This is a genomic window from Devosia soli, assembly GCF_000970455.1.
GTDB lineage: Bacteria > Pseudomonadota > Alphaproteobacteria > Rhizobiales > Devosiaceae > Devosia > Devosia soli.
The window spans coordinates 1-47,694 of record NZ_LAJG01000035.1 but is presented as its reverse complement, the minus strand read 5'-3'; the positions used below and the strand labels follow the sequence as shown (position 1 = coordinate 47,694).

Sequence of the window (47,694 nt, the reverse complement as noted above, 5' to 3'; positions counted from 1 at the left end):
CCTCCCGCCGCCCCCACCGCCAGAGACACAGAGCACGGAATCGCCATGAGACGGATCAGACGCGCAAAGATCCTCGCCACCCTCGGGCCTGCAAGCAACGAGGAGAAGATGATCGAGGAGCTGGCAAAGGCCGGTGCGGACGTCTTCCGCATCAACATGAGCCATGCCAGCCACGAGCTTCTGCACCAGACCGTGGCGCGCATCCGAAATGTCGAAGCCCGGCTCAAGCATCCGCTTGGCATCCTCGTCGACCTCCAGGGCCCAAAGCTCCGCGTCTGGAAGTTCGCCGAAGGCTCGATCAATCTCGTCGCCGGCCAGAAATTCATCCTCGACAGCGACAAGAACGACAACGGCAACTCCGAGCGCGTCTATCTTCCGCATCCGGAAATCATCGAAAGCGTGTCAGTGGGCGATCGCCTGCTGCTCGACGATGGCAAGCTCCAGCTCAAGGCCACCAAGGTCGGCGGCGGCACCATCGAAACCGAAGTCATCTATGGCGGCAAGCTGTCGGACAAGAAGGGTGTCTCCCTCCCCGACACGCTCCTGCCCACCGGCGCCCTGACCGAAAAGGATCACGCCGATCTTCTCGAAGGCCTCAAGGCCGAAGCCGATTGGATCGCGCTTTCCTTCGTGCAGCGCCCTGAAGACATCATCGACGTGCGCAAGATCGTCCAGGGTCGTGCCGGCGTCATGGCCAAGATCGAAAAGCCCCAGGCCATCGATCGTCTCGAAGAGATCGTCAAGCTCTCGGACGCCGTCATGGTCGCCCGTGGCGACCTCGGCGTCGAACTGCCGCTCGAAACGGTCCCGGGCCTCCAAAAGCGCATGATCCGCATGTGCCGCCGCTATGGCAAGCCGGTGATCGTTGCAACGCAGATGCTCGAATCGATGATCACGTCGCCGGTTCCGACCCGCGCCGAAGTTTCAGACGTTTCGATCGCCGTCTTCGAAGGCGCCGACGCGGTCATGCTGTCAGCCGAATCCGCTTCGGGTCAATATCCGGTCGAAGCCGTCACCACGATGAATAAGGTGGCCGTCGCCGTCGAAAGCGATGCCAATTACCGCAACATCATCCGCGCCGCCCAGACCGAGCCGGAAGCGACCGCCGCCGACGCTATTTCCGCCGCGACCCGCCAGGTGGCCGAAACGCTCGATCTGGCTGCCATCGTCACCTATACGGCGTCCGGCTCGACCGGCATCCGTGCCGCCCGCGAACGGCCCTCGAAGCCCATCATCGTGCTCTCGCCCAATCAGCGCACCATCCGCCGCATGTCGGTCGTCTGGGGCGTCCATTGCGTGCAGACCGAAGATGCCGTCAGCCTTGAAGACATGGTCGATCGCGCCTGCGTCATCGCTTATCAGGAAGGCTTTGCCCGCCCCGGCGACCGCATCGCCATCACCGCCGGCATTCCCCTCGGCACGCCCGGCGCGACCAATATGCTGCGCATCGCCTTCGTCCGCCAGGACGGTGCCGGCTCGAGTTGAGGCCCGCAAAGAAACCTCGCTTAGGACAAGGCCCGCATCTGCGGGCCTTTTCTTTTCCGCCCATAGCCCTAGCGGCGCCGCGCCTCGAGGATGGACTTGAGCATCAGAAAGTCGGTGGTGATCCACTCAATGGCTGAATCGAACATGTCCTCGCTCATGCCCGGGCGGGCGAGGAACGTGAAAAGCAGCTCGGTCCCTTCTTCATTGGGCACAACCCGCATCGGGGTCCACAGCAAGGCTTCGCCAGGAACGAAAATGGCGTGGTCGAGCACGCCGTAGTCATTAGGCGGGGTGAACCGGATATGCCGCAATCCTCCAAAGCGCGTTTCTCCCGTCCAGTCGCCATTATCGAGCGGATGAAACGAACCAGGCTCGATCGCGGCCCACTGCGCATAACTGGCTGGATCGGCGAGATAGCGGTAAGCCGCCTCGTAGGGATAGTCGATCTGGGTCGCAATCGTATGGGATCGGCGCACGGCATTGTCTCCGCCCAAAAAGCACAAAGCCCGCTCGAAAGCGGGCTTTGCTCAAGAACGCGTGTCTCGCACAGCTCAGCCCTGGCGGGCCTTGAAGCGCTTGTCCACCTTGTTGATGATGTAGACGCGCCCGCGACGGCGGACGAGCTTGTTCGCGCGGTGGCGCGTCATCAACGCCTTCAGCGAGTTGGTTACCTTCATCGTCTTATTCCCTGGTCAAACAAAAGGGGCGCCAAGGCGCCCGAAAACTGCGCTCTTCATAGGGAAATAGACCGCCCCTGTCAACGCGCCCGGCAAAGAGTTTTCCCATGCGCGAAGACCTTGCGGAAGATGCCCATTAACCGGCAAGTCAGCCTTCGGCGCTAGGATTTTGCCGGTTCAAGGGGGCTTTTAGTGAACACGATCCTCAAGCGCGGCGTCGTCATTGCCGATCCGATGGAGAACATGGCCGCGCTGATCGCTGCCATGATGCGTGGCATCGGCCATCGCATGGTCACCGAAGTGACGACGGCCAAGGACCTGGTTGCCGTGCTCAATGCGCGCTCGCACAGCCTCATTGTCATCGACGACGCCATCGGCCCGCCGGGCGCCATCGAATTGGTCCGGCAGTTGCGAACCGATTTCGACTGCCCCAATCGCACAACCTCGGTGATCATGATGTCGGCTGCCCCCGATATCAGCCGCATCGCCACGGCGCGTGATGCCGGCGTCAGCGAATTTCTGAAAAAGCCCTTTTCGGCCGCTGACCTGCAAAAGCGCATCGCCAGCCTCGACATCAATCCGCGCGAGTTTATCGAAGCGCCCGAATATGCGGGGCCCGATCGCCGCCGAAGGACACTGACCCACGGCATCGAGGATCAGCGCGAAGAAAGCTGACGTCTAAAGGCGCGGCTTAGGCGCGTTGCGCGGCGGAATGTCGTTCGAATAGATATTGTGCAGCCCGACATTGAGAATGTCCCGTTCGCCGCAAAGCGCCATGGTCGTGTCAAGCTCCTTGCGAATGATCTCGAGCACCCGCGTCACGCCCTCTTCGCCGCCCGCACCGAGCCCATAGAGCATCGGCCTTCCGATAAAGGTCGACTTGGCGCCATAAGCGAGCGCCTTCAGCACATCCTGGCCCGAGCGAATGCCGCTATCGAGATAGACCTCGGTCCTGTTGCCGACCCGGTCGACGATCTCGGGCAAGACGCGGATCGATGATGGCGCGCCGTCGAGCTGACGCCCGCCATGGTTGGAGACGACAATCGCGTCAGCGCCATTGTCGACCGCGGCCTGCGCATCATCGGGGTCAAGCACGCCCTTGACGATCACCGGCCCGCCGAACCGCTCCTTGATCCAGCGCACGTCGCCCCAATTGAGCGTCGGGTCGAACTGGCTCGCGGTCCAGGCCGAAAGCGAGGCAAGATCGTGATCCCCGCTCACATGGCCCACGATATTGCGGAACGTATGACGTTTGGTGCCAAGCATGCGCGCACACCAAAGAGGGTGCTGCATCATTTGCCAGATCGAATAGGGCGTGAATTTGGGCGGCGTCGAAAGGCCATTCTTGATGTCCTTGTGCCGCTGCCCGAGGATCTGCAGGTCCATCGTCAGCACAAGCGCTGAACACTTCGCGGCCTTGGCGCGATCGATCAGGCGATTGATGAAATCGCGGTCGCGCATGACGTAGAGCTGAAACCAGAAGGGCGCCGTCGTGTTCTCCGCCACATCCTCGATCGAACAGACGCTCATGGTCGAGAGCGCAAAGGGAATACCGAATTTTTGCGCCGCCCTTGCCGCCTTGATCTCACCATCTGCCGTCTGCATGCCGCCGGTGGCCGCCGGGGCGATCGCGACGGGCATGGTGATTTCCTTGCCCAGCATCGTTGTCTTGAGGTTGCGCCCTTCGAGGTTCACCGCAACCTTCTGCTTGAGCTTGATCTTTTGAAAGTCGCTCTCGTTATCGTGGTAGGTGCTCTCGGTGTAAGAGCCGCTATCGGCATATTCGAAGAACATTTTCGGCACCCGCCGACGCGCCACCCGCATCATTTCGTCAACGGTCAGGATCTTGTCGATAGCGGGCATTGCCGAACTCCGAGAGACATGTTCGACCTGCTCTAGCAACTAACATGTTAGTCTTCAAGGAGTCTGTCGGGGCAATCCGAGTGAGTGGCAAAACTTGAGCCGGCAAGGACCCGATCTGGCTGGTGGGTGGGCCCTGCCGCTCACGCAGTCCGCTCTCTCCTTCCGACAATCATGGTCGCGAAAATCACGAGAAACGCGAACACCACCATCCCCCCCGCCAAGACATGCGCCCGCTCCCATTGCAGGCGCTCGACGAAGTCGTAGATGGCGATCGAGAGCACCTTGGTCTCGCCTGGAATATTGCCGCCGATCATCAGCACCACCCCGAATTCGCCCATCGTATGCGCAAAGGTCATGATCGCCCCAACGAGATAGCCGGGCATGGCCAGAGGCAGTGCCACGCGAAAGAACCGCTGCCATGACGTCGCGCCAAGCGTTTCGGCCACCTCCAACACTTCCGCTTCGATGCTCGCAAAGGCATTGCGCAGCGGCTGCACCATGAAGGGAAGCGAGGCGACGCCAGCCCCGATGACCAGCCCGCCAAAGGAAAAGGCCATTGTCCGAGCGCCCCACAATCCTGCAATCCAGCCGCCAGGCCCATTCGGCCCAAGCGTCAGAAGCAGATAGAAGCCGAGAACGGTAGGCGGCAAGACGAGCGGCAGCGTCACCACAGCCCCCACCACTTCCTTGCCCACCGAGCGTCCATGCGCTAGCCACCAGGCGATGGGCGTGGCAATGACCAGCAAGGCAAGCGTGACGCTCAGCGCAAGGCCAAGCGTCAAAGCGATCGGGGAAAGTAGCGTCGTCCAATCCATTACGGGACGCTATAGCCCGCCGCCTCGATGACCGACACGGCCTCGTCCGATTTGAGGAAGTCGAGAAAAGCGATGGCCGCCGGATTGTTCTCGCCTTCCTTGAGCAGCACCGCACCCTGTGCAATCGGTTCGTGCAACTTGGCCGGCACGATCCATTGATCGGCGTTGCCAAGAATCTGGCTTGCGGCCACAAAACCAAGTTCGGCATTGCCGCTTTCGATGAACTGCAGCGTTTGCGAGATATTCTCGCCTTGGACGAGCTTGGGCGTCAGCATATCGAGAAGGCCAAGCGCCGTCAGCGTTTCGATTGCGGCCTTGCCATAGGGCGCTGCCTCAGGATCTGCGATGGCGAGCTTGTTGAAGTTCTCCTTGAGCGCCGCTTCGCCGTCGCTGAGATCGCGGCCCGGTCCATAAAGCGCCAACTGCCCCTCGGCATAGATGAAAGCCGTACCAGCAACCCCAAAGCCTTCTTCGATTGCTTTTTGCGGGCGCGTATCGTCGGCGGCGAGGAAAACGCCGAATGGCGCCGCCTGCGTGATCTGCGTGTAAAGCTGCCCCGTCGCGCCAAAGCTCAGGTCCACCCGATGCTCGCCCTTGGCCTCGAACAGCGTTTTCAGCTCTTCGGCGACAGCGGTGAAATTGGCTGCCACCGCGACATTGACGGTTTCAGCAAAGGCCGGCGTTGCAGTGGCGGCGATAACGGCAAGAGAAAGCAGCAGACGGGACAAGGAAGCCTCCGATATGTTCGATCGGCCATATCGATGGCGGAAACATATCCAAGGCGCAAGCGATATGTTTATACGGAAATATCGGATATTGCTGCGCGGAGGGCCGCGACATCGCTGGCAATCGCCGCTTCAGTGGCGACCTGCATCGCCCGATAGCGTCGGAGCACCTCTTGTCCGAGCGGCGTCAGCACCGCCCCACCCTGCCCCGCACCGCCCCGGACAGTATCGACCAAAGGCCGACCAAATCCCTCATTAAGCGCCTGCACCAAGCTCCAGGCCCGCTTATAGCTCATCCCCATGGCCTTACCGGCCGCCGAGATCGAGCCGGTCGCCGCAATGCCCTCGAGCAGATCCGCCCGCCCGGGTCCGATATAGGCTTTGTCGGAAAGCACAATGCGGAGGTGACCGAGACCGGAATTGGTAACGCTCATCAGTCCCTCTCCGAAAACGGCGGAATGGATCGAGATAGTGCCCCAGACTCGATCTGACACCCTCCCCCTTGCGAGGAGGGCTGGGGAGGGGGGCTCGCGCGAAGATTGCTTTGACGGCCCTCAAGTGCGGCAGCGAGCAACTGGTAAACGCCTTCAGGATTGGCCAGCACATCTTCATTGCTGGAACGCAGGACAAAAAATCCACGCTCCTGCAGATATTGGTCGCGAGTTGCATCATTACGAAAGGCGAGCTCAGCTCCGTGGCGATCGCCATCGATTTCCACGACGAGCCCTGCCTGCAAACAGGCAAGATCGACGTAATGGTTGCCCAGCTGGACCTGCTTGCGAAAGTGCCAGCCTTGCGTGCGAAGAGGATGAATGAGGCGCCAGAACCGAACTTCTGGCACGGTTGGCCGGGCTCTGAGTTTTTTCCGCAGCTCCTTGCCCACCATCCTCCTCCCCAACCCTCCCCGTAAGGGGGAGGGTGCCGATCGTGGCTTACCTAGTCTGCACTCAGGCCCTGAGCGCGCTCGCTTCCTTGGCGAGCGCTTCGATGCGGGCGAAGTCGCCGCTCGCCAGCGCATCGGCCGGCATGATCCAGCTACCGCCGACACAGATCACGTTGGGCAGGCTGAGATAGGTCTTGGCCTTGACCACGTCGATCCCGCCCGTCGGGCAGAAGGTGATGTCGGGCAGCGGGGAGGCGAATGCCTTGAGCACGGGCGCCCCGCCAAGTGCCTCGGCCGGAAAGAATTTGAGGAACGAATATCCCCGCTCCGCCGCCGCCATGGCTTCGGTCGGCGTGCCAATGCCCGGCAGCAGCGGGATGGCGATATCGTCGGCCGCATCGAGCAGTCGCGGCGACGCCCCTGGCGACACCATAAACCGACAGCCGGCATCCACCGACGACTTCATATGCGCGGCATTGCGCACGGTGCCGGAGCCGACAATGGCGCCGGAAACCTTGGCCATCTCTTCCATGACCTTGAGCGCGTTCGGCGTCCGCAGCGTCACTTCCAGAACAGGGAGCCCACCGGCCACCAGCGCCTCCGCCAAGGGCAGCGCCTGCGAAACATCATCGAGGATGATGACCGGCACGACCGGGGCCAGGGACAGGATGGAGCGGATAGCGGTTGCGTCCTGCGGCATGAGCATCTCTACAGAAGAATGGATCGGTTGGGCTGAAGGGTTAGGCCCAGATCGAACAACTCGCAAGACCGAAGGCAGCCACCTGCCCCAAAAAACCGCGCCATGGCCAGGACGGTCTATGATTGCCTAACCGAGCCTATACTCATAGATAGAAACCAGAACATCTTCGGAGTGGAAAGAATGGGATTTGAAGGTTTTGGTCTTGATGGGCTCAGCATTACGCTGATCTTTCTCGCGGTCCTGCTCATTCTGGTGCTCTTCGCCGGCGCCAAGACCGTGCCGCAGGGCTACAATTACACTATCGAGCGCTTCGGCAAATATACGCGCACCCTGAAGCCGGGCCTCAACCTCATCGTTCCGTTCATCGACACGATCGGCAAGAAGATCAACGTCATGGAGCAGGTGCTCGACGTTCCCCACCAGGAAGTCATCACCCGCGACAACGCCTCGATCACGGCCAATGGCGTCACCTTCTACCAGATCCTCGACGCAGCGGCGGCCGCCTACGAGGTCGCCAATCTCGAAAACGCCATTCTCAATCTCACCATGACCAATATCCGTACGGTCATGGGCTCGATGGATCTCGACGAACTCTTGAGCCACCGCGATGAGATCAACGAGCGCCTGCTGCGCGTCGTCGACACCGCGGTCTCCCCCTGGGGCGTCAAGATCACGCGCATCGAGATCAAGGATATCGACCCGCCAAAGGATCTCGTCGATTCCATGGGCCGCCAGATGAAGGCCGAGCGTGAAAAGCGCGCGACCATTCTCGAAGCCGAAGGCAGCCGCCAGGCCGCCATCCTCAAGGCCGAAGGTGAAAAGCAGGCTCAGGTCCTCGAGGCCGAGGGCCGCCGCGAAGCTGCCTTCCGCGATGCCGAGGCACGAGAACGCGCTGCCGAAGCCGAAGCCAAGGCAACGCAGATGGTTTCCGAAGCCATCGCCGCCGGCAACGTCCAGGCCATCAATTATTTCGTTGCCAACAATTATATCGCCGCCCTCGGCAAGCTTGCCACCTCGCCCAACCAGAAGGTGCTGATGTTGCCGGTCGAAGCCTCGAGCGTCATCGGCGCCATCGGCGGCATTGCCGAAATCGCTCGCGAGACTTTCGGCGGTGGCGAGACGCGCCAGGCCCAGCCGACACGGCCGGCCTCGCGTCCGCCCGTCGCCGGCCAGTCCCCGCGCGAGCCCAATCCGAGCTGAGACGCAGCCATGGCACTCGTCGATTTTCTCGCCGCCAACATGCCATGGGCCTGGGTCATCGCGGGTCTGGTCCTGCTTGCCCTCGAACTCGTCGTGCCGGGCGGATTTCTGCTCTGGCTTGGCGTCGCCGGCATCGTCACCGGCCTCATCGTGCTCGTCGAGCCGATCTCCTGGCCTTTGCAATGGTTGATCTTCGGCGTCATCGCCCTTGTCGCCATCTTCGCCTGGACGCGATGGATGAAGTCGCGCCCCGCCTCCGGTACAGATAATCCCTATCTCAATCGCCGTGCCGATCGCTTCATCGGGCAAGAAGCGGTGCTCGAGCAGCCCATCGCCGGTGGCTTTGGTCGCCTGGCGCTTGGCGATACCGTCTGGCGCATTGCCGGACCCGATCTGCCGGCTGGCCATCGGGTTCGCATCACCGGCAGCGATGGCGCGGTTCTCCGCGTCGAAGCAATCTGACACACACCTCAAGAGTTCGTTAACCATAAGCTGAAAGGATCGCGCGCGGGGCATCCATTCTTCGGAGTCCCCTCAACGGAGCGCGGCTTGCCCTTTCTAGAGCGACATCGGACCCTGGCGATAGGCCTGGCTGCCGGCCTCATGGCCAGCGCCGCCCTGCCTGGCCATGCGGCGCCGCGTCTGCTCAACACCGATCCAGCCACCAGCGATAGCACGGCGGCAACCGACGAAACGACGACCGGCAGCACCCAGCCCCTCCGCCCCACTTATCCCGGCACTCATGGCGTGGACCCTGATCTTGTGCTCAAGAACGATCGGCTCCGCTCAGGCGTCTATCCCGCCCAGCCCGTGCCGCCCGAATTCGCCGTCTCGCCGGAAAGTGCGAGCGACACCGTGCCGCTCGATTGGTCCGTTGGCCTTCGCGGCACCTATCAGAATTCCAATGGCGAGGGCAGCTTCGTCGCGCGCCTGACCCCGTCGTTTACCTATACGCACCAGGGCAGCATCACCGACCTCGTCGTCACCGGTGGCGCTGAAATCGCCAAGAGCGCCAATGGCGGCGGCGACATGCCGACGGTCACGTCGGCCAATATCGGCTTTTCCGCCTCGACCCCGATCAACCCTGAAACCAGCTTAAAGGCCGAAGGCAATCTCAGCCTCAGCCAGGACCTTCCGGGCACGCCAGGCCTCTCGCCCTTCGTCACGACCCCGCCCCAGGTCTATTCCGGCAATCTCGATGTCGGCTTAGACCGGCAATTCGGCCGGTTCAACCTGGGCGTTGGGGCTGGCATCAAGCGCGTGGTTTATGGTCCGACGGCCCGCACCGATACGGGACTAACCGACAATAGCGAACAGAACTACTGGGCCGGCTCCGCCAATCTGCGTCTCGGCTACCCGATCACGCCGATCCTCGAGGTTTTCGGCGAAGGCGCGGTTGAGCGCGACATCTTCGATACTGCTACCGCGAGCCTTGGCGTCTATCCGAACGCCACCAATCGTACCCTCAGGACCGGCATCGCTGCCGATTGGAACGACGTCTGGTCCGCCAGCGCCTCGGTCGGCGTCGGTCAGCGCGTCTTCGACGCCACCCAGCTCGGCGAAATCACTGCCCAGCTCTATTCGGCCGAGGTGACCTATCGGCCCGATCCGACGATTCAGCTGACAGCTGGGCTCGAAACCGAACTGACGCCGCCCGGCGCCGATTCGGCAGGCACGGCGCGCCTGCAGCACACCGCCTTTGCCAATGCGCAATACACCGTCAACACCTGGCTGCAGCTTCGCGCCTCTGCCGAATGGTCCAATGCTGAGCTCGTCGGCACTGCCACAACCGAAAAGCGCCTCGGCCTAGGGGCTGGCGCCGACTACACGCTCGGCGCCAACACCAGTCTCAATGCCGATTATGGCTATGGCAATTCGGATACGTCTTCGGGCAATACCCAGACCCATCAGGTGAGCCTGGGCATCACCCTCAAGCGCTAGACGCTAAGGCCGAGCTTGCTCAATTCCTTTCGGAAATCGGGGCCGATATCGTCGCGCTCGAGCGCATAGACGACATTGGCCTTGAGGAACCCGATCTTAGAGCCGCAGTCAAAACTCTGGCCGACATATTTGACGCCGGTAAAATGCTGCCGATGCATCAGCGTCTGCATGGCGTCGGTGAGCTGGATTTCCCCGCCGGCGCCCTTGGTCTGCTCAGCGAGCAGCGAAAAGATTTCCGGCTGAAGGATGTAGCGGCCCGAAATGATGAGATTGGACGGCGCCTCTTCCTTCTTCGGCTTTTCAACCATTTCGGTCAGCTCAAAGCCCGTATCGGGACCTTCGCCGCGGCCGATGACGCCATAGGACGAAACTTCGTCATGCGGCACTTCTTCCACCGCAATGACATTGCCGCCGGTCTCTTCATAGGCGTCCATCATCTGCCGCAAGACGCCGGGCTCACCCTTGAACAGCATGTCGGGGAGCAGCAAGGCAAAGGGATTGTCGCCCACGATATCGCGCGCGCACCAAACGGCATGGCCGAGGCCCAGAGGCTCCTGCTGGCGGGTAAAGCTCGTGCGCCCAGCCGACGGCAGATCCTTCTGCAATTCGGTGAGGGCTGCAGTCTTGCCGCGCATCTCCAGGGTCGTCTCAAGCTCGAACTGACGGTCGAAATGATCTTCGATCACGCCCTTGTTGCGGCCGGTCACGAACACAAAATGCTCGATCCCGGCTTCGCGCGCTTCATCCACCGCATACTGGATCAAGGGGCGATCGACGACGGTCAGCATTTCCTTGGGCATGGCCTTGGTGGCCGGCAGGAAACGCGTTCCCAGCCCCGCTACGGGGAATACGGCGGTACGCACACGCTTTGACACGGAGGATCCCTTTAATCTCGTTTGGCAGGTGTTGTGGCTTCCAGCGCAACATCTGATACATAGCGTTGCAGAACAACAGGTTTTAGCGACTGGATAGGGACAAATGGCAGTTTTGGTTACCGGCGGTGCAGGTTACATCGGCAGCCACATGGTTCTGAACCTGACTGATGCTGGCGAAGACGTCATCGTCCTCGACAATCTCATCACCGGATTCGACTGGGCCATCGACGGCCGGGCCCGCTTTGTCGAAGGCAATGCCGGCGATATCGACTTCGTCGTCGGCCTCATCGAAAAATACGCCATCAGTGAAATAATTCACTTCGCCGGCTCGATCGTCGTTCCCGAATCGGTAACCAATCCACTCAAATACTACGCAAACAACACCGCAACCTCGCGCAACCTGATCGAGGCCGCGGTCAAGGGCGGCGTCAAGCACTTCATCTTTTCCTCGACTGCCGCCGTCTATGGCATGACCGGCCTCGCGCCAGTCGTCGAGGATACTCCGCTCAACCCGATGTCGCCCTATGGCCGTTCAAAACTCATGACCGAGTGGATGCTTGCCGACGTCGCGGCCGCTCATCCCCTGACTTTCGGCGTTCTCCGTTATTTCAACGTCGCCGGCGCCGATCCGCAGAAGCGCTCGGGCCAGTCGACCCCGCTTGCCACCCACCTCATCAAGGTTGCCTGTCAGACCGCCCTCGGCCAGCGCGAAAAGATGGATCTCTTCGGCACCGATTACGAAACGCCCGACGGAACCTGCGTACGCGACTATATTCACGTGACAGACCTGATCGCCGCCCATGCCCTGCTACTCAAGCATTTGCGGGCCGGCGGCGAGAGCACGACGCTCAACTGCGCCTATGGCCAGGGCTATTCCGTGCGCGAAGTGGTCGAGACAGTCCGCAAGGTCTCGGGCGTCAATTTCCGCGCCGATGAAAGCCCGCGCCGCCCCGGCGATCCGGCCTCGATCACCGCCACTGGCGAGAAAGTCCGCTCGCTCCTCGGCTGGGTGCCGCAACACGACGATCTCGAAGAAATCGTCGAGACTGCCTATGCCTGGGAACGTCACCTCATGACCCGCAACCGCTGAGGCCTTTCGATCATGCGCCAGCTCGCCGTCCTCATCGTCCTCCTGATGACCAATCCGGCGCTGGCGCAGTCGAATTTTTCGGCCTTCCTTTCCGAGCTGAAGGCTGAGGCTGTCGCGCGCGGCGTCAATCCTGCCACATATGACGCCCTGACCGCGGGACTGACGCCCGATCCGCGCGTGCCCAATCTCGTAGAAACCCAGCCGGAGTTTACGACGCCGGTCTGGGACTATATCGACACGCGCGTCAACTCCTCCCGCATCAATCGCGGCATGGCGGCGCTCGAACGCAACGCCCAGCTGTTTTCCGCCATAGGCCAGCGCTACGGCGTCGACCCCTATCTCCTCGGCGCCATCTGGGGTATCGAAACTGACTATGGCGCGGTCCTTTCGAACACCGACCTCATCCGTCCCATCGTCCGTTCGCTGGCAACGGTCACCTTCCAGCAGCGGACTCGATATGCGGAGGACAAGGCCGATTTCTTCGCCGCCCTCATTCTCGCCGAGCGTAATGGCGGCACCTCGCCCATTGGCTCGTGGGCCGGTGCCATCGGACATCTCCAGGTCAATCCGACCAATGTCATAGCCCATGGCAGTGACGGAGATGCCGATGGACGCATCGACCTTCACGATTCGCTGGCCGACGCGCTGGCGACCTCGGCCAAGTTTCTCCGCGATCTCGGCTATCAGCCAGGCATCGATTGGGGCTTTGAGGTCAGTGTGCCCCAAAATTTCGATTATCTTCTCGCCACTCGCGATGAACTCCGTCCGATCAGCTTTTTTACCGATCGCGGCATCGCCCGGGTTTCCGGCAAGCCGTTCAGCGATCCGCGCATTCCGGTGTTTCTCTATGTTCCCGCGGGGCATACCGGCCCCAAATTCCTGATGACCGGCAATTATCTCGTCCTCAAGGGCTACAACTTCTCCGACAGCTACGCCATGGCGGTTGCCCACCTGACCGACCGCCTGAAGGGCGCCGGCACTTTTGCGACGCCCTGGCCGCGCGACACCATTTTCCCCAATCTGGCTCAGCGGCAGGCCGTGCAGCGGGCCCTCAAAAATCTCGACCTATACGATGGCGCCGTCGACGGCCGGCTCGGGCCCATCACCCAGGCTGCTTATGCCCGTTTCCAGGCGGCACGCGGCGAGATTGCTGATGGTTTCATTACCCGCGCCGCCTATGATGCCCTTGCCGCCCAGTAACGGCGTGGCGAGCGCCATGGTCTTGCCGCCATCAGTCTGCTAGACCCAAGAGGCCACTCGGACCGACCCATGAAGCGCGTTTTCGTCTTTCTGCTGCTCGCTCTCTTCGCCACCATCGAGGTTGCGCCGGCTTTTGCGCAAAGTGGGGAACGCTTCGATGTCGCGCAGACGCAAAAGCGCCGGACCCTCTTCGACGTGCTTTTCGGCGAAGAGCCGCAAGCCGCGCCGCCCCCGCCGGTGGTGCAGCAGACCCAGCCACGACGGGCAGCACCCAAGCCCACCGCAGCCTTGCCGCCGCCTAAGCCGACGATCGAAAAAGCCCCAGGCGCTACGCGCCTCGCCGTCTTCGGCGATTCCCTCGCGGTAGACGTTGCCAAAGCGCTCGACCGTTTCTACGCCGAGGACCCCAACCTCGTCGTCATCGACCAGGGCGTCGGCTCATCGGGCTTCGTCCGGGAAGATTACTTTGATTGGAACAAGGCCATCGGCGAGCAGATCGCCGAGGACACGTTCGATCTCGCCGTCGTCGTCATCGGCGTCAACGATCGCCAGGAGATCAAGGTCGACGGCCAGAGCTATAATTCCCTGACTCCGGGCTGGACCGCTGCCTATCAGGCGCGCCTCAATCAGTTCCTCGGCCAGTTGCGCGCCGCCCGCAAACCCGTCATCTGGGTCGGCCTGCCGCCCATGTCGAAGAGCGAATACTCCGCCGCCATCAGCCAGATCAGCGCGCTTCACAAGATGGCGGCCTTCTCCGGTGGCGCCGAATTCCTCGATATCTATGACAGGTTTCTCGGTGAGGATGGTAAGTACTCCTCTTATGGCCCCGACGTGAACGGCCAGAATGCCCGCATGCGCAAGGACGACGGCATCCATTTTTCAGCCGCTGGCGCCGATAAACTTGCCTTCTATATCAGCCAGTCTATCCGCACCTTCTATCGCGGTGGCGGCGTTACCCTGGCGGTTTCAGATCCGCTCCTCGGCACCGATGCCGCAGCCATGCTGCGCCCGCCTTATCAAGGCCAGGGCCAGACACGTCTGCTCGAAGTTGCTGGCGCCGTTGTTCCGATCAGCCGCGCGCCCCAGCGCGCCGCCGATCTGCTGATCAGCGCGCCGCAACAGCCAGTGGCCGCCAATGACAACAGCTTTCCGCTCGAGCAACTGATAGCCGCCCCGATCGGTCGCGTCGATGCCTTCGGTGTCGGTATCGACCCCAATGCCGACACCATCGAAAACGAAACGGGGCGATAGCGCCCGCGCTACCACCCCGACGATCGTTTGCCCTAAGGCGGGTGACTACATCACCGCGCCGACCTGCCAAGGCACGAACTCGTTGTCGCCATAGCCGAGCTTTTCCGACTTCGTCTGTTCGCCCGAGGCAACGCGCAGCATGAGATCGAAAATCTCCTGCCCCTTGTCTTCGATGGAAATGCCCTCGACGATATCCCCGCAATTGACGTCCATATCGTCGGTCATGCGGCCATAAAGTTCGGAATTGGTGGCGAGCTTGATCGACGGCACCGGCTTGCAGCCATAGGCCGAACCGCGGCCGGTGGTGAACGCCAGGATATTGGCCCCACCAGCCACCTGCCCCGTCGCCGAAACCGGATCGAAGCCCGGCGTGTCCATGAACACAAAACCCTTCTCGGTCACTGGCTCGGCATATTCATAGACCGCCGTCAGCGGTGAGGTTCCGCCCTTGGCCGCCGCGCCGAGCGACTTTTCGAGAATCGTCGTCAGCCCACCCGCCTTGTTGCCTGGCGAAGGATTATTGTTCATCTCGCCACCATTGCGCTGGGTGTAATCCTCCCACCACTTGATGCGCGAAAGCAGCTTTTCACCCACTTCCCGACTGACCGCGCGGCGGGTGAGCAGGTGCTCGGCACCATAGATCTCGGGCGTTTCCGAAAGGATTGCCGTCCCGCCATTGCGCACGAGAAGGTCTGCCGCGACGCCAAGCGCCGGATTGGCGGTGATCCCCGAATAGCCATCCGATCCACCGCACTGCAGCGCCAGCGTCAGCTCAGAAGCCGGCACCGTCTCGCGCTTGGCCCGCGCCGCGATCGGCAGCATTTCCTTGATGCGCTCGACGCCCCAGTCGATCATCTTCTTGGTCCCGCCGATCTCCTGGATCGTCATGGTCTGGAACGTGTCGGTCTCGGTCATCCCATAGGACTGCTTCATCCGCTCGATCTGAAACACTTCGCAGCCAAGCCCGACCAAGAGGGCCGCGCCAAGATTGGGATTGGCGGTATAGCCCCACTGCGTGCGTCGCAGGATCTGATAACCTTCGCCCTGATTGTCCATGGCGCAACCGGTGCCATGGACGAAGGGAATTATGCCGTCAATCTCGGGATAATCGTCCAAAATGCCGGAATTCTTGATGGCCTGCGCCATGAACTTGGCAACGGTCGCCGAGCAGTTCACCGATGTCAGAATGCCGATATAGTTGCGCGTCCCGACCTTGCCATTGGCCCGGCGATAGCCTTGGAACGTCGCTTGTTCTGGCCCCGTCAAAAATTCGACCGGCACCGCGCCTTCGGCAAAGGCATAATCATGTTCGAGCGTGCCGTCCGGCCCGCCCATGCCGCAATTGTGCTCATGCACCCAATCACCGGCCGGAATGCCGTCCTTGGCAAAGCCGATGATCTGCCCGAATTTGACAATGGCCTCGCCGGCCGCGATCGGCCGCGTCGCAAACTTATGCCCGCGCGGCACGCGCTTGACGATCGAAACGCCCTGCGCCGTCTCTGTGCCGGGATCGAGATTGGCCAGCGCCACGGCGATATTGTCAGCGCCATTCAGCGTCAGGGTCTTGCCTTGCGGGCGGGTCATGGTTTCGGACATGGGGCGTTCCGGCAGAAAGAGGTCTCAACGGGTGCTTTACGCTTTGGCCCATCGCAGTCAGATTGGGCCATTGCGGGACGGCTGCGCACTAACTAACATGTTAGCATGAACAACCATACAAGTTCTTATTCTTTTTTGACACGGCCAGCGACGCTGGCGCGCGGCAATGTGACTGCAGAGGTGACGCAGGCCTTGCGACAGGCGATCGTCACCTTGGCGCTGCCGCCCGGCACGGTGCTGGATAAGGCAGGTATATGCGCCCATTTCGAGGTGTCGCGCTTCCCCGTCAGCGAAGCATTTGCGCGCCTCGCCGAAGAAGGCCTCGTCGACATTGCGCCCCAGCGCGGCTCGACCGTTTCGCTTGTTCGCATCGCCGATGTCCGCGAATATATGCTGATCCGCAAGGGCCTCGAGAGCGAAGCCCTCCGCGTTCTCATCGGCCGACACGATGCCGAATTGATCGCCGCGCTGCAGGCCAATATGGCCGATCAACGCGCCGCTGCCGCGCGCGACGATAGCGAAACCTTCCACCAGATCGATATTGATTTTCACGACATCATCTTCCGCTCCATGCGGATGACCAAGGTAAAGGCCATCATCGACAAGGCCCGCGCCAATCTCGACCGCGCCCGCCGCCTCATCATCACCCCGCGCCGTCTCGCGCTTACGATCGCCGAGCATCAGGCCATTCTCGATGGCATCGTCGCTGGCGACACCCCCCAGGCCATTGCTGCGATACGCGCCCATATCGATGCCGTCATGGTCGAGCTCTTTGCCTTCGCCCGCGAGCACCCGCACATGTTCGCCGACGGCGCCGAAGTGGCGCTCGACGACGGCGATTTTCCTTTCGGCTGAACCTTCGGAGACACCATGCTCAAGCTCATCCCGCCCATTTTGGGGCCCGAACTTCTCGCCACGCTCCGCGCCATGGGCCATGGCGATGAAATCGTCATTGCCGACGCCAATTTTCCGGCCGAATTCCTGGGGCCGAACGTCCATCGCGCCGACGGCATCTCAGCCACCGATATGCTCGATGCCATTCTGACGCTCATGCCGCTGGACGAATTCGTCGAGGAAACCGCCATCGGCATGGCCGTGGTCGATCATCCCGAGCAGCGCGAACCCATTTACGACACTTTCGAAGGGATCATCCGCCGCCACGAACCGGCCAAGAGCTTTTCGACCGTGGAACGCTTTGCCTTCTACGATCGCGCGAAGAAAGCCGTCGCCGTCGTCCAGACCGGCGAACACCGGCTCTACGCCAATATTATCCTGAAAAAGGGCATCATCCGCCCCAAGGCCTGATTACCGCGGCGAACGAAAGTCGCGCTCGACATCAAGAACACCCGCCTCCACCAACAGGCGACACCCAAGAGGATTTTTGTCAATGAAACTGCTCCGCGTCGGCCCCAAGGGCTCTGAAAAGCCCGCCATTCTTGCTCAGGATGGCTCGATCCGCGATCTCACCGGCGTGGTCGGCGATATCGGCGGCTCAACGCTGCTCCCCGAAGGCCTCGCCAAGATCGCCGGCACGGATATCGACCTCCTGCCCAAGCTCGACGCGTCCGAGCGCATCGGCCCTTGCGTCGCCAATGTTGGGAAATTCATCTGCATCGGGCTTAACTATGCCGACCACGCCGCCGAGACCGGTGCAAAAATTCCGGAAGAGCCGATCATCTTCATGAAGGCCACCAGCGCCATCATCGGCCCCAATGACGATGTCATCATCCCGAAAAACGCCATCAAGCCCGATTGGGAAGTCGAGCTCGCCGTCGTCATCGGCAAGGAAGCCCGCTATGTCGAAGAAGCCGATGCGCTCGACCACGTCGCCGGCTATTGCGTCTGCAACGACGTCTCCGAGCGTCACTTCCAGACCGAGCGCGGCGGCACTTGGGACAAGGGCAAGGGCGCCGACACGTTTGGGCCCATCGGCCCCTGGCTCGTCACCAAGGACGAAGTGCCTGATCCCCAGAACCTTTCCATGTGGCTCGAAGTCGATGGCCACCGCTACCAGAACGGCTCGACCAAGACGATGATCTTTGGCGTCGCCAAAGTCGTCTCCTATGTCAGCCAGTTCATGAGCCTTCAGCCCGGCGACATCATCACCACCGGCACCCCACCCGGCGTCGGCATGGGCATCAAGCCCGACCCAGTGTGGCTCAAACCCGGCAACGTCATGCATCTCGGCATCGAAGGCCTCGGTGAGCAGAAGCAGAATGTCAGGGCATACCAGGCTTAAGCAGCCGGACACTCGGTCTCGTACATTCATGTACGTGCTATGCCTAACCATATATGATGCTCCACGGTAACCGATGCCGCGGAGCACCGCCCCTTGTCCAAATTGGTTGTCTACACGCAGGTTGGCGAGATGCCTGAACCCGGCAGTCCTCACGCATTTACTTGCACGCTCGACGACGAGGTAAATTTCTCCCATAGACTCGGCGAGCTAGCGATCCTCGCGGAACTGGGCCCGACTTTTGCGGAGGGTTACGTTGCCCTGGGCGAAGTCGATTTCTTCAGCAATGAGGGTGGGCAAAGCTATGTTCACCTCAAGAACATAAGCCCATTCGTGGAGCCCATACCATTTAGGGGTCATGCGCCGGCGGAGCCCAAAATCGATCAGATCGCCGATGATCTCTATGAAGAAATCATTTCAAAGGTCACAGGCATCAAAGACGCACAAGACGCGTTCCGCGCAAGTTTCGTATCCGAGACCTTGGACCGCGTGCTGGCGCAGGTCGAGCGGGATCAAAGAGGCGTTTGCAGCTTTTCCGGCATCGTGACGGATAATGGCGTTGCCACCTTTATTCGTCCCGTGAAGGACGGCGGAACACTGCACGTCAACAATCTGCTTTTCCTTGATGGCGAAGCATCTGAGCTGTTCAGATCTTTCTATTGGACGATCGGTCCAGACATGCAGATTGTGGTCGATTTGTTCGCCGCCACACCCGACTTCGCGGCTACGGTCAATCCAAAAGGCAAGCTGGTTCTGAAAAGTCTCTTGGCCCTCGACCAAGCTGCACTCTCTTGGCACCGCCAACAATTTGTCACCAAACGCTTCGGTGCTGCTTGATCTGCCTGTCAACAGCGGAACTGCCAGCTCGTTGCTCCCCCTTCGCCTCGCTCAGCGACAACAGAAAAAGCCGGTCTAGCCCCACAGGTATTGCTCGATGCGGGACTACAGTCGACATCGGGCGATTCAGTAATAAGCTATTTGTTGCCGGTCGATGCTTGGGCTGAGCCCCAGCGATCAACCGCTCGCCAGAACCGCATCTACTTCGGCGCGGGTCGGCGGCTTGCAGCCTTTTTGTGCGCAGTTGAGGCCAGCGACGACGGCGCCAAAGCGCAGCGTTTTTTCAAGCGCCGCCCGGTCGAGCTGCCCGAGCTTTCCGAGCTTGAGCGCGCCTGTTTCATGAAGCCAGGTGAGAATACCCGCCATCAGGCTGTCGCCCGCGCCGACCGTGTCACCGAAAACCGGTGGCGAATAAATGCCAGCCTTGCCTTCGGCCACATTGGAAAAAGCGCGCGAGCCGTGTTCGCCCAGCGTTACGACAACGAGTTCGCAATTGGGCCGGTCGAGCAGGAGCTTGGCATGCTCTTCGATCGTCATGCCGGGCTCGAGCCAGTCATGGTCCTCTTCGGAAAGTTTGATGATATGCGCGAGGTCCAAAAAGTCCGCGAGGCGGCGGCGATATCCGTCCTCGTCATCGACCTTGCGCACATTGATGTCGAAGGAAATGGTCGCCCCCCGGCCGATGGCCGCCTTGACCACCGGGAGCCACTTTTCTGCATCCTCCGCGAGCATCGGCGCAAAGCCGCCGATCTGGTAGAGTTCGATGCTTTGTGGCAGCGCCGCCATCAGTCCCTCACGGGTAAAAGCCCGGTCGGCGCCCCGCTCAAAGACATAGCTTGCCTGCATCCTGGCGTTGAAGGTGATGACTGCCTTGGTCGTCGGCTCCTTGACGCGCTCTTTCATCAACACCGCGACGCCTGCCTCGGCGAGCGGCTCGAGCAGCATGTCGCCATACTGATCCTGGCTGATAGGGCAGAGAAAGCCGGTCTCGTTGCCAAGCTTGGCGAGGGCGATCGCGCAGTTAAAGGGCGAGCCACCTGGGAGCGCCAGGATTTTGGCTCCGGGCTCTGCCGAAACCGGCACCAGATCGACAAGACTTTCCCCACCCACAACGAACATTGCGCTCTCCTCGGCCGTTCGGGCAGGCCTTAGCATTTTCCACCCCGCTCCCGCCAGACGTTCCGCGCCGCAAAGCGCTGCGATCAATCCTGAATCGAGAGCAAGAGGAATGCTTTACTCGCTCTGAGCGCTGTGTATTCTCGTTTGGGGAACAGGCGGGAGGATGCCTCTTCCATAGCGAGGGAGAACTACATTGGATCGTCGGAAATTCTTTACCAAGGCCGGTGCCGTCGGCGCAGGCGCCGTGGCCGCCTCGACAGGCCTCGCCATGCCCGCCATTGCCCAGAGCCTGCCAAAAGTATCCTGGCGCCTGGCGTCGTCGTTCCCGCCGGGCCTCGATACCATCTATGGCGGCGGCGAAACGCTGGCCAAATATGTGAGCGAAGCCTCGGACGGCAATTTCACCATCGACGTTTTCGCCGCCGGCGAACTGGTCCCACCCTTTGAAGTCGTCGATCCCGTTTCCGAGGGCACGATCGAAATGGCCCATACCGTGGGCTATTATTTCTCGGGCAAGGACGTTGCCTGGGCTGCCATGGCCGCCATTCCGTTCTCGCTCAATGCCCGCGGCATGAGCGCTTGGTATTATTACGGCGGCGGCCTCGATATCACCAATGAGTTCTTGTCGAGCTACAATATCGTCGGCTTCCCCTGCGGCAATACCGCGGCGCAGATGGGTGGCTGGTTCCGCAAGGAAATCAACACCGTCGCCGATCTCCAGGGCCTCAAAATGCGCGTCGGCTTCGCCGGCACGATCCTGACCAAGCTCGGCGTCATCCCGCAGACCCTGCCGGGCGGGGAAATCTACAACGCGCTGGAAAAGGGCACGATCGACGCCGCCGAATGGGTCGGGCCATATGACGACGAAAAGCTCGGCTTCCAGAAGGTTGCGCCCTACTACTACTATCCCGGCTGGTGGGAAGGCGGCCCGACCGTCCATGCGCTGATCAACAAGGGCAAGTTCGAAGAACTGCCGCCTGCCTATCAGTCGCTCCTCAAGACCGCCTGCCAGGCAACGAGCGCCGACATGCTCGCCAAATATGACTACGTGAACCCCACCGCGATCAAGAAGCTCGTGGCCGCCGGCGCCCAGTTGCGCCCCTTCAGCCCCGAAATCATGGAAGCCAGCTTCAAGGCCGCCAACGAAACCTATGCCGAGCTTGAAGCCTCGAGCCCGAACTTCAAGAAAATCTGGGACTCCATCAAGGCCTTCCGCAAGGACCACTACCTCTGGAACCAGATCGCGGAACTCAACTACGACGCCTTCATGCAGAGCCAGCAGCGCGCCGGTACGCTCTAACGTTTATGGCACTACTACCCCTCCCTCATTTACGGGGGGGGGGCCTGGCGCCCTGACTGCACGTCCGCCCTCGGGCTCGCCCCGAGGGCCCTCCACTCACCTAGAAAACCGGCGCCGGCGGTGTCTCGAATGCCGGGGCAGGTGGCGCGCCAAAGCTCGGTGGCGGTGGCGCGGTAAATGTCGGGCTTGTTCCCTCCCCTCCACCCATAGGCGGCAGGACGATCTCGACGCTGTTAAGGTCGACCTCGGGCCCCTTGTCGAGAAAGAACGTCACCAGCTGCGGGAACGCGATCAAAATCCCCACGAGGATCAATTGTAGCACCAGCCAGGGGATGGCCCCGAGGTAAATGTCGGAGGTCTTGACCTTGTCCCGCGGCACGATGCCCCGGAGATAAAAAAGCGCAAAGCCGAACGGCGGGTGCATGAAGCTCGTCTGCATGTTGGCGCAGATCATTACGCCGAACCAGACAAGGTCGATCCCGAGCGATTCCGCCACAGGCGCCAGAAGCGGGATGACGATGAAGGCGATCTCGAAAAAATCGAGAAAGAAGGCGAGGATAAAGACGAAAATGTTGACGAAGATCAGGAAGCCGACGACCCCGCCAGGCAGGTTGGACAAAAGCTCCTCGATCCAGTGTCCACCGCCTACGCCCTGAAACACAAGCGTGAACACGCGCGCCCCGAGGAGGATGAAGACCACCATCGCGGTCAGGCGCATGGTCGAGACCATGCCACCCCAGGTCACGTCCCAGCGCAGCCGCCCGTTCATCCAGGCCAGCAGCATGGCGCCGACGACGCCCATGGCTCCAGCTTCGGTCGGCGTCACAAGACCGAGCAAGATCGTGCCCAGAACGATAAAGATCAGCGCCAATGACGGCACCGTGCCGCGAATAATCTTGGCCCAGAGCGGCCAGCCCTTGAGCGTCCGCGCCTCCGGCGGCAAGGCCGGCACATGTTCGGGCCGGATGATGGAGAGAATGAAAACCCAGCCCATGAACAGCAGGACCTGGACGATCGAAGCGCCCGTCGCCCCGATATACATTTCGCCCGGCGAGCGCTGCAATTGGTCGGCGAGGACGATCAGCACCAGCGAGGGCGGAATGAGCTGGGTGATTGTGCCTGAGGCCGCGATCACGCCGGTCGCGTGCCGTACATTGTAGCCATAGCGCATCATCACGGGCAGCGAGATCAGGCCCATGGCGATCACCGATGCCGCCACCGTCCCGGTAATGGCGCCAAGGATCGCCCCAACGATGATGACGGCATAAGAGAGCCCTCCCCGAATGCCGCCAAAAAGCTGCCCAAAGCCGTCGAGCAAATCCTCGGCCAGCCCGCTCTTTTCGAGGATGACGCCCATGAAGGTAAAGAAGGGAATGGCCAGCAACAGCTCGTTCGAAAGCACGCCATAGAGCTGATAGGTCAAATTGCCCAGAAAATTGGGCGCGATCAGCCCAAGCTCGATGGCGATCAGCCCGCCGAAAAGGCCCACTGCCGCCAGCGAAAATGCCGCCGGATAGCCAATGAGCAGAAAGGTGACGAGTCCCCCGAAAAGAACCGGCGCCATGTTCTCACGCAAGAGATCGATCATTGCACCGGCTTCTCATAGGCAAATTCGCGGACATAAGTGGTGGTCAGCGCCAGGATACATTTGATGATCTCGGCAATGCCCTGCAGCATCAGCGTCGCAAAGCCGAGCGGCAGCATCAGGCGCACCGGCCAGCGCGGCAAACCGCCTGCGGCGTTCGACGTCACATTTTGCACCCAAGCCTGCACGAACCAGGGCCAGGTGAAATAAATCAGGAGAACGCAGAGCGGCATCAGAAAGAAAAGCCCGCCCAGAAGGTCGATCCAGGTGCGTGTGCGCTCGCTCACCGAGCCATAGAGCAGGTCGACCCGCACATGCTCGTTCATCTTCAACGTCCAGGCGCCGCCGAGCATCACCATGCCGCCGAACATGTACCAGACGCTTTCCGAGAGCACGTTGGAATAGTGGGTATAGATCCAGACCATGCCGCCGAAGACGCCGCCGCCAACACTGCGTTCGAGCGAAATCATGGCGCTGACCGAATAGCGGAAAATGGCATTGAAGGCGCTCACCAGCGCCGAGAGCAGCACCAGCCAAACCGCCACCAGCCCCACCCAATAGCTGATCGCATCAATCACGCGCGTAACGCGCAAGGCTATGGACACGCTCGACCCTCCCCGTCGATCGCAAGAGTGTCACAGTTGATGCAGTTCGTCCCGAATTTGCAAGACACGAATTGGCCTTGCGCACGCCTCTGTCAGGGGCGCCGTGCCACGAGATCGATTTCGACCAGCGCACCCACCGCTAGCGCCGTCACGCCAACGGTCGTCCGCGCCGGCAATTTTCCGGGCGCGAAAAAGCTCGGCCAGAGAGCATTGAGCGCGGCATAGTCGCGCTCGAATTCAGTCAGGTAAATCCGCGCCATGGTGACATCGGCCAGCGTCAGCCCGATCCCTCCCAGCACCACTTTCAGGTTTTCGACCACGCGCCGCGTCTGCGCTTCGATCCCCTCGGGCAGCGGCGCGTCAGGCGCCGTCGGGTCTGTTGGCATTTGCCCGGTCACGAAGACAAAACCATTGACCTCGGTGGCATGGCTGAAGGGCGCGACCGGACGTGGTCCGGAGGCGATCATGTGATGAAGAATCTCGCTCATGCCGCGCTCCTAGTACCGAACCTGATCCGCGGTTTCCGCGAGATAGGGCTGCAGCTTTTCCCAGCTGATCGTGGCAGTCGGTGCGCCATAGGCATAGGCGGCGATTTCATAGGGCTGGAACTGGATGATGAGCCCATAGGGATTGGAAATATCCCAGCGCTCGGGATCGGCCACGGCGTCGGCGATCGAGCTTTCGTCGTCGAGCATCAGGTTGTCGCCGTGCTCGGCCTTCAGCGCTTCCAGGGCGAGCTTGAGCAGGGCCGATTGCCAGCCTTTCTTGCCGAAGAGGTCGCGTGCCACCATCGGCCGGCCCGCGTCGATGAGATAGTGAAGATAGCTCACGCTCCCATTGCCGTGAGCGGCGCCATGGCCATACCAGTATGTGGTGACATCGAGCGTAATCCGGTCCGTTCCGGCAACTTCCTTGACCGAGATGGTATTGGCGATGTCGCTGCTTGCGTCATCCTCGGCGATATCGCCACCGCCGCCCGAAAGCTTCTCCGCCTCTTGCTGGACGAAGGCATTGAATGCTGCGGCATGGCTCTCCTCGGAATCGAGTTGCACATAGCTCAGCTCGTGCGTCGCAACCGGCCAGTTAGAGTCAGGCGTATCCGTTTCATTAGGATCGGGCATGGCGCTATATTCACCGACCGGATAAAACCGATTGCCGTCGATCATGCGGCTTTCCTCGAGCACGCTGCTGCGCGTGTCGAATGTACTGGTCAGGCACCCAAGCCCGCGCTCGTCGTAGCGCGCGCTGCCGGTCAGGGGCTTGGCGTCCTGGGTGCAGGCCCGCTGCGCATAATCGAGCCAGGCGCGCTGGTCAGCGCGCACCGAGGCCAGCGCGGCTTCGGAAAGTCCGCCGATCGCCGTTTCATAAGTTTTGGCCAGCCGGTCGTCGGCCGCCGACAGGTCGGGATGATCGCAGATCGCATGCTCGAACGGGGTCGACGCCTTGGCGCAATCAAAGCTTGCCGCATGCGCGGGCAGGCTTGCGCCGGCGAAGGCAAAGACAACCAGCAGAAAAACAGTCCGAAACATGCTCACCCTCCGGCAATTGGACGGGCTGATAGGACTGATCCGCGGCAGCTGCGTCAAGCCCGATCTCAGGCTACATGGCGGCGCGGGCTCGGACGCATTTCCTTGTCGAAGACCACCACCCGGCCTCGGCCTTCTTGCTTGGCGGTGTAAAGCGCAGCATCTGCCATGTCCGTCGCCACATCGAGCGTATCCCCGCCTTCGGCAAGGTATGCGCCCACGCTGAGCGAGACGGGGATGGTTGCGTTCGGGCCGATATCGATACCCTCTCCCACCGCTGCCCGCATGATCTCGTGCGCCTTGACGCGAAGGCTCGTCGGACCGCCATTGGGCAGGAGCACGATGAACTCGTCCCCGCCCCAGCGCGCACAGAATGCATCCGGCCCGATGGTCGCCTCGATGCGCCGCGCCACTGCAACGATGACCGCATCGCCCGCAGCGTGCCCATGGCCATCGTTGATCTGCTTGAAATGATCGACATCGACGAGGAGGATGCCATACGCGCCTCCCTTGGCGATGGCGCGCGCATGGGCGTCTGCAAAGCCGCGGCGGTTGAGAATGCCCGATTGTGCATCCCGGAAAGCGAGCCTTTCGAGCTCCTCGGTCCGTTCGTGAACGCGCGCTTCGAGGAGGCGCGTATTGTCGTCCACCCGCGAAGCCATCTGCGCCAGCGCTGTCGAAAGGCGCCCTATCTCGTCCTGCCGCCCGGCCGCAAGCCCAAGCGCCGGCGCATAGTCGCCCACGCGCGCCTTCTGCACCACATGCTCCAGCCGGCTAACCCGATCGAGCACCGCCCGCTTGAACACCAGCACGAGGACAATCGTCACCACTGCCATGATGGCGGCCAGCAACAGCCCGATCGGCACGAAGAGCCGCCGGTCGATAATGGTATCGATGTCCATGAAGGTGACATTGTACCAGCCGAGCTTGTCGAGATAGCCGATGCCGACCAGCGTTTCCTTGCCATTGACTGTGACGAAGGCGGAATCCGCCAGCATGCCGCCGCTCGTGACATCGGCCATCAGCCGGCGCAGCGTCTCGTCGTTTCCTGCCCCGGAAACGAGCGAAAACACCGTCCGCTTGCTGTCGATGCCGTCTTCGAAATTGGCAAGACTGACCAGGGTTTCGTCGCGATGCGCCTGGATCATCCCCTGCCGGTCGACGAACATCGAGGTGACGCCCCGCTGGGGCACATTGACGACTTCCTGGATAAAGGAGGAGAGGTCGATACCCGTGCCCAGCACACCCAGGACCTTCCCACCCTCGCGGATGACGCAATTCATCCAGACTTTGGTGACGCGCAGGTTGGCATCGTTGTTGACGTTGAGGTGACAGCCTTCGCCAAGCGACAAGACCGAATAATACCACGCATCGTCCTGGTTCTGCGGGTCGAGCGTGTAGCGATACTGGTCGCCGGCATAGGCATTGGCACTATCGTTGAAATAGTAGTTTCCAGAATCTGCAACGACGAAAAAATAAGAGCCATCGGCAAAATACCGTCGGTAATGCTCGAGTTCGGCAATCCCGCGGCGCCGCCGCTCCGGGTCGTCCTCGTCTTGCGCCCAATCGCGCACCGCTTGGCTTCCGGCCAGCGTTTCGGCAAGCGACACTTCGCGGATCAGGGTGCCCAATCCACGATGGCGGTCATAAAGCACCTGCTTTTCCGCAAAGAGCGTGCCGAGTTGCACGACAGTCGAATTGACGACCCATTGGAAGGCGAAATAAGCGGGCACGGCAACGGCAGCAAAACCCAGAAGCACGAAAACCAGCACGCGGGCGCGCAGGCTGTCGGCAATCTGGCGACGGAAAGACATTCCGAAATCCACGGGCGAAATCAGGGTAATTACGAGGTCCGTACTATCCCTGCTCCGCCGTCTAGACTTCGTTAACGAGACGGAAACCGCCCCGAAAATTCTTTACCGGCTGAGAAAATTTTGTGCGGCGAGCAGCTCTTCGCGTCGGATTTCATGGCCGCCCGGATGCCAGACAAGATCGACGCTGGCGCCATGGGTATTGAAATAGTCCGCCAGGGCTTGCGTCGCCTGGGCCGGTGCGATCGGGTCGCGCTGGCCCGCCGTAATCAGAACTTTGCGGCCGGCAAAATCGCCGGGCTTTGGAGCAAACGGAATAAGCGGATGCATCAGCACGGTGGCGTCGAAAACATCCGGCGCCGCAAATTGCATCGAGGCGAGGATATTGGCGCCGTTGGAATATCCAAGGCCCAACACCAGGCGCGGCTTGCGCGCCGCAATTTCGCTGCGCACGAATTCGGCCATGGCCGTAGTCCGCTGGCCGAGGTCCGCCATATCGTAGACGCCCTCGCCGGTCCGTCGAAAATAACGCAGCGCCCCACCTTCGCTGACATCGCCCCGCGGTGCCACGCGCGCTGCGCCCGGCACAAGTTCGCCGGCGAGATCGAAGAACTGGTTCTCGTCGCCGCCGGTGCCATGAAAAAGGAAAATGAGCGGCGCGTCGGCAGTGGCGCCTTCGGCGCGGCGGGCATGATAGGCGGACATGGCAAGTCTCCTCTGTCGTCACCACTTCGATATCGGCAATCGTCTTTCCGCGGCAATCGCGCCGCAGCGCCACGCTCTGTTGCCGATTAAGGAACAATCCTCGCCATTTGCCGCGCGCCTTGGCACACACTATGATGAGACCATGTTTTTATCCGTCTTCGACGTCTTTAAGATCGGCATCGGCCCATCGAGTTCGCACACAATGGGCCCGATGAGCGCCGCGGGCCGGTTTCTTGGCGAACTCCGCGACGGCAACTGGCCTCGTGCGCGTCAGGCGCGTCCCGCTGCCATCACCGCGAGCCTTCATGGCTCTCTCGCCTTCACCGGCCTTGGTCACGGCAGCGACAGGGCGGTCATTCTCGGCCTTGCAGGGGAAAATCCGCGCGACGTCGACCCGGATCGCATGGACGCCATCATTGCCGAAATCCGCGACAGCGGCCGCGTCACGCCACCGGGTCACCCGAGCTATCGTTTCCGTCCTGCGGTCGATCTCGTTCTCGATACCAGCACGCCCCTCCCTGGCCATCCCAACGGCATGCAGTTCTGCGCCTGGGATACCGACGGCCAATTGCTTCTGCGCCGGTCCTATTTCTCGATCGGCGGCGGCTTCGTCCTCTCGAGCGACGAACTGGCTGCGCTCAAGGACGCGCCTGCGATTCCGCATGACGTCCCCTGGCCCTTCGCCAACGCGGCTGAAATGCTCGACATGGCGAAGCGCTCCGGCCTCTCCATCGCCGCCATGAAGCGCGCCAACGAGGAAGTGCGTCTCTCCCGCCGCAAGCTCGACGATGGTCTTGACGCCATCTGGACCGCCATGTCGGGGTGCATCGATCGCGGGCTGGTGCAGGATGGCCAACTCCCTGGCGGCCTCAAGGTGCGCCGCCGCGCCAAGGCGCTCCACCGTCAGCTTGCCGAAAAATGGCAGCGCAACGAAATCGACCCCCTGATGGGCAATGACTGGCTGAGCCTTTTTGCCATGGCGGTCAACGAGGAAAACGCCGCCGGCGGCCGTGTGGTCACCGCGCCGACCAATGGCGCTGCCGGTGTCATCCCCGCCGTCCTGCGCTATGCCGTGCAATTCCAGGCCGGCACCGGCCCAGCCGCCATCCATGATTTCCTGCTGACCGCCGCAGCCGTCGGCGGCATCATCAAGCACAATGCGTCGATCTCCGGGGCCGAAGTCGGCTGCCAGGGCGAGGTCGGTTCGGCCTCCGCCATGGCTGCCGCCGGTCTTTGCGCAATCATGGGCGGCACGCCCGAGCAAATTGAAAATGCTGCCGAGATCGCCCTGGAGCATCATCTGGGCATGACCTGCGACCCGGTCGGCGGCCTGGTCCAGATCCCATGCATCGAGCGCAACGCCTTCGGCGCAGTCAAGGCCGTCACCGCTGCCTCGCTCGCCATGAAAGGCGACGGCATTCACGCCGTCCCCCTTGATGCCTGCGTCGAGACCATGCGCCAGACCGGCTCCGACATGAGCGAGAAATATAAGGAAACCAGCCAGGGCGGATTGGCCGTCAATGTGGTGGCGTGCTGAAAATATCTGAGGCCGTCACCCTACGCCAGGTGCGCCATCCCGAAGGATGACGCAGCAAGCCTTGAAAGCTCCTCAGTTCCGTCCGAACTCATCTTCGATCCGGATGATATCGTCTTCGCCGAGATAAGACCCGGTCTGCACTTCGATCAGCTCGAGCTCGATCTTGCCCGGATTGGCCAGCCGGTGCGTGCAGCCGAGCGGCAGATAGATCGACTGGTTTTCCGCCAGCATCGTCACGGTGCCATCGACCGTCACTTCAGCGGTGCCCCGCACGACCACCCAGTGCTCGGACCGGTGATGATGCTTCTGCAAAGAGAGCTTCTTGCCGGGCTTCACAAAGAGCTTCTTCACCTGGAAGCGTTCGCCCATCAGGATCGACGAATACCCGCCCCAAGGCCGGTATGATGTCTTGTGCGTCTCGGTCAGTGGCCGCGTCGCCGCATCGGCTTTCAACTGCTTGGCGATGGCGCCGACATTCTGCGCCTGGCTCAGCCGGCCGACGAACACCGCATCTTCCGTTGCGATCACGGCCACATCGTCGAGCCCATCGACAACCACGTGCGCCGTATCGGTGACCACCAGCGAATTGGTGGAATTGGACACCAGTGCCGGACCCGAAACGGCATTGCCCTTCTCGTCCCGCTCGTGGCCCTTCCAGACCGCGTCCCAGGCGCCGAGATCGGACCATTCGAACGACACCGGCAGCACCGCCGCCTTCGCTGTACGCTCGAAGATCGCATAATCGACCGAGATATTGGGCGAAGCCGCAAACGCTGCTTCATCCAAACGAATGAAGTCGAGGTCGCGCTTGGCTGCCGAAACGGCGCCGCGTGCTGCAGCAAACACCTCCGGCGCGAGCTTTTCGCATTCGGCCAGAAACACCTTGGCCGGCAGCATGAACATGCCCGAGTTCCAGGCAAAGCCGCCAGTGCTCAGCATTTCCTGCGCTTTTTCATGGTTCGGCTTTTCGACAAAGGCCTTAACCTTATGCGCGCTGTGGCTGAGTGCCTCGCCGATGGCGATATAGCCATACCCGGTTTCCGGGCGATCCGGCGTAATCCCAAACGTCACGAGGTGCCCGTCGCGTGCCGCGAGCGCCGCATCATCCACCGCGCCAAAATAGTCGGCGCTGGCCGGAATGAGATGGTCGGATGGCAGCACATGGATGATCGCGTTTTCATCCTGGCTCACCGCCACCTGCGCCGCCGCCGCGATCGCTGCCGCGGTGTTCCGCGCTACCGGTTCAAGCAGGATCGCCCCAAGCGCAATCCCTCGCTCCTGCGCCTGCTCGGCAACGAGGAAACGATATTCGGCATTGGTGATGACGATCGGCGCACCATAGCGACCGGCGTCCTTCACCCGCTCCAGCGTCTGCTGAAAAAGGCTCGTCTCCCCGATCAGGTCGATGAACTGCTTGGGCCGCGCCGAGCGCGACTTCGGCCACAAGCGGGTCCCCTGACCCCCGGCGAGAATGACAGGAACGACCACGCTCACGCTAAACCCCATAAATTCCGATGTATCTGTCCTAGAGCACAGTAAGGCGCGGCCCGCAAACGGGCTAGAGCCCCGTGGTTAAGATCAGCGCTGCCTCTGGTGCATCCCTGTGCTTTGTTTCACGCTACCGGTGCAAGACGAATCGCGGATGACAAAGCGGAAAGACGGTTGCGACCATCGCGCGCGCCGAACGTTATGCGTCATCGGAAAGACCTCAGGACAAAAATGAACAGCGCTATTAGAGCATTGATCATCCGGCTCGAGACCATCGGCGAAGTCACCGAAATCGATAAGGTGGCTCTGGCCGCATTGCCCGTCCAGGAGCGTTTTTATACGCGTGGCAGCGAAATCATCCCCGATGGGGAGATTTCAACGAGCTGCTGCCTGATCCTTGAAGGCTATGCCTATCGCTCCAAAACCCTTCCTGATGGCAACCGGCAGATCTTCTCGCTCCACACCTCGGGCGACATTCCCGATCTTCATAGCCTCTACCTCCCCAAGATGGACCATACCCTGGGTGCCATCAGCGATTGCATCGTCGCGCGGATTCCTCATGACGCGGTCAAGGACGCCCTGATGCGGGCGCCTTCGCTGATCGGCCTCCTTTGGCGCGACACGCTGATCGACGCTGCTGCTTTCCGTGCCTGGATGCTTATGCTCGGGCAGGCCGATGCTGCCTCCCGCATGGCCCACCTTTTCTGCGAACTCTATATTCGCCAATCCATGGCCGGCCTTGCCGATGGCAATAGCTTTGCCCTCCCCCTCACCCAGACCGACCTAAGCGATATTCTCGGCACCTCAGTGGTGCACACCAACCGCACCCTGCAGGATCTGCGGCGGCGGGGCCTGCTCGATTTCGACCAGCAGGTGGTGACGATCCTTGCCTGGGAAGAGTTGCGTGCGCTGGCCCAGTTCGATCCGAGCTATCTGCACTATCTCGACCGCCGCGTTGGCCGGGTCGATCCCGCAAAGTTGTGACAGCCGCACATTTTTGAAGGAACGCAATACCGTAGCGCCTAATTCTCGGAGCGGAGGGTGCTGCTATGCCGCTGTTCTACTTCGATTTTACCCAGAACGATGTCGTCAACGACGACACCACCGGCCAAGAGCTTGCAGACCTCGCAACGGCAAAGCGCGAGGCGGTCAAGGCGCTGGCCGAAATCGCCGCCGAGGAAATCCCGCGTGACGGAAAGCTCTTTCTTTCTGTCACGGTTTGCGATCATCGTCGCGATATCTGTTTTACCGCCAAGCTCACCTTTGAGCCCTCCTGACCTGCCGCCGGAAGCCCTCTGCCCATGACGAGCCAAACCGACATCATCAAGGCCCTCAATGTGGCCCCGGACTTCGAGGCCGCACGCGAAACAGAGCGGCGCATCGAATTTTTGCGTACCCGCCTCCTCCGCTCGGGCCTCCAGACACTGGTGCTCGGCATCAGCGGCGGCGTCGATTCGACAACCGCCGGACTTCTTGCCCAGCGCGCCGTAAGGGACCTGCGTACCTCCGGCATCGATGCCCGCTTCATCGCCGTGCGCCTACCCTTCGGTATCCAGGCCGATGCCGCCGATGCCGAGCGCGCGCTTGCGGCGATCAAGCCAGATACGACCTTCGAGATCGATATCGCGCCAGCCACCAATGCCCTCTGGCGTTCGCTCGAAAGCGCCGGCTTTGCCCCCAAGAACGCCGCCCAGGCCGATTTTCTGCGCGGCAATGTCAAGGCGCGTCAGCGCATGGTCGCTCAATATGCCTTGGCAGGTGGCCTTAATGGCCTCGTCATTGGCACCGATCATGCTGCCGAAGCCGTCATGGGCTTTTTCACCAAGTTCGGCGACGGCGCAGCCGATATTCTGCCGCTTGCCGGCCTCACCAAACGCCGCGTCCGTGCCCTCGCCGCCCATCTCGGCGCACCGTCCGAACTCGTAATGAAAGTACCGACCGCCGATCTCGAAGATCTGGCGCCGCTGCGTCCCGACGAAGACGCCTATGGCCTCACCTATGATGAGATCGACGATTTCCTCGAAGGCAAGGAGGTGGCTCCCGCCGTTGCCGAGGCGATCATCGCGCGCTATCGCGCCACGGCCCATAAACGCCATCTACCGATCGCGCCTTGGGATCGACCCGAATAAGACCGCTTAATCCTCGCGCGGCTGATCCGTGTCTTCCGTCTCGCCCCCGCTCCGCCAGACCGTATGCGTCTGCGTATCGGGTTCCTGAACGATCACCTCGGCATCCGCATCGCCGGAATTGCGCGCATCCTCGATAGCGGACTGCACCGCCTCTTCCCGTGTCTTGAACGGTGCCGAAACGCTGCCGCGATTGGTATGCTGCCAGGCGTCGTTCCGCTGGCAGACGATGAAATGGCTTTGGCTCATCTGGCCCTCCTCTTTGCCGCGATAACGGCAGAGGGTATCCAGGCGTTGCTGCCTGATTGCGTGTTGATAGGCCTAGTGCAGATCCTCGAGCGGCAGGGCGATGCGGCAGACGAGCCCCTCGGGCGCGAACTCAACCTCGGCGCCGCCGGTGGCCGAATATTGAAGGCTCCGCGCGATGACCGTCTGGCCGAACCCATTCCGCGTCGGCGCCTTGACGGGCGGCCCGCCGCTTTCGCGCCATTCGATGATGAACCGATCGTCCCCTTCGCGCGGCGGCAGCGGCTGCACGGTCAACTGACCGCCTGGCACCGACAGCGCACCATATTTGGTCGCGTTGGTCGCCAGTTCGTGGATAACGAGCCCGAAGGCGATTGCCGCCCGCGGCGCCATTGGCCGGCCGAGATCGCGCGTCACGAGCCGCCCTGCAGCACCGCTTGTGTAGGGCGCAAGTTCGCTCTGCACCACGTCTTCGATGGTGAGGTTGGTCCAGGAATTTTCGGCCAGCAGGTTATGCGTTGCCGCCAGCGCCTGGATGCGGCCGGTAAAGGCTTTCTGGAAGCCTTCGAGCGTATCTTCGTGATGCAGCGTGCGGCTCGAAATCGAGAGCACCAGCGCCAAAGTATTTTTTACGCGATGGTCGAGTTCCCGCATCAACAGCAATTGCTGCTTTTCGGCAGCCTTGCGCTGGGACATGTCGACCATGGTGACGACACAGCCGCTGATTGCATCATTGCCGATCTGCAATGGCGCCGCGCTGACGAGATAGTCCTTGACCTTGGGGGCATTGGGCGCATGGGCCTCGACGCCCTGCACTGCGGTGCCCTGGATGGCCATCTGCACGATATCTTCGGCAGTGATGAGCCCTGTCGCATCGGGAAAAACGAGCGGCACGGCTTCGGCAAAAACTCTTCCGAGAAGCTCGCCTGAAAAAACGGCATGCGCCGCGCCGTTGGCATGCGTGATGATGCCCTGGCGATCGCATACCAAAACGGCCTCATTGGCCGAGGCGATCACTGCCCGCGCGGCGCGCTCGCTCTGCTCGGCCGCCTCGGCGCGCACCCGCTCGGTCACGTCGGTAAAGGTGACGGCGACGCCAAGCGTCGTTGACAGGCGCAAGGGCGTTGCCGCGAGAATGAAGTGGAGCTGCTCGCCCCCGCGCTCGAAGCTGACCTCGGTCGAAACCGGCCCCACGAGCGGGGGCACGAGGAGACGATCGACCGCCAGCGCCACCGGAGCCGGCGCCACTTCGCTCATCAGCTTGCCCTGCAGCGAATTATGCGTCAGCCCCAGCGCGCCGCCGAGATTGGCATTGGCATAAAGCACCCGCCCATCCTGGTCGATCGCCACCGCACCGACATTCATCACCTCCATGAAGGCGTGATAGGCGTCTGCGCCACCCCCGATATCAAAGACCTGGGGGTCGTTGGCTTCACCCACCACCAGCGCGTCGACATCGCCCTGGTTGATGGCCCGCAGCGTATCCTCCGCTTCCGCAAGCCGCCGCCGCAGTTCGGCGATTTCGTCGCTCATTCGCCCTGGACCTTGAGATTGACCAGTACCTTTTCGATATCGGAAAGGTCCCCGATAATCTTGCGGATCGGCACGGGCAATTCGCGCACGAGCGTCGGTATCGCAACGATGCTGTGTTCCTTGGCAAGCTTGGGATTCTGCCTCAGATCCACCACTTCAATTTCATACTGACCCGGCATGTGCTCCTCGGTGATGGTCTTGAGGTTGGCAATGGCCGCCAGCGATTTGGGTGTTTGCCCCGCCACATAAAGGGTCAATTTCTTCGGGTTTGACGCTTCTGTCATGTCGATCCCTATTCCCCGTCGCTGGTGCGACGGCTCTTCTGCATTTCCAGTGCGTCCGCGGCAGCCCGCCGGCGATAGTCGGCTTCGGACGCCGCCACGCCTGCAAGTTCCGCCTCATCGTCGTCGATCTGCGCCTTGAGCGCATCGATCTGCGCCATCGCATGGCGGCGGCGCGCCTCGATCTGCTTGCGCGCGCGGTCGACCTCGTTCAACCGCTCGATTTCGAGCCGGCGCGTCTTGGCTTCCTCGAAGCGTCGGGCCGAACCGGTTAGCGCGCCCGTTTCGCCGAGATAAGGCGGAAGGAGGCTGATGCCTTCGCTGCTCATCACGAATTCGCGCACCTGATTGGAATGGGCCGTGCCGCGCGCCTTGAGCAGATACAGCTCCCGATTGAATTCGCCATTAGCTTCGCGATTGAGCATCAGGATCCAGCCATCCATCAGCGAAGAAAGACCCGCATCGGTCGCAACCACGCCATCCTGGTTGTGATTGAGATGGGTAAAGACCGCCGAAATGCCCCGCCCCTTGAGGAAATCGACGACCCTCAGAAGCATCGATTGCACTTCGAGCCGGTCCCCGCTTTCCATGAAGGCAGAGATGGGGTCGAGCACCACGACCTGAGGATCGAACTTGATCACTTCGCGCAGGATGATCGCGAGGTGCATTTCAAGGCTGTAAAAAGTGGGCCGCGCCGAAATGAAGCGGATAAGGCCGGCATCGGCATAGCGCGCCAAGTCGAGGCCGATCGAGCGCATGTTGCGCATGATCTGGCCTTCCGATTCCTCGAAGGAAAAATAGATCGCCCGCTCGCCCCGCTCGGCCGCGGCATGGGCAAAGCTTGCCGAAAGCGTCGACTTGCCCGAACCGGCAACACCCGAAACAAGGATCGAGGAGCCGCGATAGAAGCCGCCGCCCGAGAGCATGGCATCGAGATCGCTGATGCCCGAAGCGATGCGCTCGTCGGAAACCTTATGATCGAGCCCGAGCGAGCTGACCGGCAACACCGAAAAGCCGTCCCGATCGATCAGAAATGGATATTCATTGGTCCCATGTGCCGTGCCGCGATATTTCACGATGCGCATACGGCGGGTCGAAATCTGGTTTTGGACACGATGATCGAGCAGGATCACGCAGTCCGACACATATTCCTCGAGCCCCTGCCGCGTCAGCGTGCCGTCGCCCCGTTCGGCGGTGATGACCGTCGTCATTCCCTTGTCCTTGAGCCAGTCGAAGAGCCGGCGCAGTTCGGCGCGCAACACGGCCTGATTGGTAAAGGCTGAGAAAAGGCTCTCGATTGTGTCGAGCACGACCCGCTTTGCGCCGATGGCATCGATCGCCAGTTCGAGCCGCAAGAACAGGCCTTCGAGATCGAAATCGCCCACTTCCGCCACTTCCTGCGGATCGAGTTCGACATGCTCCATCGAGATCTTCTCTTTGGCGATCAGGTCATCGATGTCGAAGCCGAGCGAAGCGACGTTGGCGGCAATATCGACGGGCCGCTCTTCGAAGGTGACGAACACCCCCGGCTCGTCATAGTCGCGCGCGCCATGAACGAGAAAGGTCGTCGCAAAAAGCGTCTTGCCGCAGCCGGCGGAGCCGCACACCAGGGACGGACGCCCACTGGGCAAACCGCCCAGCGTCAGATCGTCGAAACCTTCGATACCCGTGAGGGATTTGGCAATGCCGAGCGAAGCGTCCATCATCTTTCCAGGCTTTATATCCAGTCGGTTCTAGGCCATCGGGCCCCTGTCCACCAGCGAGATGCCCAAAGCATCGCACGGCTCTTGACCGCAGGGAACTAAGCCCACGCGGTCTCCTACGCATTCACTCAGATTAAGCGCCGCCATACGGGCCCCAGAAAAGGCAAAACCCAGTCAGCGACAAGCTGACTGGGTTCATTGGTTGCGGGAGCAGGATTTGAACCTGCGACCTTCAGGTTATGAGCCTGACGAGCTACCGGGCTGCTCCATCCCGCGTCAAACACCGCGCCTCGGCGCCGTGTGAGGGGTATATAGGGGGTCCCGCCCAAGACCTCAACCCCCAAAGCAAAAGTGGTGACGGTTTTTTGACACTGCCCTTACGAGCCCAGCAAAATCAGGTGCTTGGGCGAGTCGGTTTGTGGAAAACCCCGCTAGCCGGACGGCTTGATCCCATGTGGACTTCCGCTCAGCACCGCCTTGGCGCTAGGGTCCGGCCGCTTTGCGACAGATCGAGGATTGCGCCCCATGGCCATGAAGATGAAAACGCTCGGACGCACCGGGATCGAGGTCACCGAAATCTGCCTCGGCACCATGACTTGGGGCAGCCAGAATAGCGAGGCCGAAGGCCATGCCCAGATCGCCATGGCGCGCGATGCCGGCATCAATTTCATGGACACCGCCGAGCTCTATGCCGTCCCCGGCAGCCCCGAGACGTCGGGCCGCACCGAGGAGATCATCGGCAACTGGTTCGCCGCCAACAAGGATCGCGACCAGTGGGTGCTCGCGAGCAAGATCGGAGGGGGCGGCAATAGCTTCCTGCGCGGCGGGCACCGCGCCGACGGCGCCTCGATCCGCGAAGCCGTCGATGGCAGCCTCAAGCGGCTCAAGACCGATTATCTCGACCTCTACCAGATCCACTGGGCGAGCCGCGGCCATTATCACTTCGAAAACTACTGGCGCTACGCCCCGCAAAATCAGGACACGGCCGATGTCCTTGCCAATCTCGAAGACATGCTCGACGTCCTCGGCGACCTCGTAAAGGCCGGAAAAATCCGCGCCATCGGCGTTTCCAACGAAACCACCTGGGGCATCGCTCAATGGCTGCGCATCGCCGAAGCCAGGGGCCTGCCGCGCCTTGCCAGCGTCCAGAACGAATACAATTTTCTCCGCCGGCTCTTCGACCATGACCTCGCCGAGCTCAGCCACCACGAGGACGTCGGCCTTCTCGCCTATTCCCCGCTTGCCGCCGGCATGCTGACCGGCAAATATCTTGATGGCGCCACCCCCGCTGGAAGCCGCAAGGACTATCAGAAGGGTTTTTGGCGCCTCAACGAATTCTCGGAAGTTGCCACCCGCGATTATCTCGCGATCGCCCGCAAGCATGGTCTTGACCCAGCCCAGATGGCCATCGCCTTCTGCATCGGCCGCCCCTTCGTCACCTGCACCATCATTGGCGCTACAAGTACTGAACAGTTGGCGCATGATCTCGGCGCCGTCGATGTGACGCTTTCCGAAGCCGTCCTCGATGACATCGCCGCTGCCTTCCGCCGCCATCCCCGGCCACTCTGAGGCGCGCACAGCGCCTCAAATCAGGCTATGATGGCCGCGATCCGCACGCTTGGGGGCCAGACGTGACGACGACGCTTTTTACCTCGCTTTTCCCGCTCATCGCCTATTTCGCCTATAATCTTCTCGTGCCGCTCGTTGAAAAGCGCCGGCCGTCGCTTTCGAGCATCATGAACATGCAGCGCCGCCGCTGGGTCTCCAACGCCACGCTGCGCGAGAGCCCGTTCGACGCGATCCTCTCGGGCAATATCATGGGCTCGGTGAGCTTTCTTGCCTCGACATCCGTGCTCCTGGCGCTCGCCGTCTTTGCCGTCTTCGGCCAGCTCTCGACGCTGATGGAGACCCTGTCGAGCATCTCTCCGGACAATCGCTTCACTGTCGGCGATGTGCAGGCCCATCTCATGGTCATGCTCGCCATGTTCGTCCTCGCCTTCTTCGCCTTCACCCTCTCGCTTCGTCAGTTCAACCATTTCTGCATCATGCTCGGCGCGCTCGAACATGATCGCATCACCAGCGAAGAAGAGATCGACGCCATCACGCGCATGAACGCTTTGGGCGCCCAAAACTTTAATTCCGGTATCCGCGCCTATTATTTTGCGGTCGCGACAGTCGCCTGGTTCGTCTCAGAATGGCTCGCTGTGGCTGCGTGCCTAGCCACCGTGCTGATCCTTGCCCATCGCGAATTTTTCTCGACCGCCCACCGGACGGCCGCTTCCGCCGCCGTCATTGCCGCGCGCCACCGGCAAAAGCTCAAGCAGGCCTCCGCCGCAAAAGAAAAGGGCGCGGGCGACTTCTAGTCACCCACGCCCTTTGGTCAGGCTTGCAAAAGCCTACTTGGTCTTGATCTTGCCGCCGCTGCTCGGCGTCGGTGCGCCACCCTGGTCGAGGCGCGCCAGATTTTCCACCGCCAGCTCGTAGCCCAGCGCGGCGGATTGCTCATAATAGCTCCGCGCCAGGTCGAGATCGACATCGACGCCAAGCCCGTTCTCATAGATGTGGCCCATATTGTTAAGCCCGATCGGCTGGTTCTGGTCGGCCGCCATCTTTGTCCATTTGAGCCCTTCGGCATAATCGACATCGGTGCCGGTGCCATCGAGATAGAGCAGGCCCAGATTGACCGCGGCGCGCATTTCCCCGCCTTCGGCCGCCTCGCGATAAAGCGCGATCGCCTTGTCGTAGTCGCGCTTGACGCCGCGACCGTCTTCATAAAGCAGCGCCAGGTTATGTTTTGCGAGCGCCATGCCCTGGTCCGCGGCAAGCTGATAGAGCCGCGCGGCTTCCTCGACATCGGCCTCGATGCCCTCGCCATTTTCAAGAAGGAAGGCGAGGTTGTTCTGGCCATACATGTCGCCCTGGTCGGCGGCGAGGCGGTAAAGTTCGGCCGCCCGCTTGAGATCGGCAGGCTGGCCCAGGCCATCCTGCAGGATCTTGCCCAGATTGACCTGCGCCGAAACATCGCCGCCATCGATGGCGCGTTCGAACCAGGCTGCGGCCGCGACATAGTCGAGCGGCACGCCGAGCCCTTCCTGATACATCAGTCCCAGATTGGACTGTGCCTTGGGCATGCCCTGTTCGGCTGCCGCGCGATACCAGCGCGCTGCTTCATTGTAGTCCTGTTCGACGCCCTCGCCGAAATCATAGGACAGCCCGAGGCTGTTCTGCGCCAGCGCAAATCCCGCCTCCGCGCCGCGCCGCAAGAGTTCGGCGCCCTGCTCCATGTCCTGCTCGACGCCATCGCCCGTCGTCAGCATGTCACCATAAATGGCAAGCGCGACCACACTGCCGTCTTCGGCCGCTTCCTTGAACAACGGCAGGGCTCTTTCGGTGTCGCCGGCTGCAAAATAGGACCGTGCCAGCCAGCCCTTGACCTGGGCCGAAGTCGGCTCGGCCTTCAGCGCTTCGCTGCATGCCTTGATCGCTGCCTGGGTATCGATGTCCCAGGTTTCCCGCCCGATATCCTCAAAACCGATTTCATACTGGCTGGCTGCTTCCGCCGCGCAGGCGTCCGCAGCCGGCCCGGCCATGGCCGGCACCATCGGCAGCAACAGCGCCGTCGCGGCGCCTGCAATCAGAAGGGGCGTGTGTCTGGTGGGCTTTGTCAGTCTCATGTTGCTCTCCCGCAAGCTCAAGCCGGCTTTGTCCCCACTCTATCCAACCTATTGCGACAAGAAAAAGGGAGTGGGCGATATTCCTTGCCGAGCCCGCCCCGTACACGCGCCAAGCTGCCTGTGCCCGGCCCTGGGCTGCGGCAATTATGATGTTGACATTCAACTATGCGGAGCGTTTATTGCCGCCCGTTGAGAAGACGTTCCGGCCCAAGCTATGCTCATCTGCCAGTGCAACATGATCACCTCCAAGGAGATCGAGGACATCGTCCTGGACTTGCTCAAGGCCGATCCGTGGCAGCTCGTCGTTCCGGCAAAGGTCTATAGCGAACTCAATCGCCGCGCGAAATGCGCGGGCTGCGTGCCGAATGTGGTGGACATTATCGTCCAGGTCACAGAGAATTATCACGCCCAGAATGCTCATCCGCCTGGAGACGTCGTCACGTTCCAGACTGGGCTAGAAAAGCTCAAAAAGCAACGCAGTGGAGTACGTCGTGAAAGGCGAAGCACAGGTCATCGAGCGGCTTAACGAAGCCCTCTTTCTCGAACTCGGCGCCGTCAACCAGTATTGGGTGCATTATCGCCTGCTGGATGATTGGGGCTACAAGAAGCTCGCCGCAAAGGAACGCGCCGAATCCATTGAAGAGATGCATCACGCCGATCGTCTGATCGAGCGCATCATCTTCCTTGAAGGCCACCCCAATCTCCAGCGCGTTGCCCCGCTGCGCATCGGCCAGACCATCAAGGAAGTGCTCGAAGCCGACCTTGCAGGCGAATACGATGCCCGCGCTGCCTATAAGGCCAGCCGCGAACTCTGCGAGAGCCTTGGCGATTATGTCTCGAAGAACCTCTTCGAAGATCTTCTCGCCGACGAAGAAGGCCACATCGATTTCCTCGAGACCCAGCTCGATCTTCTCGACAAGATCGGCGCCGAAAAATACGGCCAGCTCAATTCGGCCCCGGCCAACGAAGCCGAGTAAATCGTCGAAGTTTGAAACGCCCGGCCTGTCCGGGCGTTTTGCTGTCCGGTTTTTGCTTTTTAGGGTTTTGGTGCAATGGCCTATCATACAGGACGTCTCATCGATCATGTGCATTTGCGCGCCCATGATTTCGAAAAGACCCGAAAATTCTATTCCGCTATTCTGGAAGTGCTCGGCATTCCCATCACGGCCTCTGGCAAGGATTGGATGCAGGCCGACGAACTCTTTATCGACCAAACCCCGGGCGATATCCTGCCCAGCCACGTCCACCTCGCCTTCCAGGCGCGCGACGAGGCGATGGTCGCCGCCTTTCACAGGGCAGCAATCGCCGCCGGTGGCACCGACAACGGCGGGCCGGGTGAGCGCGATTATCATCCGGGCTATTACGCCGCCTTCGTCATCGACCCGGACGGCAACAATATCGAGGCCGTCTTCCACGGCCCCAACAAGCGTTCCGCAGCTTCGGTGGTCATCGAACCTAACCGGCCGTGAGCCAAGTCAGGCTGGCCGAACCAGCCTCACTCGTCCGCATCCACCGTCATTGCCCGGCTCGTCCGGGCAATCCAGCTTTCCCGGTGAGATCACCCGGCAGAAGCGATCGGATGGGACCGATCCTTATTCCTCGATCGGCTGAAACATCGAATTAAGCTGGGAAACGATCTGATCCATCGGCGCGATCGCTTCCGGCAATTGCTCGGGCGCTTCCGGCGCCACGGCGACATAAGGCACGCCGCTCGGGAAGGCCCCGAAGCGCTGGAAAAAGCCGACCATGTCGTCGAGCACAGGCATGCGCCAGCGCCAGAGGGCGCCCATGGCGATCACCGGCTCCATATGTCCGAAACCTTCGTAATATTGCGTGGTCACCCAGACGCCCTGCGCCCGCAGCCGCTCGGCAAAATGATTGGTGTTCTGGACGCGAACGATCGGATCGGTCGTGCCGGACGCCAGATACATGGGCGGCGCGTCGGAAGTGATGAGGTTGATCGGCTGCGTCCCTTCCGGGCTCGGCGCATAGCCGAACGCTTCCTTCACTTCGCTATATTCGAAGGGGTAGAAGTCATAGGGCCCCGAGAGTGCGGCTACCGCCAGGATCGGAATGGTTACGCCGAACTGCTGCCGGTATGACGGATCGAGCGCCAGCATCACCGCATTATAGGCGCCGGCCGAGTGCCCGGCGAGGAACAGCCGGTTGGGGTCGCCGCCAAAGGCTGAGATATTGTCCTGTACCCAGCGCAGCGCCGCGGCGCTGTCATAAATAAAATCGGGGAAGCGCACTTCCGGCACGAGGCGGTAGTCGGCGATCACCGTCACGAAGCCGCGCGATGCCAAGGCCCGCCCGACGAACTGATAGTCGCTGCGCTCCCCGCGGCTCCAGCCGCCGCCATAGATGAAGAATACGACCGGCGCCGGCCCGTTCATCTGATCGGGGGCATAGACGTCGAGCTTGTGCCGCGGCCCGGTGGCATAGGCGATGCCATCGCCCACCTTCGACGTGCCGCCATCCATGGCAGCCGGCAGGTTGAATGGGTCCATCACCGACACGGCATGCGCCTGGATCGGCAGCAGGAAAACGAGAACCGCCAGGGCGGCAAGGATGCGAGTTCTGGTCATATCGGACTGATCGTGGCTGAAGGGCGATCGCACCCTGCGGCACGATGCGGATCTATTTATGGCACCCGAAATGGGCGAGGGCAGGCGCACCGTCCGGCGCTAGCCTGCCCTCTACTTAAGCCCCTCGAGTCTGCGCGCCTATGGTTAATACAAGGTTAACGCCGAAGTGACCTAACGTTTGAGCCTGTCGAGCAGCAGCCCGGAAATGTACCCGTCCGCGGGCAGGCCGGCCCGCGTCTGGAAGGCGAGGACCGCCGCCCGCGTCTTCGGCCCGACGACGCCGTCGGGCGAGCCGACATCATAACCCGCGCGGCTGAGAAGACCCTGCAATTCGGCGCGCTGCGCCTTGTTGAGCGCAAAGTCCCCGCTCGGCCAGGGCGTTGCAAATTCGCCGCCACCGAGGATGCGGTCGGCAAGATGCCCCACGGCCAGGGCATAGCTGTCGGAATTGTTGTAGCGCTTGATCACATCGAAGTTCGGCAGCAACAGGAAGGCCGGGCCGCTCGCGCCAGCCGGCATATAGAGCCGAGCCATGTCTCCGGCCCGCGGGAAGGGCCGGCCCGAAACCCGGCTGATTCCCATCTGCTGCCATTGGCCGAGCGGTGCCTTTTCAAGCTGCCGGGCCTTGGCGAAGTCGAAAACTGCCGGCACCTTGACTTCGTAGCCCCAGGTCTCCCCTGGCCGCCAGCCGAAGGCATTGAGATAATTGGCCGTCGAGCCCAGCGCGTCGGGCACTGAATTCCAGATGTCCTTGCGCCCGTCGCCATTATAGTCGATCGCATAGCGCATAAAGCTCGAGGGCATGAACTGGGTGTGCCCCATGGCCCCGGCCCAGGAACCGATCATGTCGTTGGGCTGCACGTGCCCGTCGGATACGATCCGCAGCGCCGTCAGCAACTCCTTGCGGAAAAAGTCCGGGCGATAGCCGTTCTCGGTCAGGGTCGCGAGCGCATAAATGGTGTTGGTGCCACCCATGAAGCCGCCGAAATTGGTCTCCATGCCCCAGATGGCGAGCACGATTTCCGATTGGACACCGAAACGCTGCTCGGCCCCGGCAAGCGTTTGGCTCCATTCGCGCGCCATGCCCTGGCCCTTGGCTGCCTGCGCATCGGTGACGCGTTTGGCGATATATTGCTGCACCGTCTGGCTGAATTCGGGCTGCTTGCGCGTCAGCTCCATGATCTTGGCGTCCGGCGAATAGCCGGCGAAGGAGGCTTCGAACGCCTGCCGGCTGACGCCATTGGCTTGGGCATCGGGCCAAAGGCCGCGCACGAAATCGGCGCTCGCCAGGGCAGGCAAGGCCGCTCCGGAAAGGAAGGTCAAGGCAAGCACCAGCTTGCTCAGTCGAGATCGGATCATGTCGAGCCTCGTGATACGCGCTACCAGAAAGTCACGAGCGCGCCGGCTTAACTGCAACAAGCGCGCGTATCAAAGAATTAACGCATCCGATTAAGATCGCCTTAAGGCAGTGCCTGGGGGCGATCACAATGATTTCAAGCACGCTTTGCTGAATTGGCTCAGGCCGGCACTTCGCCCATGGGCATGTCGCCATGGCCAGCATGCTCGCCCTTGCCCTGCAGGTAACGGACCTTCGGGGTCGGCGTTTCGATGCCGCGCTCGGCAAAAAGCCGCATCAGCGTCTCGCTGTAAAACCGGCCGGCGCCCCATTGCTTGCCAGCCAGCGTCTTGATGCGCGAGCGCAACGACACCGATTGCGGCGTGATGGCGATCAGCCCCTGTAGATCGAGATCATCGAGGATCACGTCGCGATATTCGGGGTTTTCCATTACCTTGGCAAAGGCGTCGCGCATCGCCTGCTTGGCGCCGTCGATATCGCTGTCATAGGCGATCTCGACCTCGGACACATAGAACGAGAAGCCGCGCATCATGTTCGACACCTGATCGACCGATGAGAACGGAATGAGATGCACCGTCCCGCTCATGTCGCGGATTGTCACCGAGCGTATGGTCAGTTTTTCGACCACGCCCGATTTGCCCGCAGCCTCGACGACGTCGCCCTCGTTCATCACGTTCTCGAACTGGATGAAGATGCCGGTAATGATATCCTGCACCAGCTTTTGCGCGCCAAAACCGATCGCAAGGCCGACGACACCGGCACCGGCCAGCAGCGGCGCGATGTTGACCCCGATCTGGGCCAAGGCCAGCATCAGCCCGAAAATCACCAGCGCCACGGTAAAGGCGTTCTTGAACAGATTGAGCAGCGTCTTTTCGCGCGGCGTCGGCATCCGCCCGGTATTGGCGCTGAGCCGGTATTCGACCCAAGAGGCGACGACGACGTGGAGAATAATCGCGATGAGGACGATCAGCGCCGCCGAAACGATGGATCCGGCCACCGACAGCCCCTCGTCGCTCCCGATCCAGCCGGCAAAGTCGAACAACGCCCAGGCCTGGCCGATAGCGATGATCACCCCGGCAATCACCACCCAGCGCACCACGGCCATCACCGCCGGCACAAAGGCCTTGAGCCGGCTTTCAAGCAGCGGCAGGCGCTGACTGACATCCTCCGGCAGCTTCAAGCCCACATTGACGAACCGGCTGATGAACCCGACGATCAATGACCCAACCACGATAGCGATCAACGATTGCAGCGTCGCCCCCAGCATGAACGGCAGGGCATCGTCGGGATTTGCAAACCATACAACCAGGAGCGCGAGCAGATAGGTGATGGCCAGCACATGCCAATGTTGCCCCACGGCCGCCAGCACCCGCCAGAGTCCGGAATGGCCATGCCTCACCGAAAGCTCGGACAACCAGATCCGCACATCGTCCTTGTTCTGCAAGACGATGATGACCCCGACAACGACGGCGGTCACCATCACCAGCACCTGGATCGCCGCGGCCGCTGCCGGCGAGATCGTCGTCCGTGCCATCGGGGCGACGAACATGAATGTATAGCCGAGAAGCGAAATCACTCGCGCCAACCAGAATGACCAATAGGCAGCATTGGCATCCGTTACCGGAAGGAACCGCAACTCGATATGCCGCGGGGCAAGCAGCACGCGAATCACGAGCTTGCAAAGCTCGACCAGCAGGAACGCGTTGAGAAGCAGGCTCTGGTTGATCCCCATTTCCCCGTTTGGCGTGGTCCCGAAATTGAGCGCAAGCACATAACCAAAGGCCCAGGCCACCACCACCGTCAGCGTATCGATCGCCGTTCCGACGATGACGATGCCAAGCTTTTTCCAAACATTGCCCTTCTTGCGGCCCTGCGAAATTTTCGCCAGCACCGGCTGTGCCAACAGTTTGAACAGCCAAAAACTGCCAAACAGCCCGACAAGCACGATGCCGAGATTGATGCCCAGCGTCCTGATCAGCTCATAATCGGCATTAAGCGTGCCATTGATCGCCTGGCGGAAGTTGAGAAAAACCCCACCGACCGCTCGCACCGTGGCCGATGCCCCCTGCGCCACGCTCCGCGTGTATTCGGCCAGTTGCCGCGCAATACTGAGATCGGGCAGCGCCTCTTCGGCCGGTGCCGCATCCTCCGCCGGCGCTGCCTGCTTTAGCCGCTCGATCAGAGCTGCCCGCGCCGTGTCGTCCTCAAGAATGCGCACGAGATCGTCGACCGCTTGCGTCGACCCCGCATCCGCACTTTCGGCCTCCGCGGGCGCCGGAGAGATCCCGGGCACCTGCGCCACAGCAGGCGAGACAAAGAGAAGTGCAACGAAGAAAAGGCGAATGATGAACTGCATAACCAACGCAAATGAAACCGAAACTGGGCTTCAGCATGGCGGCTCAGGACGCAAGGTCAAGCTCAAACCCTCCCAATCGCCATCACGCGTGTCCGCTGCCGCCGCCAGATCCAATAGCTTTTCGATCACCCAGCTGGCGTACCACATCGCGCGAACGCACTAACCGCTTTTCGCGAGCTTCGGCGACCACGCTCCAGCACCCGCATCGCATTGTCACCATTGGCTAAGGTTCGCGCCTTAAGGCATAGTTATTTGCCAAAGTGCAAATCCTCTTTAGTGCCTTTGGGAAAAGACCACAGTCAAAACGTCCTGCCGATATCGTCCCTTGCAGACTGGATGGGACGAAGGCTTGATTCCGATTGGAAAGCGGGCAGAGCGGCCGCTTGCGCGCGGTCTTCCGGGGCGCATCCGAGCCCTCTTTGCCAAATGCAAGGAGTCAGATTTCCAAAAGATTTTCGGGTCTGGCCGCTCGAGGAAAATTTCGTGTTTCACCAGAATACGATCTTCGAACGATCACGAAGGGAGCGGGAGCAGACCATGCTCGAATTGCGCCGCCTTCATGGCGATAGCGCCTTGTAGCCGGGATCCCGGAGCAACGTTCGCGTTTGACCGTTGGAACGCAAAAAGCCTCCGCTTATGTGCGGAGGCTTTTTGGTTTGGTTTTGTAAAGAGGTGATGTGTTTTTGGCAGACCTTGCAGTGACCTACTCTCCCAAGTCTTGAGACTTAGTACCATTGGCGCGGAGGGATTTGACGGTCGAGTTCGGGATGGGATCGGGTC

48 protein-coding genes, 1 tRNA gene and 1 rRNA gene are annotated in these 47,694 nt (G+C 61.4%); 22 read left to right on the top strand and 28 right to left on the bottom strand.

The annotated features are described in order from the left end of the window. The first annotated feature begins 45 nt into the window (after window positions 1-45). Complete coding sequence (gene pyk, locus VW35_RS16335) at window positions 46-1,485, top strand: pyruvate kinase (RefSeq protein WP_046144159.1); 1,440 nt, start codon at window positions 46-48, stop codon at window positions 1,483-1,485. A gap of 68 nt (window positions 1,486-1,553) precedes the next feature. Here the strand turns inward: pyk and VW35_RS16330 are convergent, their stop codons facing one another. Both VW35_RS16330 and ykgO read right to left on the bottom strand, forming a co-directional pair. After that, window positions 1,554-1,961, bottom strand: coding sequence for an SRPBCC family protein (locus tag VW35_RS16330; RefSeq protein ID WP_046144172.1), 408 nt, complete (start codon window positions 1,959-1,961; stop codon window positions 1,554-1,556). A gap of 75 nt (window positions 1,962-2,036) precedes the next feature. Then, window positions 2,037-2,162: a type B 50S ribosomal protein L36 gene (gene ykgO, locus VW35_RS16325; RefSeq protein ID WP_046144158.1), complete on the bottom strand. Its 126-nt coding sequence runs from the start codon at window positions 2,160-2,162 to the stop codon at window positions 2,037-2,039. A gap of 192 nt (window positions 2,163-2,354) precedes the next feature. Between ykgO and VW35_RS20745 the strand changes: the two genes are divergently transcribed. After that, window positions 2,355-2,837 (top strand): response regulator, encoded by a 483-nt coding sequence (locus VW35_RS20745; protein ID WP_052951804.1) that lies wholly within the window; start codon window positions 2,355-2,357, stop codon window positions 2,835-2,837. Between the two features lie 3 nt (window positions 2,838-2,840). Here the strand turns inward: VW35_RS20745 and VW35_RS16315 are convergent, their stop codons facing one another. From VW35_RS16315 to eda, 6 genes are all read right to left on the bottom strand, one after another. Continuing rightward, window positions 2,841-4,025, bottom strand: coding sequence for an alpha-hydroxy acid oxidase (locus VW35_RS16315; RefSeq protein ID WP_046144157.1), 1,185 nt, complete (start codon window positions 4,023-4,025; stop codon window positions 2,841-2,843). A gap of 140 nt (window positions 4,026-4,165) precedes the next feature. Then, the gene (modB, locus tag VW35_RS16310) at window positions 4,166-4,840 is read right to left on the bottom strand and encodes a molybdate ABC transporter permease subunit (RefSeq protein WP_046144156.1); all 675 of its coding nucleotides are present in this window, start codon (window positions 4,838-4,840) and stop codon (window positions 4,166-4,168) included. Further along, window positions 4,840-5,568 (bottom strand): molybdate ABC transporter substrate-binding protein, encoded by a 729-nt coding sequence (gene modA, locus VW35_RS16305; RefSeq protein WP_046144155.1) that lies wholly within the window; start codon window positions 5,566-5,568, stop codon window positions 4,840-4,842. The genes modB and modA overlap by 1 nt, the downstream gene beginning before the upstream one ends. 68 nt (window positions 5,569-5,636) lie before the next feature. Next, window positions 5,637-5,999 carry a winged helix-turn-helix domain-containing protein gene (locus VW35_RS16300; protein ID WP_046144154.1) on the bottom strand — a complete coding sequence of 121 codons (363 nt, stop codon included), beginning with the start codon at window positions 5,997-5,999 and terminating at the stop codon, window positions 5,637-5,639. After that, entirely contained in the window at window positions 5,999-6,451 is a 453-nt protein-coding gene (locus VW35_RS22325) for an endonuclease domain-containing protein (RefSeq protein WP_425283793.1), read from the bottom strand. The genes VW35_RS16300 and VW35_RS22325 overlap by 1 nt, the downstream gene beginning before the upstream one ends. Before the next feature lie 61 nt (window positions 6,452-6,512). Beyond that, window positions 6,513-7,148 (bottom strand): bifunctional 4-hydroxy-2-oxoglutarate aldolase/2-dehydro-3-deoxy-phosphogluconate aldolase, encoded by a 636-nt coding sequence (gene eda, locus VW35_RS16290; protein WP_200896907.1) that lies wholly within the window; start codon window positions 7,146-7,148, stop codon window positions 6,513-6,515. 180 nt (window positions 7,149-7,328) lie between these two features. Here eda and VW35_RS16285 point away from each other — a divergent pair, with 180 nt between their 5' ends. The 3 genes from VW35_RS16285 (at window position 7,329) to VW35_RS16275 (ending at window position 10,289) form a co-directional block, all read left to right on the top strand. Further along, the gene (locus VW35_RS16285; protein WP_046144151.1) at window positions 7,329-8,348 is read left to right on the top strand and encodes an SPFH domain-containing protein; all 1,020 of its coding nucleotides are present in this window, start codon (window positions 7,329-7,331) and stop codon (window positions 8,346-8,348) included. 9 nt (window positions 8,349-8,357) lie between these two features. Continuing rightward, window positions 8,358-8,810: an NfeD family protein gene (locus tag VW35_RS16280; protein WP_244465930.1), complete on the top strand. Its 453-nt coding sequence runs from the start codon at window positions 8,358-8,360 to the stop codon at window positions 8,808-8,810. Between the two features lie 87 nt (window positions 8,811-8,897). Further along, window positions 8,898-10,289 carry an outer membrane beta-barrel protein gene (locus VW35_RS16275; protein ID WP_152662630.1) on the top strand — a complete coding sequence of 464 codons (1,392 nt, stop codon included), beginning with the start codon at window positions 8,898-8,900 and terminating at the stop codon, window positions 10,287-10,289. Here the strand turns inward: VW35_RS16275 and galU are convergent. Beyond that, window positions 10,286-11,164: a UTP--glucose-1-phosphate uridylyltransferase GalU gene (gene galU / locus VW35_RS16270; protein ID WP_046144149.1), complete on the bottom strand. Its 879-nt coding sequence runs from the start codon at window positions 11,162-11,164 to the stop codon at window positions 10,286-10,288. The two genes, VW35_RS16275 and galU, sit on opposite strands and share 4 nt — an antisense overlap. Before the next feature lie 103 nt (window positions 11,165-11,267). Between galU and galE the strand changes: the two genes are divergently transcribed. From galE to VW35_RS16255, 3 genes are all read left to right on the top strand, one after another. Next, window positions 11,268-12,254 (top strand): UDP-glucose 4-epimerase GalE, encoded by a 987-nt coding sequence (gene galE / locus VW35_RS16265; RefSeq protein WP_046144148.1) that lies wholly within the window; start codon window positions 11,268-11,270, stop codon window positions 12,252-12,254. Between the two features lie 12 nt (window positions 12,255-12,266). Beyond that, entirely contained in the window at window positions 12,267-13,454 is a 1,188-nt protein-coding gene (locus tag VW35_RS16260; protein ID WP_046144147.1) for a lytic murein transglycosylase, read from the top strand. A gap of 69 nt (window positions 13,455-13,523) precedes the next feature. Next, complete coding sequence (locus tag VW35_RS16255) at window positions 13,524-14,705, top strand: SGNH/GDSL hydrolase family protein (protein WP_046144146.1); 1,182 nt, start codon at window positions 13,524-13,526, stop codon at window positions 14,703-14,705. A 45-nt stretch (window positions 14,706-14,750) separates the two neighbouring features. Here the strand turns inward: VW35_RS16255 and VW35_RS16250 are convergent, their stop codons facing one another. Next, complete coding sequence (locus VW35_RS16250; protein ID WP_425283792.1) at window positions 14,751-16,301, bottom strand: UxaA family hydrolase; 1,551 nt, start codon at window positions 16,299-16,301, stop codon at window positions 14,751-14,753. Window positions 16,302-16,406: 105 nt separating this feature from the next. Here VW35_RS16250 and VW35_RS16245 point away from each other — a divergent pair, with 105 nt between their 5' ends. From VW35_RS16245 to VW35_RS16230, 4 genes are all read left to right on the top strand, one after another. Beyond that, the gene (locus VW35_RS16245) at window positions 16,407-17,156 is read left to right on the top strand and encodes a GntR family transcriptional regulator (RefSeq protein WP_046144145.1); all 750 of its coding nucleotides are present in this window, start codon (window positions 16,407-16,409) and stop codon (window positions 17,154-17,156) included. 15 nt (window positions 17,157-17,171) lie between these two features. Continuing rightward, entirely contained in the window at window positions 17,172-17,606 is a 435-nt protein-coding gene (locus VW35_RS16240) for an RbsD/FucU family protein (RefSeq protein ID WP_046144144.1), read from the top strand. Window positions 17,607-17,688: 82 nt separating this feature from the next. Continuing rightward, window positions 17,689-18,540, top strand: coding sequence for a fumarylacetoacetate hydrolase family protein (locus VW35_RS16235; protein WP_046144143.1), 852 nt, complete (start codon window positions 17,689-17,691; stop codon window positions 18,538-18,540). A 93-nt stretch (window positions 18,541-18,633) separates the two neighbouring features. Next, window positions 18,634-19,374 (top strand): hypothetical protein, encoded by a 741-nt coding sequence (locus tag VW35_RS16230; protein ID WP_152662629.1) that lies wholly within the window; start codon window positions 18,634-18,636, stop codon window positions 19,372-19,374. Between the two features lie 177 nt (window positions 19,375-19,551). Here the strand turns inward: VW35_RS16230 and VW35_RS16225 are convergent, their stop codons facing one another. Beyond that, a complete protein-coding gene (locus tag VW35_RS16225; RefSeq protein ID WP_046144141.1) occupies window positions 19,552-20,493 on the bottom strand; it encodes a PfkB family carbohydrate kinase in 942 nt (313 codons plus the stop codon). 193 nt (window positions 20,494-20,686) lie between these two features. Between VW35_RS16225 and VW35_RS16220 the strand changes: the two genes are divergently transcribed. After that, entirely contained in the window at window positions 20,687-21,793 is a 1,107-nt protein-coding gene (locus VW35_RS16220) for a TRAP transporter substrate-binding protein (protein ID WP_046144140.1), read from the top strand. A 100-nt stretch (window positions 21,794-21,893) separates the two neighbouring features. Here VW35_RS16220 and VW35_RS16215 read toward each other — a convergent pair whose 3' ends face one another. From VW35_RS16215 to VW35_RS16190, 6 genes are all read right to left on the bottom strand, one after another. After that, on the bottom strand, window positions 21,894-23,381 hold the full coding sequence (locus VW35_RS16215) for a TRAP transporter large permease (RefSeq protein WP_046144139.1): 1,488 nt from the start codon (window positions 23,379-23,381) through the stop codon (window positions 21,894-21,896). Beyond that, window positions 23,378-23,983, bottom strand: a complete 606-nt coding sequence (locus VW35_RS16210; RefSeq protein ID WP_046144138.1) for a TRAP transporter small permease subunit — start codon at window positions 23,981-23,983, stop codon at window positions 23,378-23,380. Before VW35_RS16210 ends, VW35_RS16215 begins: the two co-directional genes overlap by 4 nt. A 92-nt stretch (window positions 23,984-24,075) precedes the next feature. Then, window positions 24,076-24,462, bottom strand: a complete 387-nt coding sequence (locus tag VW35_RS16205; protein WP_200896908.1) for a RidA family protein — start codon at window positions 24,460-24,462, stop codon at window positions 24,076-24,078. Between the two features lie 18 nt (window positions 24,463-24,480). Further along, window positions 24,481-25,512, bottom strand: coding sequence for a DUF3298 domain-containing protein (locus tag VW35_RS20740; protein ID WP_052951802.1), 1,032 nt, complete (start codon window positions 25,510-25,512; stop codon window positions 24,481-24,483). A gap of 65 nt (window positions 25,513-25,577) precedes the next feature. Then, window positions 25,578-27,323, bottom strand: coding sequence for a sensor domain-containing diguanylate cyclase (locus tag VW35_RS16195; protein WP_046144136.1), 1,746 nt, complete (start codon window positions 27,321-27,323; stop codon window positions 25,578-25,580). Window positions 27,324-27,425: 102 nt separating this feature from the next. Then, window positions 27,426-28,025 (bottom strand): alpha/beta hydrolase, encoded by a 600-nt coding sequence (locus VW35_RS16190; RefSeq protein ID WP_046144135.1) that lies wholly within the window; start codon window positions 28,023-28,025, stop codon window positions 27,426-27,428. A gap of 142 nt (window positions 28,026-28,167) precedes the next feature. Between VW35_RS16190 and VW35_RS16185 the strand changes: the two genes are divergently transcribed. Further along, the gene (locus tag VW35_RS16185) at window positions 28,168-29,562 is read left to right on the top strand and encodes an L-serine ammonia-lyase (RefSeq protein ID WP_046144167.1); all 1,395 of its coding nucleotides are present in this window, start codon (window positions 28,168-28,170) and stop codon (window positions 29,560-29,562) included. A gap of 72 nt (window positions 29,563-29,634) precedes the next feature. On the opposite strand, the gene VW35_RS16180 is transcribed toward VW35_RS16185, so the two are convergent. Then, on the bottom strand, window positions 29,635-31,068 hold the full coding sequence (locus VW35_RS16180) for a mannose-1-phosphate guanylyltransferase/mannose-6-phosphate isomerase (protein WP_046144134.1): 1,434 nt from the start codon (window positions 31,066-31,068) through the stop codon (window positions 29,635-29,637). Window positions 31,069-31,281: 213 nt separating this feature from the next. Between VW35_RS16180 and VW35_RS16175 the strand changes: the two genes are divergently transcribed. The 3 genes from VW35_RS16175 to nadE all read left to right on the top strand — a co-directional run bounded on the left by VW35_RS16175 (window position 31,282) and on the right by nadE (window position 33,179). Continuing rightward, the gene (locus VW35_RS16175; protein WP_046144133.1) at window positions 31,282-32,034 is read left to right on the top strand and encodes a Crp/Fnr family transcriptional regulator; all 753 of its coding nucleotides are present in this window, start codon (window positions 31,282-31,284) and stop codon (window positions 32,032-32,034) included. Window positions 32,035-32,099: 65 nt separating this feature from the next. Beyond that, window positions 32,100-32,327: a DUF6894 family protein gene (locus VW35_RS16170; protein ID WP_046144132.1), complete on the top strand. Its 228-nt coding sequence runs from the start codon at window positions 32,100-32,102 to the stop codon at window positions 32,325-32,327. Between the two features lie 24 nt (window positions 32,328-32,351). Continuing rightward, the gene (nadE, locus tag VW35_RS16165; protein ID WP_046144131.1) at window positions 32,352-33,179 is read left to right on the top strand and encodes an ammonia-dependent NAD(+) synthetase; all 828 of its coding nucleotides are present in this window, start codon (window positions 32,352-32,354) and stop codon (window positions 33,177-33,179) included. 6 nt (window positions 33,180-33,185) lie between these two features. Here the strand turns inward: nadE and VW35_RS16160 are convergent, their stop codons facing one another. The 5 genes from VW35_RS16160 to VW35_RS16140 all read right to left on the bottom strand — a co-directional run bounded on the left by VW35_RS16160 (window position 33,186) and on the right by VW35_RS16140 (window position 37,215). Beyond that, complete coding sequence (locus tag VW35_RS16160; protein ID WP_046144130.1) at window positions 33,186-33,425, bottom strand: DUF2188 domain-containing protein; 240 nt, start codon at window positions 33,423-33,425, stop codon at window positions 33,186-33,188. A 72-nt stretch (window positions 33,426-33,497) separates the two neighbouring features. After that, window positions 33,498-34,955 carry a PAS domain-containing sensor histidine kinase gene (locus VW35_RS16155; protein ID WP_046144129.1) on the bottom strand — a complete coding sequence of 486 codons (1,458 nt, stop codon included), beginning with the start codon at window positions 34,953-34,955 and terminating at the stop codon, window positions 33,498-33,500. After that, on the bottom strand, window positions 34,952-35,239 hold the full coding sequence (locus tag VW35_RS16150; protein WP_046144128.1) for a circadian clock KaiB family protein: 288 nt from the start codon (window positions 35,237-35,239) through the stop codon (window positions 34,952-34,954). Before VW35_RS16150 ends, VW35_RS16155 begins: the two co-directional genes overlap by 4 nt. Window positions 35,240-35,247: 8 nt before the next feature. Further along, entirely contained in the window at window positions 35,248-36,939 is a 1,692-nt protein-coding gene (gene kaiC / locus VW35_RS16145) for a circadian clock protein KaiC (protein ID WP_046144166.1), read from the bottom strand. A 199-nt stretch (window positions 36,940-37,138) separates the two neighbouring features. Then, a tRNA-Met gene (locus VW35_RS16140) sits at window positions 37,139-37,215 on the bottom strand. Between the two features lie 255 nt (window positions 37,216-37,470). On the opposite strand from VW35_RS16140, the gene VW35_RS16135 reads away from it, so the two are divergent. After that, window positions 37,471-38,508, top strand: a complete 1,038-nt coding sequence (locus VW35_RS16135) for an aldo/keto reductase (RefSeq protein ID WP_046144165.1) — start codon at window positions 37,471-37,473, stop codon at window positions 38,506-38,508. Between the two features lie 62 nt (window positions 38,509-38,570). Further along, window positions 38,571-39,302, top strand: a complete 732-nt coding sequence (locus VW35_RS16130; RefSeq protein ID WP_083982920.1) for a DUF599 domain-containing protein — start codon at window positions 38,571-38,573, stop codon at window positions 39,300-39,302. Between the two features lie 33 nt (window positions 39,303-39,335). Here VW35_RS16130 and VW35_RS16125 read toward each other — a convergent pair whose 3' ends face one another. Next, window positions 39,336-40,613 (bottom strand): tetratricopeptide repeat protein, encoded by a 1,278-nt coding sequence (locus tag VW35_RS16125; protein WP_052951800.1) that lies wholly within the window; start codon window positions 40,611-40,613, stop codon window positions 39,336-39,338. 214 nt (window positions 40,614-40,827) lie between these two features. Between VW35_RS16125 and VW35_RS21085 the strand changes: the two genes are divergently transcribed. The 3 genes from VW35_RS21085 to VW35_RS16110 all read left to right on the top strand — a co-directional run bounded on the left by VW35_RS21085 (window position 40,828) and on the right by VW35_RS16110 (window position 42,082). Beyond that, complete coding sequence (locus VW35_RS21085; protein ID WP_083982918.1) at window positions 40,828-41,139, top strand: (2Fe-2S)-binding protein; 312 nt, start codon at window positions 40,828-40,830, stop codon at window positions 41,137-41,139. Then, window positions 41,105-41,590: a bacterioferritin gene (gene bfr / locus VW35_RS16115; protein ID WP_046144162.1), complete on the top strand. Its 486-nt coding sequence runs from the start codon at window positions 41,105-41,107 to the stop codon at window positions 41,588-41,590. The genes VW35_RS21085 and bfr overlap by 35 nt, the downstream gene beginning before the upstream one ends. 75 nt (window positions 41,591-41,665) lie before the next feature. Continuing rightward, window positions 41,666-42,082 carry a VOC family protein gene (locus VW35_RS16110; RefSeq protein WP_046144126.1) on the top strand — a complete coding sequence of 139 codons (417 nt, stop codon included), beginning with the start codon at window positions 41,666-41,668 and terminating at the stop codon, window positions 42,080-42,082. Window positions 42,083-42,205: 123 nt separating this feature from the next. Here VW35_RS16110 and VW35_RS16105 read toward each other — a convergent pair whose 3' ends face one another. The 4 genes from VW35_RS16105 to rrf form a co-directional block, all read right to left on the bottom strand. Next, window positions 42,206-43,201: an alpha/beta hydrolase gene (locus VW35_RS16105; RefSeq protein WP_244465927.1), complete on the bottom strand. Its 996-nt coding sequence runs from the start codon at window positions 43,199-43,201 to the stop codon at window positions 42,206-42,208. Between the two features lie 171 nt (window positions 43,202-43,372). After that, on the bottom strand, window positions 43,373-44,560 hold the full coding sequence (locus VW35_RS16100) for a lytic murein transglycosylase (RefSeq protein WP_046144125.1): 1,188 nt from the start codon (window positions 44,558-44,560) through the stop codon (window positions 43,373-43,375). 158 nt (window positions 44,561-44,718) lie between these two features. Then, the gene (locus tag VW35_RS16095) at window positions 44,719-46,914 is read right to left on the bottom strand and encodes a mechanosensitive ion channel domain-containing protein (protein WP_052951799.1); all 2,196 of its coding nucleotides are present in this window, start codon (window positions 46,912-46,914) and stop codon (window positions 44,719-44,721) included. A gap of 690 nt (window positions 46,915-47,604) precedes the next feature. Then, a 5S ribosomal RNA gene (gene rrf, locus VW35_RS22320) occupies window positions 47,605-47,694 on the bottom strand; the annotation flags it as partial.

Excerpts from the sequence above, each read along its gene's own strand:
- VW35_RS16170 (WP_046144132.1), top strand. The coding sequence starts at position 32,100 with ATGCCGCTGTTCTACTTCGATTTTACCCAGAACGATGTCGTCAACGAC.
- VW35_RS16175 (WP_046144133.1), top strand. The coding sequence starts at position 31,282 with ATGAACAGCGCTATTAGAGCATTGATCATCCGGCTCGAGACCATCGGC.
- VW35_RS16280 (WP_244465930.1), top strand. The coding sequence starts at position 8,358 with ATGGCACTCGTCGATTTTCTCGCCGCCAACATGCCATGGGCCTGGGTC.
- ykgO (WP_046144158.1), bottom strand. The coding sequence starts at position 2,162 with ATGAAGGTAACCAACTCGCTGAAGGCGTTGATGACGCGCCACCGCGCG.
- VW35_RS16235 (WP_046144143.1), top strand. The coding sequence starts at position 17,689 with ATGAAACTGCTCCGCGTCGGCCCCAAGGGCTCTGAAAAGCCCGCCATT.
- VW35_RS16245 (WP_046144145.1), top strand. The coding sequence starts at position 16,407 with ATGAACAACCATACAAGTTCTTATTCTTTTTTGACACGGCCAGCGACG.
- nadE (WP_046144131.1), top strand. The coding sequence starts at position 32,352 with ATGACGAGCCAAACCGACATCATCAAGGCCCTCAATGTGGCCCCGGAC.
- VW35_RS16240 (WP_046144144.1), top strand. The coding sequence starts at position 17,172 with ATGCTCAAGCTCATCCCGCCCATTTTGGGGCCCGAACTTCTCGCCACG.
- VW35_RS16125 (WP_052951800.1), bottom strand. The coding sequence starts at position 40,613 with ATGAGACTGACAAAGCCCACCAGACACACGCCCCTTCTGATTGCAGGC.
- VW35_RS22325 (WP_425283793.1), bottom strand. The coding sequence starts at position 6,451 with ATGGTGGGCAAGGAGCTGCGGAAAAAACTCAGAGCCCGGCCAACCGTG.
- VW35_RS16260 (WP_046144147.1), top strand. The coding sequence starts at position 12,267 with ATGCGCCAGCTCGCCGTCCTCATCGTCCTCCTGATGACCAATCCGGCG.
- VW35_RS16255 (WP_046144146.1), top strand. The coding sequence starts at position 13,524 with ATGAAGCGCGTTTTCGTCTTTCTGCTGCTCGCTCTCTTCGCCACCATC.
- VW35_RS16100 (WP_046144125.1), bottom strand. The coding sequence starts at position 44,560 with ATGATCCGATCTCGACTGAGCAAGCTGGTGCTTGCCTTGACCTTCCTT.
- VW35_RS16185 (WP_046144167.1), top strand. The coding sequence starts at position 28,168 with ATGTTTTTATCCGTCTTCGACGTCTTTAAGATCGGCATCGGCCCATCG.
- VW35_RS16190 (WP_046144135.1), bottom strand. The coding sequence starts at position 28,025 with ATGTCCGCCTATCATGCCCGCCGCGCCGAAGGCGCCACTGCCGACGCG.
- VW35_RS16250 (WP_425283792.1), bottom strand. The coding sequence starts at position 16,301 with ATGTCCGAAACCATGACCCGCCCGCAAGGCAAGACCCTGACGCTGAAT.
- VW35_RS20740 (WP_052951802.1), bottom strand. The coding sequence starts at position 25,512 with ATGTTTCGGACTGTTTTTCTGCTGGTTGTCTTTGCCTTCGCCGGCGCA.
- VW35_RS16155 (WP_046144129.1), bottom strand. The coding sequence starts at position 34,955 with ATGAGCGACGAAATCGCCGAACTGCGGCGGCGGCTTGCGGAAGCGGAG.
- eda (WP_200896907.1), bottom strand. The coding sequence starts at position 7,148 with ATGCCGCAGGACGCAACCGCTATCCGCTCCATCCTGTCCCTGGCCCCG.
- VW35_RS16110 (WP_046144126.1), top strand. The coding sequence starts at position 41,666 with ATGGCCTATCATACAGGACGTCTCATCGATCATGTGCATTTGCGCGCC.
- VW35_RS16160 (WP_046144130.1), bottom strand. The coding sequence starts at position 33,425 with ATGAGCCAAAGCCATTTCATCGTCTGCCAGCGGAACGACGCCTGGCAG.
- VW35_RS16285 (WP_046144151.1), top strand. The coding sequence starts at position 7,329 with ATGGGATTTGAAGGTTTTGGTCTTGATGGGCTCAGCATTACGCTGATC.
- VW35_RS16215 (WP_046144139.1), bottom strand. The coding sequence starts at position 23,381 with ATGATCGATCTCTTGCGTGAGAACATGGCGCCGGTTCTTTTCGGGGGA.
- VW35_RS16300 (WP_046144154.1), bottom strand. The coding sequence starts at position 5,999 with ATGAGCGTTACCAATTCCGGTCTCGGTCACCTCCGCATTGTGCTTTCC.
- VW35_RS16180 (WP_046144134.1), bottom strand. The coding sequence starts at position 31,068 with ATGGGGTTTAGCGTGAGCGTGGTCGTTCCTGTCATTCTCGCCGGGGGT.
- VW35_RS16135 (WP_046144165.1), top strand. The coding sequence starts at position 37,471 with ATGAAGATGAAAACGCTCGGACGCACCGGGATCGAGGTCACCGAAATC.
- pyk (WP_046144159.1), top strand. The coding sequence starts at position 46 with ATGAGACGGATCAGACGCGCAAAGATCCTCGCCACCCTCGGGCCTGCA.
- VW35_RS16105 (WP_244465927.1), bottom strand. The coding sequence starts at position 43,201 with ATGACCAGAACTCGCATCCTTGCCGCCCTGGCGGTTCTCGTTTTCCTG.
- galE (WP_046144148.1), top strand. The coding sequence starts at position 11,268 with ATGGCAGTTTTGGTTACCGGCGGTGCAGGTTACATCGGCAGCCACATG.
- VW35_RS16095 (WP_052951799.1), bottom strand. The coding sequence starts at position 46,914 with ATGCAGTTCATCATTCGCCTTTTCTTCGTTGCACTTCTCTTTGTCTCG.
- kaiC (WP_046144166.1), bottom strand. The coding sequence starts at position 36,939 with ATGGACGCTTCGCTCGGCATTGCCAAATCCCTCACGGGTATCGAAGGT.
- VW35_RS16150 (WP_046144128.1), bottom strand. The coding sequence starts at position 35,239 with ATGACAGAAGCGTCAAACCCGAAGAAATTGACCCTTTATGTGGCGGGG.
- VW35_RS16195 (WP_046144136.1), bottom strand. The coding sequence starts at position 27,323 with ATGTCTTTCCGTCGCCAGATTGCCGACAGCCTGCGCGCCCGCGTGCTG.
- modB (WP_046144156.1), bottom strand. The coding sequence starts at position 4,840 with ATGGATTGGACGACGCTACTTTCCCCGATCGCTTTGACGCTTGGCCTT.
- VW35_RS21085 (WP_083982918.1), top strand. The coding sequence starts at position 40,828 with ATGCTCATCTGCCAGTGCAACATGATCACCTCCAAGGAGATCGAGGAC.
- VW35_RS16315 (WP_046144157.1), bottom strand. The coding sequence starts at position 4,025 with ATGCCCGCTATCGACAAGATCCTGACCGTTGACGAAATGATGCGGGTG.
- VW35_RS16225 (WP_046144141.1), bottom strand. The coding sequence starts at position 20,493 with ATGTTCGTTGTGGGTGGGGAAAGTCTTGTCGATCTGGTGCCGGTTTCG.